The organism is Dinghuibacter silviterrae, from assembly GCF_004366355.1.
In the GTDB taxonomy this organism is placed as follows: domain Bacteria; phylum Bacteroidota; class Bacteroidia; order Chitinophagales; family Chitinophagaceae; genus Dinghuibacter; species Dinghuibacter silviterrae.
Genome location: NZ_SODV01000001.1, coordinates 1,549,894 through 1,607,564, shown reverse-complemented (window position 1 = coordinate 1,607,564; position 57,671 = coordinate 1,549,894). Strand labels below are relative to the sequence as shown.

General features: G+C 55.5%; 45 protein-coding genes, 1 tRNA gene and 1 riboswitch (2 of these 47 only partly in view). Of the genes, 30 read left to right on the top strand and 16 right to left on the bottom strand.

Annotated elements, in window-relative coordinates:
* On the bottom strand, positions 1 to 63 hold the start of the coding sequence (locus EDB95_RS07125) for an ABC transporter ATP-binding protein (protein ID WP_246073554.1). The gene continues 543 nt to the left of window position 1, outside the view; the window shows 63 of its 606 coding nt (coding positions 1-63); it begins with the start codon at positions 61 to 63; its stop codon lies beyond the left edge, outside the window.
* Positions 64 to 270: 207 nt separating this feature from the next.
* Between EDB95_RS07125 and EDB95_RS07120 the strand changes: the two genes are divergently transcribed.
* Positions 271 to 492 carry a DUF2795 domain-containing protein gene (locus EDB95_RS07120; RefSeq protein ID WP_133992056.1) on the top strand — a complete coding sequence of 74 codons (222 nt, stop codon included), beginning with the start codon at positions 271 to 273 and terminating at the stop codon, positions 490 to 492.
* Positions 493 to 562: 70 nt separating this feature from the next.
* On the opposite strand, the gene EDB95_RS07115 is transcribed toward EDB95_RS07120, so the two are convergent.
* The 7 genes from EDB95_RS07115 to EDB95_RS07085 are packed head-to-tail and all read right to left on the bottom strand — an operon-like array spanning position 563 to position 9,677.
* Positions 563 to 1,378, bottom strand: a complete 816-nt coding sequence (locus EDB95_RS07115) for an enoyl-ACP reductase FabI (RefSeq protein ID WP_133992055.1) — start codon at positions 1,376 to 1,378, stop codon at positions 563 to 565.
* A gap of 60 nt (positions 1,379 to 1,438) precedes the next feature.
* Positions 1,439 to 3,091: a DNA repair protein RecN gene (gene recN, locus EDB95_RS07110; protein ID WP_133992052.1), complete on the bottom strand. Its 1,653-nt coding sequence runs from the start codon at positions 3,089 to 3,091 to the stop codon at positions 1,439 to 1,441.
* 34 nt (positions 3,092 to 3,125) lie between these two features.
* A complete protein-coding gene (locus tag EDB95_RS07105; protein ID WP_133992050.1) occupies positions 3,126 to 4,607 on the bottom strand; it encodes a tetratricopeptide repeat protein in 1,482 nt (493 codons plus the stop codon).
* A 38-nt stretch (positions 4,608 to 4,645) separates the two neighbouring features.
* On the bottom strand, positions 4,646 to 5,185 hold the full coding sequence (locus tag EDB95_RS07100; RefSeq protein ID WP_133992047.1) for a hypothetical protein: 540 nt from the start codon (positions 5,183 to 5,185) through the stop codon (positions 4,646 to 4,648).
* 48 nt (positions 5,186 to 5,233) lie between these two features.
* Entirely contained in the window at positions 5,234 to 5,989 is a 756-nt protein-coding gene (locus tag EDB95_RS07095; protein WP_133992045.1) for a zinc ribbon domain-containing protein, read from the bottom strand.
* Positions 5,990 to 6,004: 15 nt separating this feature from the next.
* The gene (locus EDB95_RS07090) at positions 6,005 to 7,102 is read right to left on the bottom strand and encodes a Nif3-like dinuclear metal center hexameric protein (RefSeq protein WP_133992043.1); all 1,098 of its coding nucleotides are present in this window, start codon (positions 7,100 to 7,102) and stop codon (positions 6,005 to 6,007) included.
* A gap of 10 nt (positions 7,103 to 7,112) precedes the next feature.
* Positions 7,113 to 9,677 (bottom strand): hypothetical protein, encoded by a 2,565-nt coding sequence (locus EDB95_RS07085; protein ID WP_133992040.1) that lies wholly within the window; start codon positions 9,675 to 9,677, stop codon positions 7,113 to 7,115.
* A gap of 101 nt (positions 9,678 to 9,778) precedes the next feature.
* Between EDB95_RS07085 and EDB95_RS07080 the strand changes: the two genes are divergently transcribed.
* The 5 genes from EDB95_RS07080 (at position 9,779) to EDB95_RS07060 (ending at position 19,029) form a co-directional block, all read left to right on the top strand.
* Complete coding sequence (locus tag EDB95_RS07080; protein WP_133992037.1) at positions 9,779 to 11,269, top strand: carboxypeptidase M32; 1,491 nt, start codon at positions 9,779 to 9,781, stop codon at positions 11,267 to 11,269.
* A 225-nt stretch (positions 11,270 to 11,494) separates the two neighbouring features.
* The gene (locus EDB95_RS27945; protein ID WP_133992034.1) at positions 11,495 to 16,279 is read left to right on the top strand and encodes a PKD domain-containing protein; all 4,785 of its coding nucleotides are present in this window, start codon (positions 11,495 to 11,497) and stop codon (positions 16,277 to 16,279) included.
* Between the two features lie 10 nt (positions 16,280 to 16,289).
* Complete coding sequence (locus tag EDB95_RS07070) at positions 16,290 to 17,294, top strand: PorP/SprF family type IX secretion system membrane protein (protein ID WP_162852504.1); 1,005 nt, start codon at positions 16,290 to 16,292, stop codon at positions 17,292 to 17,294.
* A 117-nt stretch (positions 17,295 to 17,411) separates the two neighbouring features.
* A complete protein-coding gene (locus tag EDB95_RS07065) occupies positions 17,412 to 17,717 on the top strand; it encodes a T9SS type A sorting domain-containing protein (RefSeq protein ID WP_162852503.1) in 306 nt (101 codons plus the stop codon).
* Positions 17,718 to 17,733: 16 nt separating this feature from the next.
* Entirely contained in the window at positions 17,734 to 19,029 is a 1,296-nt protein-coding gene (locus EDB95_RS07060) for a TraB/GumN family protein (RefSeq protein ID WP_133992026.1), read from the top strand.
* On the opposite strand, the gene EDB95_RS07055 is transcribed toward EDB95_RS07060, so the two are convergent.
* Together EDB95_RS07055 and EDB95_RS07050 are read right to left on the bottom strand one after the other, a co-directional pair.
* Positions 18,971 to 20,143 (bottom strand): class I SAM-dependent rRNA methyltransferase, encoded by a 1,173-nt coding sequence (locus EDB95_RS07055; RefSeq protein WP_133992023.1) that lies wholly within the window; start codon positions 20,141 to 20,143, stop codon positions 18,971 to 18,973. The genes EDB95_RS07060 and EDB95_RS07055 overlap by 59 nt on opposite strands.
* 23 nt (positions 20,144 to 20,166) lie before the next feature.
* Positions 20,167 to 25,560 carry an alpha-2-macroglobulin family protein gene (locus EDB95_RS07050; RefSeq protein WP_133992020.1) on the bottom strand — a complete coding sequence of 1,798 codons (5,394 nt, stop codon included), beginning with the start codon at positions 25,558 to 25,560 and terminating at the stop codon, positions 20,167 to 20,169.
* A 41-nt stretch (positions 25,561 to 25,601) separates the two neighbouring features.
* On the opposite strand from EDB95_RS07050, the gene pbpC reads away from it, so the two are divergent.
* The 9 genes from pbpC (at position 25,602) to EDB95_RS07005 (ending at position 36,208) form a co-directional block, all read left to right on the top strand.
* Positions 25,602 to 27,950 carry a penicillin-binding protein 1C gene (pbpC, locus tag EDB95_RS07045; protein WP_133992017.1) on the top strand — a complete coding sequence of 783 codons (2,349 nt, stop codon included), beginning with the start codon at positions 25,602 to 25,604 and terminating at the stop codon, positions 27,948 to 27,950.
* Between the two features lie 73 nt (positions 27,951 to 28,023).
* Positions 28,024 to 28,584 (top strand): nucleotide exchange factor GrpE, encoded by a 561-nt coding sequence (locus tag EDB95_RS07040; RefSeq protein ID WP_133992014.1) that lies wholly within the window; start codon positions 28,024 to 28,026, stop codon positions 28,582 to 28,584.
* A 12-nt stretch (positions 28,585 to 28,596) separates the two neighbouring features.
* Positions 28,597 to 29,763 (top strand): molecular chaperone DnaJ, encoded by a 1,167-nt coding sequence (gene dnaJ / locus EDB95_RS07035; RefSeq protein ID WP_133992011.1) that lies wholly within the window; start codon positions 28,597 to 28,599, stop codon positions 29,761 to 29,763.
* A gap of 18 nt (positions 29,764 to 29,781) precedes the next feature.
* A complete protein-coding gene (gene aspS, locus EDB95_RS07030) occupies positions 29,782 to 31,614 on the top strand; it encodes an aspartate--tRNA ligase (RefSeq protein WP_133992008.1) in 1,833 nt (610 codons plus the stop codon).
* Entirely contained in the window at positions 31,611 to 32,108 is a 498-nt protein-coding gene (locus tag EDB95_RS07025; RefSeq protein ID WP_133992005.1) for a hypothetical protein, read from the top strand. Before aspS ends, EDB95_RS07025 begins: the two co-directional genes overlap by 4 nt.
* A 4-nt stretch (positions 32,109 to 32,112) precedes the next feature.
* Positions 32,113 to 33,459 (top strand): hypothetical protein, encoded by a 1,347-nt coding sequence (locus EDB95_RS07020; protein ID WP_133992002.1) that lies wholly within the window; start codon positions 32,113 to 32,115, stop codon positions 33,457 to 33,459.
* Entirely contained in the window at positions 33,407 to 34,669 is a 1,263-nt protein-coding gene (locus tag EDB95_RS07015) for a replication-associated recombination protein A (protein WP_133991999.1), read from the top strand. The genes EDB95_RS07020 and EDB95_RS07015 overlap by 53 nt, the downstream gene beginning before the upstream one ends.
* 2 nt (positions 34,670 to 34,671) lie before the next feature.
* A complete protein-coding gene (locus EDB95_RS07010) occupies positions 34,672 to 35,163 on the top strand; it encodes a GNAT family N-acetyltransferase (protein ID WP_133991996.1) in 492 nt (163 codons plus the stop codon).
* Positions 35,164 to 35,233: 70 nt separating this feature from the next.
* Positions 35,234 to 36,208, top strand: a complete 975-nt coding sequence (locus tag EDB95_RS07005) for a hypothetical protein (protein WP_133991993.1) — start codon at positions 35,234 to 35,236, stop codon at positions 36,206 to 36,208.
* 380 nt (positions 36,209 to 36,588) lie between these two features.
* Here EDB95_RS07005 and uvrA read toward each other — a convergent pair whose 3' ends face one another.
* Together uvrA and EDB95_RS06990 are read right to left on the bottom strand one after the other, a co-directional pair.
* Positions 36,589 to 39,621, bottom strand: coding sequence for an excinuclease ABC subunit UvrA (uvrA, locus tag EDB95_RS06995; protein ID WP_170209622.1), 3,033 nt, complete (start codon positions 39,619 to 39,621; stop codon positions 36,589 to 36,591).
* Positions 39,622 to 39,636: 15 nt separating this feature from the next.
* Positions 39,637 to 40,626, bottom strand: a complete 990-nt coding sequence (locus EDB95_RS06990) for a homoserine O-acetyltransferase family protein (RefSeq protein WP_133991990.1) — start codon at positions 40,624 to 40,626, stop codon at positions 39,637 to 39,639.
* A 68-nt stretch (positions 40,627 to 40,694) separates the two neighbouring features.
* On the opposite strand from EDB95_RS06990, the gene EDB95_RS06985 reads away from it, so the two are divergent.
* The 11 genes from EDB95_RS06985 (at position 40,695) to EDB95_RS06940 (ending at position 50,597) form a co-directional block, all read left to right on the top strand.
* Positions 40,695 to 41,120 (top strand): OsmC family protein, encoded by a 426-nt coding sequence (locus EDB95_RS06985; RefSeq protein ID WP_133991987.1) that lies wholly within the window; start codon positions 40,695 to 40,697, stop codon positions 41,118 to 41,120.
* Positions 41,117 to 42,280, top strand: a complete 1,164-nt coding sequence (locus EDB95_RS06980; RefSeq protein ID WP_133991984.1) for a trans-sulfuration enzyme family protein — start codon at positions 41,117 to 41,119, stop codon at positions 42,278 to 42,280. Before EDB95_RS06985 ends, EDB95_RS06980 begins: the two co-directional genes overlap by 4 nt.
* Before the next feature lie 59 nt (positions 42,281 to 42,339).
* Positions 42,340 to 42,461, top strand: a riboswitch (SAM riboswitch).
* Between the two features lie 115 nt (positions 42,462 to 42,576).
* Entirely contained in the window at positions 42,577 to 43,785 is a 1,209-nt protein-coding gene (locus EDB95_RS06975) for a trans-sulfuration enzyme family protein (RefSeq protein ID WP_133991981.1), read from the top strand.
* Positions 43,767 to 45,020 carry a homoserine dehydrogenase gene (locus tag EDB95_RS06970; RefSeq protein WP_133991978.1) on the top strand — a complete coding sequence of 418 codons (1,254 nt, stop codon included), beginning with the start codon at positions 43,767 to 43,769 and terminating at the stop codon, positions 45,018 to 45,020. The genes EDB95_RS06975 and EDB95_RS06970 overlap by 19 nt, the downstream gene beginning before the upstream one ends.
* A 43-nt stretch (positions 45,021 to 45,063) precedes the next feature.
* Positions 45,064 to 45,156, top strand: a tRNA-Ser gene (locus EDB95_RS06965).
* 38 nt (positions 45,157 to 45,194) lie between these two features.
* Entirely contained in the window at positions 45,195 to 45,341 is a 147-nt protein-coding gene (locus EDB95_RS27230) for a hypothetical protein (protein WP_162852502.1), read from the top strand.
* A gap of 228 nt (positions 45,342 to 45,569) precedes the next feature.
* The gene (locus tag EDB95_RS06960) at positions 45,570 to 46,505 is read left to right on the top strand and encodes a hypothetical protein (protein WP_133991975.1); all 936 of its coding nucleotides are present in this window, start codon (positions 45,570 to 45,572) and stop codon (positions 46,503 to 46,505) included.
* 6 nt (positions 46,506 to 46,511) lie between these two features.
* Positions 46,512 to 47,084, top strand: coding sequence for an SdpA family antimicrobial peptide system protein (locus EDB95_RS27985; protein ID WP_133991972.1), 573 nt, complete (start codon positions 46,512 to 46,514; stop codon positions 47,082 to 47,084).
* Positions 47,047 to 47,994 (top strand): sporulation-delaying protein SdpB family protein, encoded by a 948-nt coding sequence (locus tag EDB95_RS06950; protein WP_133991969.1) that lies wholly within the window; start codon positions 47,047 to 47,049, stop codon positions 47,992 to 47,994. The genes EDB95_RS27985 and EDB95_RS06950 overlap by 38 nt, the downstream gene beginning before the upstream one ends.
* Positions 47,957 to 48,466 (top strand): hypothetical protein, encoded by a 510-nt coding sequence (locus tag EDB95_RS06945; RefSeq protein WP_133991966.1) that lies wholly within the window; start codon positions 47,957 to 47,959, stop codon positions 48,464 to 48,466. The genes EDB95_RS06950 and EDB95_RS06945 overlap by 38 nt, the downstream gene beginning before the upstream one ends.
* 409 nt (positions 48,467 to 48,875) lie before the next feature.
* Positions 48,876 to 50,597: a M1 aminopeptidase family protein gene (locus tag EDB95_RS06940; protein ID WP_133991963.1), complete on the top strand. Its 1,722-nt coding sequence runs from the start codon at positions 48,876 to 48,878 to the stop codon at positions 50,595 to 50,597.
* A gap of 20 nt (positions 50,598 to 50,617) precedes the next feature.
* Here the strand turns inward: EDB95_RS06940 and rmuC are convergent, their stop codons facing one another.
* Both rmuC and EDB95_RS06925 read right to left on the bottom strand, forming a co-directional pair.
* A complete protein-coding gene (gene rmuC, locus EDB95_RS06935; RefSeq protein ID WP_133991961.1) occupies positions 50,618 to 52,171 on the bottom strand; it encodes a DNA recombination protein RmuC in 1,554 nt (517 codons plus the stop codon).
* Positions 52,172 to 52,801: 630 nt separating this feature from the next.
* Positions 52,802 to 53,755 carry a hypothetical protein gene (locus tag EDB95_RS06925; protein ID WP_133991956.1) on the bottom strand — a complete coding sequence of 318 codons (954 nt, stop codon included), beginning with the start codon at positions 53,753 to 53,755 and terminating at the stop codon, positions 52,802 to 52,804.
* Between the two features lie 361 nt (positions 53,756 to 54,116).
* On the opposite strand from EDB95_RS06925, the gene EDB95_RS27225 reads away from it, so the two are divergent.
* The 4 genes from EDB95_RS27225 (at position 54,117) to EDB95_RS06910 (ending at position 56,922) form a co-directional block, all read left to right on the top strand.
* Complete coding sequence (locus EDB95_RS27225) at positions 54,117 to 54,266, top strand: hypothetical protein (protein ID WP_162852501.1); 150 nt, start codon at positions 54,117 to 54,119, stop codon at positions 54,264 to 54,266.
* A gap of 83 nt (positions 54,267 to 54,349) precedes the next feature.
* Complete coding sequence (locus EDB95_RS06920; protein WP_211352056.1) at positions 54,350 to 55,999, top strand: tetratricopeptide repeat-containing sensor histidine kinase; 1,650 nt, start codon at positions 54,350 to 54,352, stop codon at positions 55,997 to 55,999.
* Positions 55,996 to 56,661, top strand: coding sequence for a response regulator (locus tag EDB95_RS06915; protein WP_133991953.1), 666 nt, complete (start codon positions 55,996 to 55,998; stop codon positions 56,659 to 56,661). Before EDB95_RS06920 ends, EDB95_RS06915 begins: the two co-directional genes overlap by 4 nt.
* A gap of 54 nt (positions 56,662 to 56,715) precedes the next feature.
* Positions 56,716 to 56,922 carry a hypothetical protein gene (locus EDB95_RS06910; protein ID WP_133991950.1) on the top strand — a complete coding sequence of 69 codons (207 nt, stop codon included), beginning with the start codon at positions 56,716 to 56,718 and terminating at the stop codon, positions 56,920 to 56,922.
* A gap of 173 nt (positions 56,923 to 57,095) precedes the next feature.
* On the opposite strand, the gene EDB95_RS06905 is transcribed toward EDB95_RS06910, so the two are convergent.
* Both EDB95_RS06905 and EDB95_RS06900 read right to left on the bottom strand, forming a co-directional pair.
* A complete protein-coding gene (locus EDB95_RS06905; RefSeq protein WP_133991948.1) occupies positions 57,096 to 57,335 on the bottom strand; it encodes a hypothetical protein in 240 nt (79 codons plus the stop codon).
* 91 nt (positions 57,336 to 57,426) lie between these two features.
* A protein-coding gene (locus EDB95_RS06900; RefSeq protein WP_162852500.1) for a DNA/RNA non-specific endonuclease crosses the window boundary here: on the bottom strand, positions 57,427 to 57,671 show its final stretch. Its footprint extends 1,936 nt past the window's final position; the window shows 245 of its 2,181 coding nt (coding positions 1,937-2,181); its start codon lies beyond the right edge, outside the window; it ends in the stop codon at positions 57,427 to 57,429.

Here is a 57,671-nt window from a genome sequence, read left to right as displayed (position 1 = left end):
CCCGGACGAGCCCACGATACTGACTATCTCTGCCGTTTTTACCTCCAGGTCGACACCCTTCAAGACCGTCAGATTCCCAAAACTCTTTGTGATACTCCGCGCACGTAGCATGAAAAAAGGCAGCTTTTCGGCAAACCTATGCTATAATCTCGACCTAAAGTGGGGATAAATAGTAAAAAAATGTACAATATTTGCTGTCCTTCGGGGGAGGGTGTTGCAAATCTCACTTTAAACTTTACATTTGCGAAAAAATTAAAAAGGCGAAATCCCATGTTCTGGACATTAGAATTAGCATCCTATCTGGAAGACGCACCTTGGCCGGCAACAAAAGACGAGCTGATCGATTACGCCATTCGTAGCGGCGCCCCCATCGAGGTGGTGGAGAACCTGCAGGAATTGGACGATGAAGGGGAGATCTATGAAGGCGTAGAAGATATTTGGCCCGACTATCCCAGCCAGGAGGACTTCTTTTTCAACGAAGACGAGTACTAGGCCCTTTTTGATACGCAGGAAGCCGTCCCGGTGGTGTACCACGCGGGACGGCTTTGTTATTTAGAAAAAACTATTTTTCCATCTGCTCGATCACCTCTGCGCTGACACCGGTAAAGGAGAATCCTCCGTCGTGGAAAAGATTCTGCATGGTGACCATGCGCGTCAGGTCGCTGAACAGAGACACCACGTAGTTCGCACAGTCGTCGGCGGTAGCGTTCCCCAGCGGGCTCATTTTCTCGGCGTAGGTAATAAAGCCGTCAAAACCTTTGACCCCGCTCCCGGCGGTCGTACGCGTGGGCGATTGGGATACGGTATTGATGCGGACCTTGCGTTTTTTGGCGTAGTGGTAGCCAAAGCTCCGGGCGATGCTTTCCAGGAGGGACTTGGCGTCGGCCATCTCGCTGTAGTCGGGGAACACCCGCTGTGCGGCGATATAGGTGAGGGCCACGACGCTGCCCCAGTCGGCGATGGCGTCCATCTTGTAGGCCGTTTGGAGTACCCGGTGCAGGGATAGCGCGGAAATGTCGTACGTCTTTTCCGTAAAGGCGTAGTTGAGATCGGTGTACGGATTCCCTTTGCGCATATTGACGCTCATCCCCACGGAATGGAGGATAAAATCGATAGGACCCCCAAAGTGTTCGAGGCTTTGGGTAAAGAGCTTGTCGATGTCTTCCTGGCTGGTCACGTCCGCACCGATGACGGGGGCATTCCCGCAAGCCTCTGCAAGCTTTTTGATTTCCCCCATGCGCATGGCCACCGGGGCGTTGGTCAGGACGATCTGCGCCCCTTCTTCATAACAACGGAGCGCTGCTTTCCATGCCATCGACTTTTCATCCAGGGCACCGAAGATGATCCCTTTCTTACCCTTTAGTAGATTGTATGCCATAATAGGTTTTATTTGCCGGGCGCCGCTGAGGCGCCGCGGGTCCAAAGATAATCATCCCGTTCAATTCAAGATCATTTCACGGGCGACTTTGAGCGTCCCGTCGCTGAATTGCTCCCCGCTGAGCATCCGGGCGATGGCCTCGACCCGTTCCTTGTCCTTGAGCTGCCGGATCCGTGTGCGGAGCCGCCCGTCCTCTTCGAGCTTATAGACGAAATAGTGTGCGTCGGCCTTGGCGGCGATCTGGGGCTGGTGGGTGATACAGATGACCTGGTGTCCCGTCCCCAGCTCTTTCATGATGATCCCCACCTGGCGGGCGGCTTCCCCGCTGATCCCGGTATCGATCTCGTCGAAAATAAGGGTGGGCATTTGCATGCTCCCGGCCACCTGGGACTTGATGGCCAGCATGAGCCGGCTCAGCTCGCCCCCGCTGGCCACCTTGCGGATGGGCTCGAAGCGGTTGCTTTTGTTGGCGTCAAAAAGAAATTCGATATAGTCCTGCCCTGCCGGTCCGAGGGGGCCTTCTTTGACCTGGGCCTGGAGACGGGCATTGGGCATACCTACCCGTACGAGGATGGCGTTGACATTTTTTTCGAAACCCGGCAGTACCGCCCGCCGCTTTTCCGAAAGCTGCGTCGCCAGGGCCTGCGCCTTTTGCTGGTGCTGCTCCCGGAGCCGCTCCAGACCGGCAATCTGTTCATCGAGGTGGAGGACGTTGTCCAGCTTTGCGGCAATATCCGCCTGGAGTTTTAACAGCGCGCCCGTATCGCGGACCCCGTGTTTTTTCAAGAGCCGGTATCCCATAGATAACCGCTCCTGGAGTGCGGAAGCCCGCTCGGGATCGTAATTGACCTGCTCGTGCAGCCCCTCCAGCTCGCCCGCGATGTCCTGCAATTCGATCTGCACGCTGTTCAGGCGTTCCACGAGGGAGGGCAAACCATGGAGCATCCCCGTATATCCTTGGAGCTGGTGCAACAGGCTTTTGAGCTGCTGGACCATGGGCTGTTCGCCTTCGGAGAGCGCCACGCTGGCATTGGCCAACGCGCCTTTGATGCCTTCCGAATTCTCCAGGACCTTCAGCTCCGCTTCCATGTCTTCTATCTCCTGCTCCCGGAAAGCCGCTTCGGACAATTCGTCGAGCAGGAAACGGTTATAGTCTCCCTCTTTGGCCAGGGATTCGGCCTGCGCCTTGAGGGCCTGCACCTTCTGCGCGGCGGCCTGGGCCTGCCGGTATTCGGTTTGGTATTGTTGAAGCACCGGCCCCGTCTGGGCAAGGGCGTCGATCACTTCCCGCTGGAAGTCCGCCTTGCCCAATTCCAGCGTGTCGAACTGTTGGTGAAGGTCCACCAAAAGACCCGCCAGTTCCTGCAACTGGCCAAGCGTGGCGGGCGTGTCGTTGATAAAGGCCCTGGACTTACCCGCGGCCGTTATTTCGCGGCGGATAAGCAATTGTTCCTGCTGGTCCAGGTCGTTTTCTTCCAGGAATTTCACCACCGCCGGTGTCTTCGTCGCAAACGTGCCCTCAATGACGCACTTTTTATCTTTTTCCACCAACACCGCCGAGTCCGCCCGCCCTCCCAGGATAAGGGCCAGGGCCCCCATGAGGATAGACTTTCCCGCACCGGTTTCACCGGTGATGATGTTGAGGTTTTTTCCAAAGCCGATCTCCAGCTCGTCGATGATCGCGTAATTCTGGATGTGCAGTTGCGCCAGCATAAAAGTAAATGTAGGGAAATTTTCTCGGGGCTCCCTATGAGCCGTTGCAGCGCGCAATCCCCGCTTTCGCGCGTTGATCCATGGAATTCTTGTACTCGTGGTCGGGCATGTCGATACACTTCTGATAAAAAGCAACCGCCATGTTTTTGTTCCCCCGGCGTTCGTAGATATACCCGATCTGCCAGGCGGCCCTGGACGCAAAATATTCCTGCCGGTGCTCCCCGAGCTTTACCGCCACGAGGTATGCTTTTATAGCGTCGTCCTGCCGGCCCAGGTCGTCATAGATGCGTCCGAGCCGGTAAGAAAATTCCAGTTTTTCCACGTCCGTCGGAAAGTCCGACGTGGTCTTCCCCTGCAGCACCTGGAAGGCTTCCTTGTGGTACCCGCCGTCGCTCAGCAGCCGGGCCTCCAGCAGCAGCTTGTTGGGCCAGACACCCAACTGGGCATCCCGGAGCGCGTTTTTATCCGCCTCGGTATGTGCCGAGCCCCGGGTCAGCACTTCCTTCCGGTAGTGGCTGGCCATGGGCATATTCCCTTCGAGGTAGTAATACCAGCTCAGCTTCTGGATGATGTCCTTGACGTAAAACCGCCCCTTGAAGGCCGCCAGGTAACGCTCCAGGTAGACGTTGGCATCCTTTTGCTGGTGACAGAGACGGGCACAGCCCATTTCCATGTCCCAAACCGGCGTAGCCATGTATTCCGGGGACGTGTTCCGCGCACGGAGGATGGCTTCGGTAACGTCCGCGCGCTGGTCGTTGAGCGCCAGGTTGGCGACCATATAGGCAAACAAAAGATTGTTGACCGTATCCAGGTGACAGTCTTCGATAAACCGGAAGACCTCGTCGTGCTGGTTCAGGATATAAAACTTCAGATAGGTATAATAGAAGATGCCCTCGTCCTTAAACAGGTTGGCCCAGGCGTCGTGTTTGGAAATAAAACCGCCCACCATCGCCATCCCGTCCCGGACCGACCCCTTCATCCCCAGCAGGTTGGTGAACCACTTATACCCATCCGGAACCGCGCCCAGCACCGTTTTCATGGCGCCGTAGATCATTTGATTCGGGGAAAAATCAGGAAATTCCTTTTCGTTGTCCTTGATCTGCAGAAAAGACTTACGGCCTGCCCAACCCGCGCTGACGTTCCCCCCGAACTTCATTTCTATCGCCGCCCACTGGAAATTGATGATGGCCCTGGTAAACCCGTAAAAGGGAGAATTCTCAGGGCCTTCGGTCATGAGCGCCAGGCGCTCATCCTTGTGCGGGGCGCGCCGTTCATACTCCGCGGGATCTTCGTTGATAAAAAGCACCAGGAAGTCCACGTAGTTCTCCAGGAAGTACGGGATCAGGTTGTTGGGGTGCGCTTTTTTCTCCGCGTCGATCAGCCGCTGGCCCGCGTCGATCTTCAGGCAAAGGATATCATGATAAGCTTCCTGGCAGGGAGCATTGAAGTCGAAAACCTTCTGCGCATGCAGGGTGAACGAAAGGCCAATCAAAAGGACAGTCAGATATATCCGCATAGGTTGGTGATCCGCTGGCAAATATCCGACAAATCCGGTTAATGAAAACCGTTCTCCCTGATATGGGCGGTATCGAAGGTAAGGCTGCCCCAAAACCGGCGTTCGTCGGCGGGTCTTTCGGCAGGACCGTTGGGCTTACGGGCCTCCATAATAATATAGCACTGGCCGCCGGCGATCGTCATGTATATAAAGCCACTGTCGGCTTTGGCAGACTGGGCAGCGGGCGGTGCCAGCAAGAGAATCTTTCCCCGGGTTCCGGCCAGGCTGGTATCCTTCACCGTGATGGAATGGGATTTCATTTGTGATTCCATGAAGCCATGTACAAATCCCTTCAATTTTTCGTCCATGTCCGCCCGGTCTTTTACCAGCAGATCTCCGTCGGTAAAGCCGATCATGAAAAAGGCGCTGTCGAAGATGGCCTGGGTTACCATCATATGGGCCTGGTCTTTATGAAAACTACTCTTCGGCGCGAATGCAGGCATTTCGACCGTCAGCAAAGGAGATACGACCACCTTATTCCAGGGGGTTTGTGCATAGAAGGGTGCCGCCAGGGCAAACAATAGGAGTACGGATTTCATAAAAAAAGGCCGGCGATTGGCCGGCCTCAGCAAAATAGATAAATATTTTTATTTCACCTCCACGGTCTCTGTCAATTCCTGGTCGACAAGGATGCGGCCGCAGTTTTCGCAGACGATGATTTTCTTGCGCTGTTTAATGTCGCTTTGGCGCTGGGGCGGGATGGCGTTGAAACAACCGCCACAGGCGTCGCGTACGATGGGTACGACGGCCAGGCCGTTGCGGTAGTTCTTGCGGATCCGGTCGAAGCTGGCGAGTAGTCGGGCGTCTACTTTTTCACGGGCTTCGGTATCCAGCTTGCGGTAGTGGTTTTCTTCCTTTTCGGTTTCGGCGATGATCTTTTCAAGTTCGCCCTTTTTACCGTTGAGGACGGACTCCTTATTGGCAATCGCCTTTTTGGCAGACTCCAGGTGACGGGCCTTTTCAGTGATCTCTTCCCCTGCGTCCTTGATGTGCTTTTCCGCCAGTTTGACTTCGAGGGTCTGCATTTCGATTTCCTTGTTCACGGCCTCGAACTCGCGGTTATTCTTGACGTTGGTGCTTTGCTTCTCGTATTTTTTGATGAGGGCTTCGGCTTCCTTGATGAGTTCCTTTTTCGAGTTCACGAAGTCCTGGATCCCGTTGATCTCTTCTTCCACGCGGCGCTTGCGGGCATGCAGGCCCTGGATTTCGTCTTCCAGGTCGCTTACCTCCATGGGCAGCTCGCCCTTCAGCACCTGAATTTCGTCAAGTTTGCTCTCTACCTTCTGAACGGTCAGCAGGGAGGTGAGCTTTTCTTCCACTGAGAAATCTTTAACAGTAGCCATATGATTTTTAAAGCTTTATAAAAAATAGTGGACCGGATTTGTCCGGACCTTCGAGATGAAGATCGCAAAGGTACGGAATTTTTCCCGCAAAATGTCATATAGCAGGCCGGGGGTGTATTGTTCGCTTTCGAAGTGCCCTATGTCCGCCAGGACAATCCTGTCTTCGGCGGCAAAGAACTCGTGGTATTTGAGGTCGGCCGTGACCAGCCAGTCCGCCCCCGCCCCGATGGCTTTCCCGGTCAAAAAGCTCCCGGCGCCCCCGCAAACGGCCACCTTTCGTACCGGTTTGGCCCTCAGGGGAGAATGACGGACCACGGAGAGGTGAAACGCGTCCTTCAGCAGGTGGAGAAAGGCCTCTTCCCCCATAGGCTCCGGCAGGGTCCCGATCCAACCGTTGCCCAACCCCTGGTGGGCATTGTCCAGGGTCACCAGGTCATAGGCCACCTCTTCATAGGGATGGGCTTTGACCATGGCTTCCAGGATACTGCGTTCTGCCGGGGCGGGGAAAATGATCTCTATGCGAATTTCCGGTTCTTTATGGAACTCCCCGATCTGCCCTATAAAGGGCTCGGCGCCTTCTCCCGCCCGGTAGGTCCCTGTCCCTTCCGTGTTGAAGCTACAGGCATCATAGCGGCCGATATGGCCGCCCCCGGCGTCGAAGATGGCCTGGCGGACTTTACCGGCGTGATCTTTTGGAACAAATACATATAGCTTTTTTAGCTGCCCTTTCTTAGGTTCCAGGGGCGCCAGGTCTTGCAATCCCAGGCAGGCCGCGATGCGGCTGTTCATCCCGTCCTTTATATTATCCAGGTTCGTGTGGATGGCGTATATGGAAATATCCCCTTTGATCGCCTTCGTGACGACCCGTTCCACATAGGTCTTGCCGGTAATCCGGCGGAGTCCTTTGAAGAGGATGGGGTGGTAGGCCACCACGAGGTTACATCCGTTTGCAGCGGCTTCTTCTATGACCGCCTCCGTCGCGTCGTGCGTTACCAGGACCCCCGTACACTCCCGGGCGGCGTCCCCGACGAGCAAACCGGCGTTGTCAAAGTCTTCCTGGTAAGCGGGTGGGGCGTAGGCTTCCAGTACGTCAATGAATTCCTGTATCCGCATGGGCTGCAAGCTACTGTTTTTTCCCCACGACCTGCTCCAGGTGCAGCAGCCGCCCCTCCTCGTCCATCCCCTCCGCGATGATCCGGAAACGGGTACAGGCATCGTTGTTGTAAAACCGTACCGGCACTTGCAGGTTTCGGGCGGAGCTAAAGAGGTAAGGCGCCCAGTCCAGGGTCGTCCGGTAATCCGGGAAGGCCCGCGCCGCCGTGTCCGCGGCATCGTAGACGGGCGCATAAAACGTCCGGATCGGCGCGTACCCCGCCAGCGTCAGGCGTTTCAGACCGGGGACGTTGTACGTCTGGTCGCCTCCCCGGCGCGTATAGATGGCGATGGCCCCATAAGGCCCGCCGCCCGTAGCCCCCACAAACGGGGGCTCAAACACCTTTACATAGGCAATGTCCGCCACCGGTATGCTTTCCAGCATGTTTTCGTCCGTATTCATCTCATCCACGAAAAAGGCCGGGGTCCCCCCCCGGTAGTGCGCAGACAGGTTGGGATAGGCCCCGGAAATCTGGAGCCCGGCCACCCGCCCCTGCAAAAACGAAAGGATGTCGAAATAACTTTGGGCCATGTTGTTGTCGTTGACCAGGTCGAAATTGTGCCCTTCGCCCCCGGAAAACAACCCGCTGGCATAGCGCTCGTCCAGTTCTTCCAACGGCGTCTTTTTACGGCCGTGGATGACGATCTCCTGGAGTTCCTTGGCCTTTTGCAGACGCCTCAAACCGGCCACCAGGTCCGCTTCCCGGTTGCCCTGCCCCACAAAAGCCGTGTCCTCCCCGCTTTCCGGGAAAACAATCCCTTTCCGGACGTCAGGGCCAAGCGGGAAAAATGGGTCCGGGCGCAGCCGGAGCTGGACATCTGTCCCCCTCCACCCCTTTTTGTTGACCTGGTAATACGCCTGCGCCGTGTCAAAAAAGACCAGCCCGTCCAGCGTAAACTGACCCGCAGAATCCACGGGCGCCAGCATCAGCCTTTTGGTGGAATCACTCCCCCTCAGAAAAATGGTCAGCAGGGTATTGCTTACCACTTTTCGCCCCGACTCCGTCAGGGCCTGTCCCTGAAAACTAAGGTAGTTCCGGTCCTGGTATTGAATTTGAGGAAAACGACGTGTTTCAAGCGCCCCCCAGTCATACCGCCTCCACCCATGCGTCCGCATGACCAGGTCGAGCATGGCCTGGGTGCTGTCCGCGTCGTCCCGGAAATAAAAGGCGGGCTGATAGATGTTGCCCTTCAGGTCCCCGCTCAGCAGCAGACCCGTCAGGATATTGGGTCCGTTCTCCGCCGGGGTGACGGCGTCGGCATCGGTCACCGACACGCTCAGGTAGCACCGCGCCGTATCGGTAAATTGAAGGGTCCACGCATTATACCCCTTCGGGTCCATGCTAAGGGTGTCCGCATGAAGGGTCGCCTGGATGCGTACGTCGGTAGGCCGGATAAACACCACCCTTTCCGCGAGCGGCTCCCCGTTGTCCGCAAACAAGGTGAGGGTCATGATCCCCGGCACAAACTTGTCCGTAGGGATAAACCCGCTGATTTCCGTATTGCTCGCACTCAGGGTCGTTTTGGCCCTAAAACACAGCTGACCGTACAAACTGGCCACCACTTGCAGGGGACGGTCCAGGTACCGGCTCGCGCTATCGGCCCGGAGCACAAACCCCACGCCCCTGGACGTCGTGCGCGTATTGAGGACCACGCCGTCCGGCCGGGGTTCCGGCAAAGCAATGCGCTTTTCCCCCAAGGGTGTTTGGACGACGGCGGTATAGTGCTTTCCCTTTTCCGGTATCAATTCCAAAATCCCCATCCCGTCGTGCATGGCCGAAAAGATCGCGTAGGTACTGTCTACGTCGTCCACGACCTTCCCGCTGACATCCACCGGCAGGCCGTGCCGGTCGGTCGCCCGGAAGGCAATCGTGTTGAGGACGCCCTGGACTTCGTCGCCGCCCTCGGGGAGGAATTGGATGTCCACCGCGGGAGCGGTGACGCGCTCGTCCTGGGCCGTCGCCGGCTGCCCGGCGCCCGTGCTGGCGGCAACCGCCGCGCCTCCGGCGCCGGCGTTCCGGCCTGGGTCCGCGGCCGCGCGCCCGCCTTGGGGCCTGGCCGTCGCATCTTTGCCCTTGGTGCCCCTTCCCTTGGGCGGGGTCACCGTACTGGCATACACAGGAAACGTATGATGGTAGAAAAAGGCGGGATCGAAATTGCTCATCCAGTCCGAGTACGCGCGAAGTGTGTACAACCCCTGGCCCAGAGTATCGGCAAGCTCCATGTCGCCCAGAGACACTTTTCCGCCCAACACGGGGTAGTATTTGTGCGTGACGCGGACACCGGCCTCGTTGAACAGCTCGACGTGCACGCCCGTGCTGAATCCCCCCGGGAAGCCGCCGGAGGAGAAATAGGCTTTGAACCAGACGGTATCCCCCGTCATATAACGGTCCTTGTCCAGGTGCAGGTACAGTCTTTCGGCAGGAAAACTGTCCGGGAGTATGCGGAACAAGCTATCCACGCTGAGTTGTTGCTGGGCGCTCACTTTAAAGGCGCCGGCGAGGGTTAAAAGAACGAAGAGGTATGCCCTGTTCATAGGCGGGTTAATCTTGAGTGCGCTGAATGTACGAATAAGAATCCGTTTTTATTTCGGGATCGTTGCCGGCCCGGGTGTACATTTAGGGCTCAACCAAACCTATGCCTGACTTGTACGCGCAATACGTCGAAAAACTCCAGCGGGTGGCCGATCTCCGTTACAGCGCCGCCGTTCTCCAATGGGACCAGGAAACCTATATGCCCCCCAAGGGCGAGGGGGCGCGGGCGCGCCAGTTGGCTACGCTGAGCGAGTTGGCGCACGAGCGCTTTACGGGAGAGGAGATGGGGGCGTTGCTGCGCTCGCTCGGCGGGGCGAACGGGCTCAACCCGTGCGAAGCGCGGAACGTCGCGCTGAGTCTTGAAGACTACACGCGCGAACAAAAACTCCCCTCGGACTTCGTCCGCACCCTTTCCGCGGCGACCAGCGCCGCTTTTCAGGCATGGATCGCCTCCAGGGAGGCCAATGACTTTTCGGTTTTTGCACCCCACCTGGACAAGTTGGTGACCCTCAAACGGCAGGAGGCGGACCTCAAAGGATACGAGGGGCATCCGTACAATGCGCTTTTGAACGATTACGAAAAAGGGGCCACGGTGGCCTGGCTGGACGGCCTTTTTGGTGCGCTGACCGCGCCCCTCAAGGCGCTCCTGGACGAGATCGGCCGGGCGCCGCAGGTGGACAGCAGGGCTTTGCACGGACATTTTCCCAAAGCCCAGCAATGGTCCTGGGGGCTGGACCTTTTACACCGCATGGGGCTGGACAAAACCGCCTTCCGGCAGGACCTGTCGGAACACCCTTTTACGACCAACTTCGCCTCGACGGACGTCCGGGTGACGACGCGGATCAGCGAAACCGATTTTACCTCCATGACCTGGAGCTGTATCCACGAGGGTGGGCACGCCTTGTATGAACAGGGACTCCCCGCGGAGGAATACGGGTTGCCGCTGGGCGAACCCTGTTCCTTGTCGATCCACGAGTCCCAAAGCCGGCTTTGGGAAAACAACCTCGGCCGCAGCCTGGCCTTCTGGGAGGGGCTTTGGCCCGTGCTGACGTCGTATTTCCCGGGGACCTTCGGGAGCGCGGAAACCTTTTATAAGGGGATCAACCGGGTGGAGCCTTCCCTGATCCGCACAGAGGCGGACGAGCTCACCTATCATTTTCACATCCTGATCCGGTATGAACTGGAAAAGGCCCTGATCGGGGGGACGCTGTCCGTACGGGATATCCCGGAATACTGGGCGGCATCCTATCACAAATACCTGGGGCTGAAGGTCCCCGACGATCGTCGAGGGTGTCTCCAGGACGTCCATTGGAGCCATGGCAGCTTTGGGTATTTCCCGACCTATACCCTGGGGAGCCTGTATGCGGCCCAGCTTTTCAAGGCCTGCGTACGGGAGACACCGGGGTTGGATGCGGGTATCCGGGCGGGGGATTACAGCCTCTTGCTGAAGTGGCTCCGGGAAAAAATCCACCGGCACGGGCGCTTTTTCCTGAGCAACGACCTTTGCAAGGAGGCGACAGGGGAGGGGCTGGACGCGGAGGTTTTCCTGGCGTATGCCCGGGACAAGTACCGGGATATATACGGCCACGCCTAAGGGCCGGGCGGTGTGCCCGCGGCTGAAAATTGCACGAATTGAACATAATTCGTATATTGGATGACCGAAAACGCTTATCCTTTCCGAGAAACTCTATCCCCGTTTTTCTTCCGTACCTGCTGCTTGTCTCCCACTCCAGTAGGCATTGTGTAGTCCAGGATACATACCGTGTATTCCTGTACTCTTTTTATCACGCGACCCCTGCGACGGGGGTGTTTATCTCTGTTGCTCCTGCAGGCTGTGCTCCAGCCCGCAAAGGGACAGGTGCAGGCCGCCTTCAGCGCGAGCCCGGTTAGCGGTTGTACCCCGCTCTTCGTACAATTTACCGACCAGTCTGCCGGAAACCCGGTTTCCTGGAAGTGGGACCTTGGTAACGGCAACCGGTCGGGCATCCAGAACCCCGCGGCCACTTATTTTTCCCCCGGTACATACACGGTCAAACTTGTCGTCACCGATGCGTCGGGTCATGTGGACTCCGTAACAAAAACTCAATACATTTCGGTCTATCCCATACCCGTTGCCGCTTTTGGCGTCACCGACACGACGGGCTGCCTGCCCCTGGCGACGGCTTTCGCCGACAGTAGTACGACAACGCCGGGCTCCATCGTCCAGTGGAAATGGGACTTCGGGGACGGCACTACGGCGTCCACGGCCGATCCGCAGCATACTTATACGGCGGCCGGCCGTTTTAATGTCAGCCTCCAGGTGACCAGCAACTATGGTTGCGCGGCCACGCTCACCCGGTTGAACCTGGTCGACATACCCGCCCCGGCGCAGGCGGCATTTAGCGCAAACCCTGTTGCGGCCTGTAAAACGCCGGATACGGTCCGGTTTGCCAATACCAGTACCGGTCCCGGCCCCCTGACCTATACCTGGGCCTTTGGCGACCAGGGCGTCTCCACCGTCCCCAATCCCATGCATATTTATACCCAGCCGGGGACCTATACGGTTTCCCTGATCGCCACTTCTCCCATGGGTTGCGCGGATACCCTGACGCAGACGGCCTATATCGCCGTGGGTCAGGGCAACGCCAGCTTTACCACGAGTGTGCCTACGGGCTGCACCAAAAGCCCCGTGACCTTCCGGAACACCACCGGTGTGCATCCGGACAGCGTCCTCTGGCGTTTTGGAGACGGACAGGTATCCCGGTTGCCCGGTCCCGCCCATACCTACACGCTGGCGGGGTCATACGCCGTCACGCTGGTGGTGTATGCAGGGGCCTGTACGGATTCGGTCACACAGACTTTCCCGGTGACCAATCCCCCGAAGGGCAATTTTACGGCGTCCCGGACCACCGGTTGCAGCCTTCCCCTGAGCGTCCAGTTTCAAGCGGACTCGTCCGGCATCCTGACGTATGCCTGGACCTTCGGAGATGGCGGGACGTCCACCCTACAGAACCCCGTGCATACCTACACCAGCTTCGGGTCCTTTACCGTCCGGTTGATCGTGACCGGGCCCGGTGGCTGCCCGGACACCGTACAGGCCAACGCCTATATTAATATCAGTCCGCCCAGCGCCATTTTTAAAGGTCTGCCGGTTTTTGGCTGCGTGCCGTATACGATCACACCCACTGCCCAGATCACCTCTCCGGATCCCGTCGTGCAATACCTCTGGGACTTCGGGGATGGTTCCCAGTCTGCCGTGGCCGCCCCAAGCCATACTTATACCGTCCAGGGAACCTATACGATCTCGCTGACGATGACGACCTCCGGCGGCTGTACGGCCACCCAGCAGGATACCGCCGCGGTGACGGTGGGTACAAAACCGGCCACGGCATTTACCGGGTCCCCTACCAGCGCCTGCGTGGGCCAGGCGATCCTTTTCACTGGGACGACACCGGGCCCGGTGTCCAATTGGAATTGGTATCCCACGGGGTTGGGGGGTGACGTCTATGGGGGGACGCCCAATTACTATTGGGCCTACGGGGACACCGGCACGTATACGGTCGCCCTGGTCAACGTCAACAATGGTTGCCGGGATACGGTGGTCCACCAGTTGTATATCCATATCGCGCCACCCGCCGCGCATTTTACGACGGCCATGAACTGCAGCCAGCGCCTGACCCGGTCTTTTACGGATGTCAGCGTCGATGAGACGGCCCGTCTGTGGAAATTCGGGGACGGTGATACCAGTACCGAACCGAATCCGGTCCATACCTATGCGACGCCCGGTACCTACTGGGTCTCCCTGACCGTCACCAACGGTACCTGTACCGAGACGGGTTCCCAGAAAATACTGGTCATCATGGAGGACCCCACCATCCAGGCGTCCGTTTCGTCCACCTGCAGACGAAGCATGGTCACGTTTACCTGTCCCCACCTGGATACCTCGATGGTATCGGGCATCACCTGGGACTTTGGGGACGGGGTCTTGCAATCCAGCCGGAACAACCCCGCGATCACCCACGTCTATCTGTTGTCGGGTCAATACCACGTCACGGTCCGCGTCACCGACCTCAACCATTGCGACACGACCTATACACTCCCCGTCCCGGTTTCCGTCAACGGGCCCACCGCTGCCTTTACACCGGCCCCCACGGCGGTTTGCGCGGGGGTCCCGGTAACGTTCAACGACCACTCCACAACCGACGGCACCCATCCGCTGGCCGGTTGGACCTGGTCCTTCGGAGACGGGGTCAGGGATTCCCTGCTCACGCCCCCATACCTCCATACCTATACCAAGGGTGGGTCCATGCTGGTCGTGCTGACCGTCAGGGATACGTACGGTTGTACGGACTCCACCGTGGGAAACGTCCTTGTCTCCGCACCCCGGGTGGATTTTTCGGTGTCCGATACGGTGATCTGCGCCGGTAAAACCATTTACTTCGACAACCGGTCCACCGGCGGCATGGCCCCCATCACCTATACCTGGAACTTCGGGGACGGGATCACGGCCAGCGCGTCCAACCCGGGGTTCGCGCCTTCGCACGTATATACCCGGCCTGGCCTGGATACGGTGAGCCTCCGCCTGACGGACGCCCTGGGTTGTTCGGACAGCCTGAGCAAACCCGGCTATGTCCATGTACAGGTGCCGACCGCCGCCTTCACCCTTCCCCAAAAGATCAGCTCCTGTCCTCCGCTCCAGGCGCAGTTTACCAACCAGTCGTCGAGCTTTACCGGGTCCCAATGGGACTTTGGGGACGGGAACACGTCCACCGGCAACAACCCGGTGCACTTTTATTCTTATCCCGGCGTCTATGTCGTCACCCTGACCGTGACCGGGGCCAGCGGATGTACCTCCGTAGCCAACGATACCGTCATCGTGCACGGCCCCACGGGCACTTTTACCTATTCCCCGGTCACCGGTTGCGACAGCGTAAGCGCCCGCTTTGCCGTGGCCTCCGACAGCTCCGTGAATTTTGTGTGGGACTATGGAGACGGGGAGACCCTGTCGGGTCCGCAAAATATGGCCAGCCACGCCTACCTGGATACCGGTACCTATCAGCCCCGGATCATCCTGGTCAATGCGGACCATTGCCAGGTCCCCATTACCGGGGCGCAACTGATCCATGTCTATAAAGCGGTGGCGGGTCTGGGCATGAATGCGACAAAGGCCTGCGGCTCCGCGCTGATCCAGTTTGAGGACTCTTCCCTTTCAAACGACGCCCCCGGAGCGTACTTCTGGGACTTTGGGGACGGATCCACTTCCTCGGCGCAAAACCCCTCCCACGCCTACAACCAGCCGGGCGCCTATAGCGTCACCCACGCCTTTACCACGATCAACGGCTGTACGGACACGCTCCGGCTCCCGGATACCATCCACATCTTCCAACCGCCGGAGGTCCAGGTCCATGGGGATAGTTCCGCTTGCATGCCGGCCACCCTGTCTTTTTATGCCGATGTCCTTGCCGGGGCAAGCCTGTCGTGGCAATGGAACCTGGGGGACGGCCAGACGGCCAAGACCCCACAACCGCCCCCCGCGGCTTATACGCAGGCCGGGAATTATACGGTATCCTTACAGGTAGTCGACAACCACGGCTGCACCGACAGCTCCGGGGTAAACGTCGTCATCCATCCCCTGCCCGCCACCTCAGCGGGGGGAAACTACGTCCTTTGCCAGGGCACTCCCATCGCCCTCCAGGCCAGCGGGGCGGACCGGTATGTCTGGTCACCCCCGGCCGGTCTGAGCTGCACCACCTGTGCGACACCACAAGCCGACCCGCCTTCGGACATAGAATACTACCTGACCGGGTATACGGTGTACGGGTGTACCACCGCCGATAGCGCCCACATCCGCGTGATCCATCCACCCGTCGTCCTCGTGGGCGGAGACACCGCGGTTTGCCTGGGCGGTTACTACCGCCTCCAGGCCAGCGGGGCATACACCTATCGCTGGTCCCCTTCCACCGGGCTGACCAATCCGGACATCGCCGACCCGGTCGCCACGCCGCCCGCCACCACGACCTATACGGTGGCCGGTTCGGACAGCGCCCACTGCTTTACCGAGCTTGGGCACATCACGGTTACCGTCGATCCGCTGCCCACGGTCAGCGTGGGTCCCGATGTGACCGCGGCCGCCGGTACGCCGACGCCCCTGCACACCACCAATTCCCCCGACGTGACCGGATGGGTCTGGGCCCCGCCGGGCGGTCTAAGCTGCGATACTTGTCCGGATCCCTCGGCGAGCCCCACCGGGAACACCTTCTATACCGTCACCGTGCGAAACGCCGCCGGGTGCACGGCCCAGGACACTTTGACCGTTTTTGTCACCTGCGGGGGTGGGAATGTGTTTATCCCGAATACCTTCTCCCCCAACGGGGACGGGATGAACGACGTGTTCTATCCCCGGGGCAAAGGGATCAGCCTCGTGAAGTCCTTCCGGATCTTCAACCGCTGGGGCCAGTTGGTCTTCGAACGCTACAACTTCCTTCCCAACGACGTCAGCGCCGGTTGGGACGGGACCGTCGGGGGAAGAAAAGTCTCCCCGGACGTCTTCGTTTACGAATGCGAAATTATTTGTGAAAACAACCAGGCACTGCTCTTTAAAGGGGATGTGACTTTGTTGCGATAAAACTATGATTATGCGAAAATGCTACGCCCTTATCCTGTTTCTTTTGCCGGCAATCACGCACGGCCAGGACATTCATTTCTCCCAGTTTTACGAGGCACAGCTCTACCAGAACCCTGCCCTGGGCGGTTTGTACAAGGGAGACGTCCACATCCAGGCGATGTTCCGGAGCCAGTGGACAAGCATTTCCAGCCCTTTCCAAACCGGCTACCTCAGCGGGGAATACAAGGTCCCTATAGGGGGACAGAATGACTACCTGACCCTGGGCGCCCAGCTGATGTACGACCAGGCCGGGAGCGCGGGCCTGACCACCACCATCGTGGAGCCTACCATCAACTATCAGAAATCCCTCAACGCGGACAGGGAAATGTACCTCAGCGTCGGCTTTTCGGGAGGGCTTACCCAACGCAGGATAGACCAAAGCAAGATCACCACCGACTACCAGTATACCAACCCTGGCGGGTACAACGGGGAAAGCAACCTCGGGAACAACGTCTCCTACCTGGACGGATCCGCCGGGATCGCCTTTTCCACCTCCCTGGACGAGGACAACCAGGACCACCTGTACCTGGGGGTGTCGTACGATCACTTCAACAAGCCGCGCTCCTCCTTTTACAACGACAATACGGTCGAACTCCAACCGAAGTGGATTGCCTCGGCGGGGATGAAGCTGTATATGTCCGACGAGACCTTTATGGAAATCCACGCCGACCACATGATACAGGGCCCCTATAATGAAACCATGTTCGGGGGTTTGTTTTCCTACAAATTCGGAGATCCCGACGACCCGGACGAGGTTCTTGGGCTCGGGGCCTTTATCCGTTGGCAAAGCGATTTTATTCCCGTGGTGAAATTAAACCTGCGATCTTATATCGTGTCTTTGAGTTATGACGCCAATATCTCTGACCTCAAAACGGCCTCCCAGGGCAGGGGCGGCTTTGAACTGGGACTCTCCTGGCTCGCTTTTACCCGGGCCAGTACGTCCACCCGAAACAGCACCCTCTGTCCTGAGTTTTAGGATTTTAGAAGATTGTGTGGAAAAAATGGGATTAATTTTGTACCTTGTAATAGGAAAGTACCCTAATATCCGTTGAGAAGCATACTCATCATATGGCTGTTCTTAATGGGGGCTGCCATGGCTCCCCACCGTCTCTATGCCCAAACCTCCCCCCTCCCCAACCCGGACGAATCGGAGAAAGTAGTGAAGGTATACCCGGTTCCAGCGGTAACCTTTGTCAATTTTGAGTTTCAGAAAGATTACGACAAATCTAATTCACTGGTTATCTACAACTTCATTGGCAAGAAGGTCTACGAGACCGTGAGCATGCCTGCTAAATTAACGCTCAACGTGAGCGATTATTATAGGGGCCTGTATATTTATCAGGTGCGGAACAAGACCGGGGAGATTATCGACTCGGGTAAGTTCCTGGTAACCAAATAATTCCTTATATTCCTGGATGAAATGGTATAGCCTGCCGGCCCTGGTACTCCTGGGCGCCTGGCCCGCCTTCGTGCGTGCCCAGGTCTTTTTCAACGGATCCTTCGATCGTTATCTTCCTAATTATCTGCCGGTTCAATGGATATTCCCGGGCGGGGATGGTGGTCGCCGTTATGATGGGTGGGTGGATACCGGGGCGCATTTCCAGGGGCATCCGGTCTTCCGGATTCAATGCCGGGACACGGCCTATATGGATGAAAGTTTCGTTGCTTTTCAGTACATCGACATTTCTTCTTTTCCCCATCCCCACCGGTTCAAGGCATCCTGTTATCTCTCTTTTCTCAGAGGCAACGCGTCCGACTTCCGTTTTTTCAACAAAAACCGTCTTTGGGACTACAACCATCTCTGCGATACGGCGTTTCATCCCAAGTTTTCGCGTGTTATTATGGACACCGTGCCCGGTACCACCTGGCTGCACCTCACGATGGAGTGCGACATAGATCCTCTTTGCCCCGAAATGACCATTGGTTTTATCGCCGACTACCAGGTCGATCTCGGTATATCCGACTGGGAAATGACGATCGACGGGATTCCGGTCAAAGACATACCGCCGCCCGCTCCGGTGATCCCCGCGCCCCACACGATACCGGTCGCGGATCGCGGTTTTTTGGCGGATCGCGGTTTTTTATCGGCCTTTCGCCTGGCCGTCGGACAGGCGCAGGTGGTCGCGCTCGGGGATGACGGCTCGGGGACAAACCTCCGCGACAGCCTCATGACCTTTCTCGCCGACTCCTGTGGCTTTACCGCCGTTTCGCTCGAAGCAGAGGAGCCCGCGACCGACATGGCTTATGCCGACCGTATTCCATCGGAAAATGCCGGGGACCGGCGTATGGCGCTTCAGTTATCGGGGCTATTGCAAAACGCGCCGCGTCATAAGATCGTTTTTTGCCTCCCGGATCTGAACATCCGCAAACGGCCGGATACTTTATACGACGACCTGGAACGCCAGTTTGCCGGAAACTGGTTGGCCGATTCACTGGGCGACCGGTACAAAGCCTTTGCATTTGTCAGCGGTAGCCGCACGCCTGCCCCGGACACTTACGAATACCTGCTTTCCCGGTCCGGCCCCTCCACGCTTTTCTGGCCGCTTTCGGCGGGCGCGCCCGCCCCTCCGCGCAGAGGAAAGCCTGTCTTTCCACGCCTGGGTGCCTTCGGCTTCGGCCTGTCCCTTTGGGACAACTATGACGGGCTTTTTCTTATAGCACCTGCACAATCAGGAACTTCAGGTACTCCGTATTCTCCATCCCCCAGATGATCGGGTGATCGGAAGACTGCGCCTGGAAGGTGACCTGGCGTAACTGCCGCCGGGCGTCCTTGGCCGCCAGGGCGATGATCTCCAGGAACAGGTCCGGCGGGACGAGGTTTGTACAGCTGGACGTCACCAGGAAGCCGCCCGGTTTGACCAGCTTGATGCCCCGGAGGTTGATCTCTTTGTAACCGGTAATGGCTTTTTGTATGTTTTCCCGGCTTTTTGTAAAGGCGGGCGGATCGAGCATGACGACGTCGTAGGTCCGGCCTTCTTTGGTCCACGTCTTGAGCGCGTCGAAGGCGTTGACCGCCTCGAAACGGCAACGGTCGGCCAGCCCGTTGAGCTCGGCGTTGCGCCGGGCCTGGGCGACCGCCGTCTCGGAAATGTCCAGCCCCAGGACGCTTTTGGCACCGTAGTGGGCGGCGTGTACGCCAAAGGTCCCGGTGTAACAAAAGGCTTCGAGGACGTCGGCGTCTTTGACGATATGTTGTATATGCCGCCGATTGTCCTGCTGGTCCAGGAAATACCCGGTCTTTTGGCCGTTCTCCAGGTCGACGTGAAACTGTAAACCGTTCTCGCGGATGATGATGTTCGGATCGAAGGCCGGTCCTATAGGCCCTTTTATCTGCGTCAATCCCTCCAGCTCCCGGACGGGGACGTCGTTCCGTTCATAGATGCCCTTGGGCTGGAAAATCTTTTGCAGCGCTTCCACGATGGCCCCCTTCCACTTATCCATCCCCAGCGCCAGGGTCTGGAGTACAAAATAGTCGTTGAACTTGTCGATGATCAAGGCAGGAAGGTAGTCCGCTTCCCCAAAGATCAGGCGGCAGTTCTCGGTATACCCGATGTGCTGGCGGTAGGCCCATGCCCCGGCGATCCGCCGGTGAAAAAAGGCCGCGTCCACGACTTCCTTCGGGTCCCGGGTGAGGATCCGCACGACGATCTGGGACTGGGGGTTGATGTACCCGCTGCCGATGTATTTCCCGTCGTGTGTTTGCACCCGCACGATGTCCCCTGCGCTGACTGCGCCCTCGATCCCTTGTACTTCGTTGGCGAAGACCCAGGGGTGCCCATTGGCGATCCGGGGGGCGATCTTCCGTTTTAGCGTCACCTTTGTCATAAGGGCGCAAAGGTACCAAAACCCTACGGCTTCACCACGATCGTCCCCGCCCCGTTGTAGGAGTGGATGTCCCCATTATACATGGCATCCGCACTGACGGGCCCCATATGGTAAACACCCGGCGACACCGCCCGGACCGCGTAGTAGTAGACCTGGCGCTGCCCCGTGAGGTTGACGAAGAGGTTGATCCGGTCGTCCCGGACGTCCATGGCGGTCGGCTCGGCCGCGTTTTTGATCCAATCCATCCCCGGGATGTCCTTGGTGCGCGGGTTTTCGATTTCAAAACCCGCGGGCAGAAGGTCGGTCAGGACGATGTTGTCGATGTTCCCGGAATAGGCGTTGTCGAGGGTCAGTTGGACGATCACGAGGTCGTTCTGGTGAAACGTATTCCCCGTGAGTTCGTGCCCGAACCGGTCGAAAAACCTGCGCCGGGCGCGGATGTAGTGGTCTTCTTCCTTGTAGGCGCCGGACGCACTGATTCCTTCGGCCTGCCACCAATAGTAGAGGTTGCCGCTGCCCCGGACGTCCAGCGTCACGTTGGTGCTCTTCAGGTCGGCGGCGGACCATTTGACGGGGGCGGCCTCGACGGTGCCAAGCGTCCGGCCACCGGCCCTGACGGTACCCGTAGCGGTGGACTGGGCGGTCGACCGGGCGAGCTTGCCTAAGGCGAGGAATCCAAACGCGCATTCCTGGGTGGAGTACCAGGTGCGGTTGCTTAGTTGGTCGGCGACCTGGCGGGCCATGGGACCGACCTGGGAATTGCCCGGGTCTACGTCAAGAAGGACGTCGAGGGCAACGGCCTCGTCCCGGATGTCGGAGTAAAAAGAACCACCGGTCTCCGCCGCCGATCGCTCCCCGGCCCAAGCCGTGGGCAGGATTTCCCGGAAACCGGCCTTGTCGCCCGCCAGCGCGTAGGCGGAGGCCAGGAGATACCGGCTGTCGAGGGCAAGGGTGGTGGTATTGGCTTTATAATAGTTCATGGCGCTCACATTGGGCCGGCCGGCCAGGGCCAGCACATAAAGGCTGTACGCCACCTCTTTCGGGACGATCTTCTTCTCCTGGTTCCCGTTATAGATATAGCGCACGAGGGTCTTGTTGCGCAGCCGCCCGTTCAGGTAGGCCAGGATGCTTTCGGTCAGGCTTTTGTCGACGTCGTACCCCGCCTTTTGGGCTTCCAGGAGGAAGTGCGCGGCGTACACGGTCGCCCACCAGTTTTCGTCGTCTTCCCCGTCCCACAAGGTGACGCCCCCGTTGTACAACTGGCGCATCTTGATCTTCCGGATGGCTTCCTGGACGTTGTAGGCGGCGTTGGTATAGCGGGCCGCGCCGTGGAGGTGCATCAGCGCCGCCAGGTCGTCATAATAGAGCTGTGGGAAGGCGGTCGACACGGTTTGTTCGGTACACCCGTACGGGTATTCCACGAGGTATTGGAGCTGGCTGCCCAGGCGGATGGCCGGGGAACGGCTCAGGACGAGGTGGTCGTCCCCGCTGCCCGGGATAAAGTCCCCGGTACCGATGGTGATGTCGTGCGTCCCCGGGCCGGCAACCCCGCTCCCGCTCATCTTTTGAAGGGTGGATGCGGGCCGTACGCTGATATCGGTCTCGTCGGTGAATTGTTCACCCAGCCCTTGTACATGTACGGTGACCTTTGCGGGATGGATCGCCTTGGCCGCGGCTAAGGTAAAGACCACCCGGCCTTCGGAACCGGCGGCGACGTCTGCACTTGCACGTGACGACCCCACCACCGTCAGGGGACCGTCGGTTTGTACGCTGGCGCTGATGCTTGCCGTCCTGGCGGTGGTATTGGTCAGGGTCACCGGCATGGTTACGGTATCCCCGGGGCTCAGAAAGCGGGGCAGGGCGCTGGAAAGAACGAGGGGATCGGCCACCTTCATGGCCGCTTCCCCGGAGCCAAAGGCCTGCCCTTTGCAAGACACCGCCATGATCCGGACCTCCCCGCTAAAGGCGGTGGGGATGTCCATCTGGAAGGTGGCGTCCCCGTTCCCGTCGGTCTTTTGCACCCCGCTCCAATAAGAGACCAGCTTAAACCGTTTGGTGGGCATCGGGTTTACCCGTTTGTTCATTTCACCAGCGGCGTCTCCGCCAGTGCTGCTGAGGCGCGCCAATACTTCGGGGAAAAGCAACGGATAAAGATCATATCCCCTTACCTCCAATGCCCGGGGTGCGTAAAACCAGGCGTAAGGATCCGGTGTTTTGAAATCGGTCACCTGGAGGATGCCGTTGTCCACGGCGGCGACCGTAATCATGCTGTTGGGCGCGGCTTTGACATGGATGACCGGGTGTGTATTGGAGCGGACCTTTTGCGGCACGCTGACGACGACCGGTACGCGCCGGTCTCGCTCCTCGACCGTAAGCCCCTTGAAGCCATGGGCGACCGTCAGGGGGATGTCGGATACCCCATGGGGTTTGAACAGCGTGGCCGTGACAAAGACGTTGGGAAGGTGGTCCTTGTTCAGGGGCAGGTCCAGCGAAGCGGTCCGGTCCCTGACGTCGACATATTGATAGGAGACGACCTTGTCCGCGGTTTCCATCGTGACCAGCATCCGGCCGCTAAATGGGGTTTTGAAAAGTACCTTGGCGGTTTCGCCGGTGTAATAGGAAACCTTGTCCGCCTCTATACTGATCTGCCCTTCCTTGTCCACTTCGAAGGAGTTGTCGTCCGCGCCCCAGGAGCCATAGCTGTAAAAGCTTTTGCTGACATAACTGTTGCTACCGGGTACGTATACACGAAGTTCGTATTCCCCCGGCGTCCGGGGCGTAAAGGGGAAGGCCGTCTGTACACCGCTAACGGTCACGGTTTGGGAGGTTTCCACCACATCCTCCTTTTGGGATTCATACCGGAAATAGTCCCCGTTTTTGGAAAGGACCGTCCGGTACTCGTGTTTGATCACCTCCACCTTTGCCGGGGCCGCCGTTACCTGTTCACTGGTATTGAGCGCGATCAGGGGGAACCGGACCGCCTGGCTGAGGGGGTAATAATAATAGCCGTCGTCCTTTACCCCAAAGAAAACGGACTGGGTATAGATGTCCGCCGGGCTGCTCCGGCTGACCGGCCGGCCGGTTTCGTCAAATACGGTGGTGAAAAAGGTGCTCCGCAGCTTGCCTATATTTTTGTACATCTCCGGAACCTCGTAGGTCTCCCTGGCGTGCCCCGCCTCGTCGGTTTTTCCTTCCCGTTCAACCTTGTCGTGAAGGGCGTCCTGCCCAGCCAGCCCGAAATCGTAACGGTCATACGCTTTTGACGTAAAGGCTTCCTGGGTCACCTGTATCTCACATTCGTAGTTGCGGTTGGCCGCGGGAGGGCCAAAAAAGTTTTCTGCCGTGATGTCCAGGTGGGCAGTCTCTCCGGGTTTTAATACGTCTTTGTCCAGTTTACTCGTCACCTTGATGCGGTCCGGGACAAACTCTTCCACCCGGATGGGCCGGCTTCCCAGCAACACGTCGTTCGTCGTATAGACTTCCAGGGTATAGCTACCCGTGACCGCCGCTTCGGGGATGTCCACACTCCCGTCCAGGGCGCCCTGGTCGTCGATGCTTTTGCGGAAGGTTTTCAGCTCCTTGCCGTTGGGCAGCAGGAACTTCATTTTCAACGGCAGCTCCCCGGGCAATTGCCAGCCCGTAGTCCGCAGGACGACGGCAAAGTGCGCCTGTTCGCCGGGCCGGTAAATGTCGCGCTCGGGATATATAAAGGCGTCCAGCCCGCTGGGATTGGAAGACTTGCCCCCCACGTCGAAACGGGAAGTATTCACTTGGGTCGTCGCAAAAGGAAGGTAGTTAAAGTCCCCCGCCGTCCGGGCAATCACCATGGCCGGTGTAAAGCCTGCAAATTCTTTCCGGGTACACGCGATCTCCGCCACCCCCTGGGCATTGGTGGCACCAACCCCCAGGACCTGGTTGTTGAGGCCATAGGCGACGATGTTCACGCCTTCCATGGGGGTGGCGTCCTTGATCGAATTGGCAAAAATGAGGACCTTGTCTTTCCCGGCTTTGGCCATGAGGCCTATGTCGGACAGGGACACGAAACGGCTGTCGCGCACCCAATAGTCGTCCATGGACCGGATACTTATATGATAGATTCCTTTGAATTCGGGCAGTTTATCCTCCAGGTCTACGTGAAGGACACGGCTGTTGCCCGAGCGCGGCAGGGATTTGGTGTCTACCGTCTTCTCGTAGACGATGTCGCCCATTTGAAGCTCTCCCCTCGACTCGGGGCCCTCGTACTCCACGTTGTCCTGCTGGTCATCCACGGGATCATACCCATACCGGCCCGCCGCCAACAGGTTGTTCTCATATATCTTGGAGACGATGATCTTTACTTTTGGCACGTTCACGATGCGCACCGCAATATTCCGTTCTCCCCGGCTGGAGAGGTAAACTTCCTTGCTCCCCGAGAAACTGATGGACGGCGCCATCTTCCCAAAGGTGATGTTGTTCACATAGTCGTCGTGCAGGACGCCCCCGATCGTACCCCTCAGCCCCTTGCCAATGTGGATGGCATAGCTTGTTTCCGCGTCAAAGGCGTCGCTGGTCACCGTAAAACCGTCCTCTGTCGGCGTGGCGGTGAATTTGACCGCCGGGTCCAGCTTTATAAAAGAGGCCAGGTTTTCCGGGGCGACCTGCTGGCTGGTCCGCACCGTGACGGTGCCCGTGGCCCCATCGTGGTCGGTGGTCACGTCATGAATCTCCAGGACAAAGGGGGAGGCCATCCCCGTCGTAAAGTCGAGGGGCTCTTCCGTGCCATTGGTGCCGCCATCGGGAACCAACCCCTTGTCAATAGACAGGGTCACTTTATAGTCCCGGTCCTCCGGCTTGACCTGGGGCAACCTGATGCTGACCCTGTCCGAGACCGAAACCGTCTGCAGGTCGAAGGGCGACGCCTGCCCGTCTACGGTAACGTGTAACCGTTCTTTCAGCGTCGCCGGGGACACCGGGTAGTTGAAAAAAAGATCCAACTGTGGGAGAGCCGTATGCGTCCCCACGTCCTGCGGAACCCACAGCGCACTCACGTCCTGGAGGTGGAGCGGGGCCGTGTGAAAGCTGATCTCGTCTCCTCCCTTCAACCGTCCATACCCCGAGTGGGCCAACACCTCCTCGTTGATCACCGCCCGGTAATTGGTCGCCGGCAACAGCGGTTTGCTCGGGGAAAAGACCAGCACACCCGGGTTTTCCCAACGGAAACGGCCCGGGATCTTTGGCTCGAAGGACACATAGTCCGCCGAGTCCCAGGCGCCGAGCACGGAATCTTTCACCAGGTCCTTATCGAACTGAAAGGTAAGGTTTCCTAATGAAGATACCTCTCCTTTGGCATTGGTATAGGAGAGCGATACGGTTTTGCGGTTACAGGCGCAAAAAGCCAGGGCCAGCAAGGTAAGGCCAGGAAGGGAGTGGATTCGCATATAAAAGGGGAAGGTTAGGCGAGGTTCTTTACATTTGGGTAATGTCACGAAAAGGTACTATAAAGAAAGTAAAAACCTTTGTTAAATGGGGGTTTCTGGGCGGTATTTTTTTATTCCTGCTTTTCCTGCTCCTCAACCGTCTTTGCCCCCTACCCGACAAGATCGAATACTCCACCGTCATCACCGGCCGCAAGGGTGACATCCTCCACGTCTACCTCACCCACGACCAGCAGTGGCGGATGCAAACCCGGCTGTCCGACCTCTCCCCCCTGCTCCGGCGGACCATCATCGAAAAGGAAGATAAATACTTCTACGACCATCCCGGCGTCAACCCCCTGGCGATTGGCCGCGCCCTCCTGAGGAACATCTTCCGGATGCGCCGGACCTCCGGGGCGTCCACCATCACCATGCAGGTCGCGCGGGCCCTCGAACCCCGGAAACGGACCTACCTCGCCAAATGCATCGAAGCCTTCCGCGCCCTCCAGCTCGAATGGAAGTATTCCAAAGACGAAATCCTCCAGCTCTATGTCAACCTCCTCCCCTACGGGGGGAATATCCAAGGGGTCCGAACGGCCGCGCTCCTGTATTTTAATAAGGACCCCGACCACCTCAGCCTGGCCGAAATCACCGCACTCGCGGTCATCCCCAACCGCCCCTCCACCCTGGTCATGGGCCGCGACAACGACAAGATCGTGGCCGAGCGAAACCAATGGCTCCGCCGTTTTGCCAGCGACCATGTGTTCACCCCGAAAGAAATCGAAGACGCCGTCCGGGAACCCCTGACCGCCACGCGGGGCCGGATGCCCACCTACGCCCCCCACCTCTCGCAGCGGCTCCGTTCCCTGCCCCAACCCTATATCCAAACCTCTATCGACCTCAACACCCAACTCACCATCGAACAACTGGCGGCGAACTATGTCCGCCAGCTCCACGCCTCCTCGATCGGCCAGGCCGCCGTCCTCGTCGTCGACAACGCCACGGGGCAGGTCGCGGCGTATGTAGGTTCCGCCGATTTTAAAGACACCACGGACCAGGGACAGGTCGACGGTATCCGCGCCGTCCGCGAACCCGGGAGCACCCTAAAGCCCTTCCTCTACGGGCTTTGTATCGACGCCGGCCTGCTCACCCCCAAGACGGTCATCGAGGACGTCCCCATCGACTACCAAGGGTACGCTCCCGAGAACTTTGACCGCAAGTTCAACGGCTACGTCTCCATGGAATACGCTTTGGAACACTCTTTAAATATCCCCGCCGTCAAAAGCCTCTCGCTCCTCGGCAAAGACCGCCTCGTGTCGACGCTCATGGCCTGCCACTTCCGCCAGATTCAAAAAGACCGCGGGAAACTCGGGTTGTCCATGATCCTCGGGGGGTGCGGGGCGACGCTCGAAGAGCTTACCGGGCTCTACGCGAGTTTGGCGCATGAAGGGGAGTGGCGGGCGCTGACGCTGTACCAGGGGGATACGGCGGCGGCCGCCCCCGGCGCGGCCCGGCCGGCGCCCGCCGTCCGCGTCATGAGCCCCGCCGCCGCCTTCATGATCAACGACATCCTCTCACGGGTAAACCGCCCCGACTTCCCGCTCACCTGGAGCACCACGGCCCACCTCCCCCGGATTGCCTGGAAGACGGGCACGTCCTACGGACGACGGGACGCCTGGAGCATTGGGTACAACCAGCGGTTTACCGTGGGTGTATGGGTAGGGAACTTTTCCGGGAAGGGCGTCCCGTCCCTTAGCGGGGCGACCGTGGCTACGCCGTTACTTTTCCAAATATTTAATACCATCGACTATGACAACGGCCAGGAATGGTTCCACCAACCGCCAGGGGTAGACAGCCGGATCGTGTGCAGCGAAACGGGCCTGCCGCCCTCCCCTCAGTGCACCGACCTGGTCAGCGACTACTTCATCCCCCTGGTATCGCCCACCACAGCCTGCCAGAGCCGCAAGCTGATCGCCATTTCCCCCAACGGCAGGATGTCGTACTGCCCCTATTGCAAACCCGCGACCGGCTATCGCGAGAAATGGTACCGCATCTTTTCCCCCGCCATGCAAGCCTACTATGATGACCACCACATCGCCTATGAAAAGATCCCGCCCCACAATCCTTCGTGCGAAGCCATCTTTGGCGAGGGGGGGCCCATCATCCTTTCTCCTTCCAAGGGCTCCGAGTACTACCTTAGCCGCAAACACCCCGAGCCCCTGCAGCTATCCTGCCGCACCGCGGGCGACGTGGCGCGCGTCTACTGGTATATCAACAACGCCTTTTACAAGTCGGCCGACGCGCACGCTTCCCAGTTCTTTTTGCCCTCCGAGGGGCCGGTGAAGATTTCCTGTACCGACGACAAAGGGAGGAACAAGGATATCTGGATACGGGTGCACTGGGTGGACCTGTAGCCAATGTCAATTTGGCCGCACCCCTCCCTTGGCAGTATCTTTGCGCAATACACCGATTGAAACAGTTTCATATATGACAGAAAAGGAATTCCAAGAGAAAAACGGCGCCTCCAGGCAGGAGGAAGATATAAACGTGGACGAGAACGTGGCCGGGACGGCCCATCTCCAGGAAGCCATGGACGAATCCGAGGTGGAAAAGTTGCAACAAGAGCTTCAGGATCAGAAGGATAAATATCTCAGGCTGTACGCTGAATTTGACAACTTCAAGCGCAGGAGCGCCAAGGAGCGGGTGGAGTTGATCCAGACGGCGGGCAGGGAGGTGATCCAAAGCCTGCTGGACGTTTTGGATGATTGTGACAGGGCGGAGAAACAGCTGGACAATGCGTCAGACATCACCCAGGTGCGCGAAGGCGTGCTGCTGGTTTTCAACAAATTACGCAACGCACTGCAATCCAAGGGATTGAAACCTATGGAAAGTCTGCATACCCCTTTTGACGTGGAAAAGCACGACGCCATCACCGAAATACCCGCCCCCACCCCGGAGCTGGTGGGTAAGGTTCTGGACGAGGTCCAGAAAGGGTATTATTTAGGAGACAAAATCATCCGTCACGCAAAAGTCGTTGTGGGGAAATAAGGGGGTACTATTATGGCGAAAAGAGATTATTACGAGATACTCGGGGTTGCAAAGGGCTGCTCGGCCGATGAGCTGAAAAAAGCCTACCGTAAGGTGGCCATGCAGTTCCATCCGGACCGGAATCCCGGGAACAAGGAAGCGGAGGAAAAGTTTAAGGAAGCCGCGGAGGCTTACGAGATCCTCAGCGACCAGGACCGCCGGGCCCAGTATGACCGTTACGGGCATGCGGGGGTCAGCGGTAACGGCCGTCCCGGCGGGTTCGGCCCGGGCGCGGGGATGAGCATGGATGACATCTTTAGCCAGTTCGGAGATATTTTCGGGGATGATCTTTTCGGCAGCTTTTTTGGCGGCGCCCGCGGTGGGCGCGCGGGCGGACGGGCGCGCGGGGTCCGGGGCAGCAACCTCCGGATCAAAATCAAACTGACGTACGAGGAAATCGCCAGCGGGGTCAACAAGACCATCAAGGTGAAAAAATATGTCCCCTGCCAGACGTGTTCGGGCAGCGGGGCGAAAGACAAAAGCAGCGTCCAGACGTGTCCCACCTGCGGGGGGAACGGCCAGGTCCGCAAGGTAACCAATACGTTCCTTGGGCAGATGCAGACGGTGTCTACCTGTCCCACCTGTAACGGGGAGGGGACGACGATCACCAACAAGTGTACGACCTGTAAGGGTGAAGGCAGGGCCTTTGGCGAAGAAACCGTGTCGATCGATATTCCTGCCGGGGTTCAGGAAGGCATGCAGCTAAGCCTGAGCGGCAAGGGGAACGCGGGAGAACGCGGGGGCGCCCCCGGCGACCTGATCATCCTCGTAGAGGAAGAACCGCATCCGTCCCTGCACCGGGATGGGCTGAACGTGGCGTATGACCTTTACCTCACCTTCCCCGAGGCGGTCTTTGGCACCTCGGTGGAAGTACCTACCATAGACGGAAAGGCAAAGATCAAAATACCCACGGGCACGCAAAGCGGAAAGATCTTCCGTTTGCGCGGCAAGGGGTTCCCGGCGGTCAATTCCTATGAGCGCGGGGATCAACTGGTCCACGTCAATGTGTGGACACCGCAGAACGTAACGAGCGAGGAAAAAGCCATGCTGGAGAAGATGGCAGAATCCTCGAATTTCCAACCCAGACCCGAAAAGTCCGAGAAGTCCTTCTTTGATAAGGTGAGGGAAATGTTCAGCTGACGTATATTTGCTTCCCTTATGCTAAGAACACATACCTGCGGAGAACTGACGATAGGAAACGTACAACAGACGGTGACTTTGTCCGGCTGGGTGCAAACGATCCGGAAATTCGGGGCCATTACTTTCGTGGACCTGAGGGACCGGTACGGCATTACCCAGTTGGTGTTTAACGAATCCCTGAATCCCCAGTTGGATGAACAACCGTTGGGGCGTGAGTATGTGCTCCAGGCGGAAGGGACCGTCCTGGAACGGACGAACAAAAACCCGAATATCCCTACGGGAGACATCGAGATCGCCGTACAGGCGTTTCGCATCCTGAATAAATCCGCGGTGCCTCCCTTTACGATCCAGGACGATACGGACGGGGGGGACGACCTGCGTATGAAATACCGCTACCTGGACCTTCGCCGGCCCCAGGTGCGCCGGAACCTCGAACTGCGCTACCAGGTCAACCGGACCACCCGGAACTTCCTGCACCAGCAAGGGTTTATGGACCTGGAAACGCCTTTCCTGATCAAGTCCACACCGGAAGGTGCGCGCGACTTTGTGGTCCCTTCCCGGATGAACCCGGGTCAGTTTTACGCCCTGCCCCAGTCTCCCCAGACGTTCAAGCAGCTCCTGATGGTGAGCGGTTATGACCGCTACTTTCAGATCGTAAAGTGTTTCCGGGACGAGGACCTGCGGGCGGACCGCCAGCCGGAGTTTACCCAGATCGACTGCGAGATGAGCTTTGTGGAACAGGAGGACATCCTGAACACCTTCGAGGCTTTGACCAAGTACATATTTAAAGAAGTCAAGGGGATCGACATCGACTACACGTTTCCACGGATGACCTTTGACGAGGCGATGTGGAATTATGGAAACGATAAACCGGACATCCGGTTCGGGATGAAACTCACGAACCTGAAGACGCCTTCATCGGTGTACCCATCGCTGCGGGGCGCCATGGCGTTCGAGGCCCCCACGGGGTTCGGTGTTTTCGACGACGCTGAGACGGTGCTCGCCATCGCGGCGCCCGGTCTCTCGGAGTATACCCGCAAACAGCTCGACGAACTCACCGAGTGGGTCAAACGCCCGCAGATCGGCATGAAAGGGCTGGCGTATATCAAGTGCAATTCGGACGGTACTTATAAAAGCTCATTAGATAAATTCTTCGACGAGTCGCGTCTCAAAACCCTGTCGGCCACCGTGGGCGCTGGTTCCGGCGACCTGGTCCTGATCCTTGCCGGCGCGGAAGAGCGCACCCGTAAAGCGATGAGCGAACTCCGCCTGGAAATCGGGAATCGTTTGGGGCTGCGCAAAAAGGATGAATTCCGCCCCCTATGGGTCGTGGACTTCCCGCTGTTCGAATACAGCGAGGAGGACAACCGCTGGGTCGCGCGTCACCATCCGTTCACGGCGCCAAAACCCGACCATATCGCGGTGATGATTGAGAACGATCCGGCCATTACCGATCCGGCGGCCTACCTCGCACATCCGTATGCCTCCGTCAAGGCCAACGCCTACGACCTCGTCCTCAACGGAACCGAGATCGGCGGGGGCTCCATCCGGATCTACCAGCGGGAACTGCAGGAAAAAATGTTTGCCGCCCTGGGCATGAGCCCGGAAGAAGCCCGGCATAAGTTTGGCTTCCTGCTGGGCGCCTTTGAATATGGCGCGCCGCCCCACGGGGGCATTGCCCTTGGTTTCGACCGCCTCTGCGCGCTGCTCGGGGGAAGCGAAAGCATCAGGGACTTTATTGCTTTTCCAAAAAACAACAGCGGGCGTGACGTCATGCTGGACGCGCCCTCTACCATCGACCAGAAACAATTGGACGAATTGCAGATCGATACAAAAGCGACAATCGCATGAAGAAGGGAACCTTTTTCACGTATCGATTCCTGGGGACCTTTGTTTCCCTGATGGCGTATATGGCTTTTTTCGCCTCCGTCATCCGGTTGTTCGGGGTGGAGCTGCATCCGAAACTGATGATCTATCTTTTCGCTTCGGGATGCATGGTCATCTATAGCGTGTTGAGCCGTCTTTTTTCCCAGATCGTCCTCAAGGAAGGAAAACCACTGAGGCGGTCGTTGAAAGAATGGCTTATCGCCAACGCGGCGGTGTTGATCGCGGGCATCCTTTACGGCCTTGCCAGGATGCACTCGGTGTTCCTGTCTCAACCCATGGTCGACAGGTTCAGCAAAACGATCGCCGACGCCCACATGACGAGCCAGTATCCGCCGGCCGTCATCCACACGGAGCTGGAGCTCTCGTTTGTTTTTTTTGCCGTGATTGTTTCGGTTGGTATCGTACACGCTATATGGACCCTTTTCCTGGTGAGGCGATACAAGGACTACTTTCAATAAAGAAATGCGCAGATGGTTATGGGCGATGATGCTGGGGATCCCGTCCCTGGTGACCGGGCAATCGGTGTTCTCCACCTTTGCCACCAAGACGCGCCGTGAAGCCTTTTACCAGAATTTTCTAAAGAACTATGTACAGCGTGACCTGACGCTCCCGCTGGCCGACTCTACGGAGGACGACTGGGCGGATCCTTTTTACGGTTTGGAGCTGCTTCATTATAAAACGCCGTTCGTACAACAACGGATCGCACAGGTCTGGGATCACGTGGACGAACGGTCGGGGGATTTTTTGGAGGCTTATCTGCAATTGTTGTATACGAACTATCCCCATTCGTTCCGTCCGCAGGTCAAGGCCTTGCTCCAGCGCACCCTGGACAACCGCGTCTTTATCCTGTGCGCCGAATACCTGCTCCTGGAGCATGGGGACGCGGAAGCCCGGACGCTGATCCGGCAACGCCTGGCGAAACTGCTGGATTCGAGTGCGGACGTTAGCCTGGAACTCTTCCGGCGGCGGCTGAACCACGAAGGTGTCCCCTCCCTTACTCCACCCCTGGACGACCTGCTGGGGCCTTCGTTTCAACCGGGCAAAACCGTCGTCTACAGCTTCCAGCGAAGCAACCGCGACTACCCGGGTCTGGCGGTCATCCGGGGTGCAGACGGCCTTTTCGTCCGGAACCCGGACAGCACCTACTTTGCGGTCCCACAGCTGGCGCGGTCCATCACCAACCTGCCCTACTACACGCACGACGGCAATACGCCCCAGGGGATATTTCTCATGGACGGCTTTGGTTTTTCCCACAACGAATTCCTGGGCCCCACGCTCAACATCCAGATGCGCATGCCCTACGAGGTCACGCCGGCACACTTTTTCCATGACCCGGGTCTGACTGACACGACCTGGTACCTGGACGCGTACAAGGCGCTCCTTCCGCCGACCTGGCGGGAGGATTTTGCGATGCAGGGCGCCTTTTATGCAGGCCGGATCGGCAGGCGGGCAGTCATTGCGCACGGTACGACGATCGACCCCAATTATTTCAAGGGCAGCGTCTGGTATCCGCAAACCCCTTCCCTGGGCTGTCTTTGCACCCACGAACGCTGGGACGACAACGGACAACGCGTCTTCAGCGATCAGCAAAAACTGGTGAATGCCCTGGACTCTGCCGGCGGGGCTGAAGGCTACCTGGTGGTGGTGGAGCTGGACGACTGGCCCGGCCCGGTCACCCTCGCGGATGTCGGGCATTATCTCGCCGCCGCCGATAAGGCAGCGGCCTTCGGGAAGGCTGCCGTATATTTACACCATCATGGCGCCCACCATTCCACTGGCAGAACGAATGCGGCCCACACGGCTGGATGACCTGATCGGACAAGAACACCTCGCAGGCAAAGGCAGCATCCTGCGCACCGCGATCGAACAGGGCAAGATCCCCTCGCTGATCCTTTGGGGACCGCCGGGGGTCGGCAAAACAACGATCGCAGGGATCATCGCCCACACTTTGAATGTTCCTTTCCATACCCTTAGCGCCATTTCCAGCGGGGTGAAAGAAGTCCGGGCGGTGATCGAAGAAGCCAAAGACCATCCGGGGTCCATTCTTTTTATAGACGAAATACACCGTTTTAACAAGGGCCAGCAAGACGCCCTGCTGGGGGCTGTGGAAAAGGGCATCGTCACGCTGATCGGGGCCACCACCGAAAACCCCAGTTTCGAGGTCAATGGGGCCTTGCTGAGCCGCAGCCAGGTGTATATCCTCAAACCGTTGTCCGATGCGGATCTCGAAAAGCTGCTCCATAAGGCGTTGGAGACCGACCCGGCGATGAAGGCTTCGGGTTTGGCGCTCGCGGAAACGGCCGCCTTGCTACAACTGTCGGGCGGGGATGCGCGCAAGCTGCTCAACTTGCTGGAGCTCGTGGCCCAGGCAAAGCCACCCGGCGGCAAAGTGACCAATGACTTTGTCATGTCCGTGGCCCAGCAAAAGGTGGCCCTCTACGATAAAAGCGGGGACCAACACTACGACATCATCTCTGCATTTATAAAGTCGATGCGCGGGAGCGATCCCAATGCCGCGTTGTACTGGCTGGCACGGATGATCGAGGGCGGCGAAGACGTCACCTTTATCGCCCGCCGGATGGTCATCCTGGCCAGCGAAGACATCGGTAACGCCAACCCTACGGCCCTCGTCATGGCCAACGCCACCTTTGACGCGGTCCATAAGATCGGCTACCCCGAGGCGAACATTATCCTATCGCAGTGCGTCACCTACCTCGCCTGCTCTCCCAAAAGCAACGCAGCCGTGGAAGCGATCGGGGCGGCCATGGCCGCGGTGAAGAAATACGGCGACCAGCCGGTGCCTCTACACATCCGCAACGCACCCACCCGCCTCATGAAAAACCTAGGGTATGGAAAGGACTACCAATATTCCCATGCCTACGACAACCATTTCAGCAACCAGGAATACCTGCCCGAAGCCCTTGCCGGGACGAAGTTCTACGAACCCGGTCACAACGCCCGGGAAGACGAGCTGAGGCGTTACCTCAAACAACTTTGGAAGGACAAATACAATTACTAGCCATGGATCAGTGGATGCTCAAAGCCTTTAACGACCTTACCCCCTCCGAACTCTACGCCCTGCTTCGCCTGCGCAGCGAGGTGTTTGTGGTGGAGCAAAATTGTGTGTTCCTGGACATGGACGGCGCGGACGACGGGTGTTACCACCTCATGGGTTGGACCGGGGGCATGGACGTTCCCGACGGCATCGGAGGCTTTATTCCCGCCGGTCCGGCGATTTTGGGCGCCTACGCCCGGATCGTGCCGCCCGGGCTGAAATTTGCCGAACCGTCCATCGGCCGCGTGGTTACGGCCCCTTCCGTCCGGGGCAAAGGCATGGGCAGGACCCTTATCGATCAATCACTTACGCATCTTTATGCCCTCTATGGTCAGCAGCCTGTCAGGATTGGCGCCCAGCAATACCTCGTCGATTTCTACGGTTCCTTTGGCTTCGTCCAAACGGGCGGCGTGTACATGGAAGACGACATAGCCCATGTAGAGATGGTCAAACGTTAGGTTTTTCGATTATTTATATTTAATATTACACGGTAAATCCAATCGTGTAAAACCTAATATGTCCGTATCTATGAAAAAGAGTACCCCTCTTTTTAGCTGGCGATTCCCCGCGCTTACCCTGCTCCTCATCGGTTTATTGCTATCTTCCGGCACACATGCTCAATTGGCACTCTCCTTCAAGGATATGGAGACAGACCTCGGCTTTGAAATAGGCCCGTCTTTCTTTTTGGGTGAACTGGGGGGTAACCTCGGAGACGGCAAACGCTTTATAAAGGACCTCAACCTGCCGACCACGCGTTACTTCGCGGGTATTTCCGGGGCCATCTATCCCGCTTCCTGGCTGGGTATTCGCGCCAACCTCAACTATGGCCGTCTGTACGGCGCCGACCGCTATACCAATGGTCACGATTTTGATGCCGATTGGCGCCGGACGCGCAACCTGGACTTCCGGACGTCGATTGAAGAGGGAACGATTTGCCTCGAAATATATCCTACCGACTTTTTTACGCTTCCCTTTGACTACCAGCCGCGGATCCGCCCTTACGCCGTTGCGGGTTTCGGCTTTTTCCATTTCAATCCCCAGGGCACCTATAAGGACCCTACTACAGGTCAGACCACCTGGGTCGACCTCCAACCCCTCCACACCGAAGGAGAAGGCTGGGGTCCGGGCTATCCCCCCAACTACAAGCTTTGGTCGACGAACATCCCCCTGGGGATCGGCGCCCGTTTCGACGTGTCGGATAAAGTCGCGGTCAGCGGGGAAGTCCTGGACCGGATCCTTCATACGGACTATATCGATGACGTCAGCACCAACTTCGTCAACCCGGCCTTGTTTTACCAACACATGCCGGCTGCACAGGCGAAAATCGCCGCCGCCATGTCCAACAAAAGCGGTCTTCCGTACACCGATTTTTCCAACCGCGGCGACCCCACCCACGATGACGCCTACTTCAGTTTCGTCGTCCGGCTCATCATCAAGTTCGGGAACGACGACACGTGGTTTGGCCGCGCCAGCAACCAGGTCCGTTGCCCGGTTCGCTGGTAGATGACGGCACGGAATTTGTTAATAATTTGAATCAAATTTGTTTTAGCCATATATCCAAGCATAGCCAAGGGGGGGTGTCTACTCTCCCTTCTTTTTTTGCGTTGCGACAAAGGGGGACCTATGGTCCCCCTTTGTAATCCCCCCCTTTTGGAAGGGCCGCGGGCTCGGATCGTAGACGACCGGCACCGCCGGTCGGCGCCCCGACCTCGTAGGGGATGCCCCCTGTCCTCCTTTTTTCTCGCCTTAAATTCGCGTCAAGCTATGGCTTGCTTTTTCACACCATTGTCAAGCTATAACTTGACGCGAATTTAAGGCGAGAAAAAGGGACACCTGTGTAGGGTCAAACTTCGCCATGGGGGGGCTGAGGCGTCTCGCACCGTTTACTTTTTCTTGCGCGCGGACTTTGCCGCGGGGGGCGTTTTTGCGGCTGTCTTCCGGGGCGCGGCGTCCTGAGCGGCGGCGGCCTTCGCGGCTTTGGCCTCGGCCTTCGCAGCAGCGAGCGCGGCTTCGCGTTCCGCCTTCGTGGGAGGGAGCCCCGTGGGTGCCGCCTTTGAGGGCGGCCGCTTCATGGGCACCACCCCGGCGGGCAGCTCGGCTTTGAGGAAGCGCGCCGTGTGGCTCTCCGTGCAGGAAAGGATTTCCTCGGGGGTGCCGGTGCAGAGGATGCGGCCGCCGCCGACACCGCCCTCGGGGCCGAGGTCGATGATGTGGTCGGCGACCTTGACGACGTCGAGGTTGTGTTCGATGACGAGGATGGTGTTGCCGCGTTCGACGAGTTTGTCGAGGACCTCGATGAGGTGGCGGATGTCTTCAAAGTGAAGACCCGTGGTGGGCTCGTCGAGGATATAGAAAGTCTTTCCGGTGTCGCGTTTGGAGAGCTCGGTGGCGAGCTTGACACGCTGGGCCTCGCCGCCGCTAAGGGTAACGGCGGACTGGCCAAGGGTGATATAGCCGAGGCCGACGTCCTGGAGGACCTTGATTTTCCGGTAGAGATAGGGGACGCTGGCGAAGAACTCGACGGCCTCGTCCACGCTCATGTCGAGGACGTCGCTGATGGACTTCCCCTTGTAACGGATTTCGAGGGTCTCGCGGTTGTAGCGGCGGCCGTTGCATTTTTCGCAAGGGACATAGACGTCGGGGAGGAAGTTCATTTCGATGACGCGCATGCCGCCGCCTTCGCAGACGTCGCAGCGGCCGCCCTTGACGTTGAAGGAGAAACGGCCGGCGTTGTAGCCGCGGATTTTGGCTTCGGGGATGGCGGCAAAAAGCTGCCGTATTTCCGTGAAGAAACCGCAGTAGGTGGCGGGGTTGCTCCGGGGGGTGCGGCCGATGGGGCTTTGGTCGATCTCGATGACCTTGTCGATGTGTTCGAGGCCCTTGACGCTTTTGTATTCGAGCGGTGCGGCCTTGGATCCGTAACAGTACTGACTGAGGATCGGGTAAAGGGTTTCGTTGATCAAGGTACTTTTCCCACTACCACTAACCCCCGTGACACAGATAAACGTACCGAGGGGAAAACGTGCACTGACCTTTTGCAGGTTGTTCCCGGAGGCGCCGATGAGTTCGAGGAACTTGCCCGAACCTTCGCGGCGGGTGGTGGGAACCTCGATCCGGCGGTGCCCGTTGAGGTAGCTGGAGGTGAGGGTGTCGAGCTTCAACAGGTCCTTCGGGTCGCCCTGCGCCACGATCCGGCCGCCGTGAAGACCGGCCTTGGGACCTACGTCCACGAGGTAGTCGGCGGCCATCATGATGTCTTTGTCGTGTTCCACGACGAGGACGCTGTTGCCGATGTCGCGCAGGTTCCGTAGTGCGTCGATGAGCCGGTGGTTGTCCCGTTGGTGGAGACCGATGGAGGGCTCGTCGAGGATATAGGTGATGCCCTGGAGCTGCGACCCGATCTGGGTGGCCAGCCGGATGCGTTGGGACTCACCCCCGCTCAGGGTCCGGGTGGGCCGGTCGAGCGTCAGGTAGGTCAGGCCCACATCCAGGAGGAACTGGAGCCGTTCGCGGATTTCCTTGAGGATGTCTTTGGCGATGGTGTTTTGTTTCGCCGAGAGGTGTTTCTCCACAGTGGAAAACCACGTCCAGAGCGTATCCAGGTTCCACGAGCTCAGCTCTGAAATGTTTTCGTTCGCCACCCGGAACCAAAGGCTTTCTTTTTTCAGACGGGCGCCCTCGCAGGTGTCGCAGGTTTTGAGCTCCATGAATTTCTCGGCCCATTCCCGCACACCCTCGCTCATGGCCCCGGAAAACCAGCGTTTGACCATGTTGACGACGCCTTCATAGGCGTCGGGGTTTTCGGCGGCGGTCTCCTCGTCGAAACCCACTTCCGTCGTGCCTTCCCCGGCTTCGTTGCCGTACAGGATGACGTTGAGTGCCTTAACGGGCACGTCTTTGATCGGGGTTTCGGGCTTTACACGGTATTTGCGCAGGATGCCTTCCACCTGTTTATAGACATAAGACGCGCGCTCCCCGCCGAGGGGCGCGATGCCGCCGTCTTTGATGGAGACTTCCCGGTCGGGTATGATGGCGTCCAGGTCAACCTGGTAGATGGTGCCCAGCCCTTTACACACGGGACACGCACCGTACGGAGAATTGAAGGAAAAAGAATTGGGGGAGGGTTCCTCGTACGAAATACCGGTGTCCTCGCACATCAGTTGTTTGGAGTACTGCAGGGCCTTGCCGCCGTCGCCGACCAGCAGGAACAACAGGTCCTTCCCGGTCTGGAGGGTCTTTTGCACGCTTTGGCTCAAGCGCACCTTCATGTCATCCGTCACCGGGAGCCGGTCGACCACGACCTCGATGTCGTGGATTTTGTACCGGTCCACCTGCATCTTTGGCGCGAGGTCCAGGATGTCCCCGTCGACGCGCACCTTGAGGTAGCCTTTTTTGCGGACGTCCTCGAAAAGCTCGCGGTAGTGGCCCTTACGGCCCCGGACCAGGGGCGCCAGGAGGGTGATTTTTTTGCCTTTGAATTTTTGGTAGATGTTCGCGACGATTTCCTCCTCGCTAAACTTCACCATTTTTTTCCCCGTATTATAGCTGTACGCTTCTCCGATACGGGCGTACAATAACCGCAGGAAGTCGTACACTTCCGTGATTGTGCCCACCGTGGAACGGGGATTTTTGTTGGTCGTTTTCTGCTCGATGGAGATGACGGGGGACAAACCGGTGATCTTGTCCACGTCCGGCCGTTCCATTTCCCCGATGAATTGACGGGCATAAGCGCCAAAGGTCTCCATATACCGGCGCTGCCCCTCGGCATAGATGGTATCAAAGGCCAGGGAAGACTTGCCGCTCCCGCTGATCCCCGTGATGACCACCATTTTATTTTTGGGAATGTGTATGTCTATGTTCCGCAGGTTATGCACCCGGGCTCCAAAAACGTCGATAAATTCCTGGGCGTCTTGCATAGCTTGCAAAGGTACTTAAGACCCCTCAAGCCACTCCCTTAAATATCCACCGATTTTGGCCGATTCTGTCAGAAAACCGTCATGTCCGTAGATCGAGTCGATCCCGATCAGCCGGGCGTGGGGCAGGTGCTGGGCCAGAAATTTTTGTTCCACGAAGGGACAAAGGAGGTCGCTGTCGATCCCGATGACCAGGGTCCGTTGCTTAATCCCTTGGAGCGCAGCCTCTATGCTCATACCCCGCCCTCGGGCGATGTGGTGGCTGTCCATGCTCCGGGTCAGGAGCCAGTAGTTGCGGGCGTCGAACCTCCGGGCCAGCTTTTCGGCCTGGTAACGGATATACGATTCCGCCCGGAAGCCCTGGAGGACCTCCTGCGGACCCGTTTGGGCGGACACAAATTGCTGATAGGTCCGGTAGGTGAGCATGCCGATGCCCCGGGCGGCCATCAGGCCTTTTTCCCCGCCTTCCTTCCAGGTGGGATCCGCCTCGATCGCCAGACGCTGGGCTGAATGGATGGCTATACCCCAGGCACTTTCCGACGCCGCCGTCCCGATCAGGAACAGCTCGCGGACGACATCCGGTTCCTGGATGGCCCATTCCAGGACCTGGTAACCGCCCATGCTGCCCCCCATCAGGAGCCGTATCTGCCCGATCCCGAGGTGTTCCCTCAGGAGACGATGCACGCCCACCATATCCCGGATGGTCACCAGGGTAGGCTCGTCTCCGTCGAACAAGGCAGCCTCGGTTCCATAACAGGACCCCAGGATATTGTCACAGACCACGAAATACTTTTCGGTATCGATCACCTTACCCGGGCCGATCAGACCGGTCCACCATTCTTCGGCATTGCTGTTGGCCGTAAGCGCGTGACAAACCCAGACGACATTGTCCCCGTCCTCATTCAGGCGGCCAAACGTATGGTACGCGATGGTCATTTCGTTCAGGATCATCCCTCCTTCCAGCGCGAACGGGCGTTTGTGACGGTAATATTGTACTAAAGACGGCATGCGGGTCTAAAATAGGTGCAAAGTAAAAACGATTCGCCGTTAACTTTGTAAAAAATATTACCAGAAGTATGCTGATCGAATTGAAACGGATAGACGACAACTTCGGCTTCGAGGCTCAAGACGCGAACGGCAACACCGTCCGTTTGGATGCAGGGACCGCTTCCGGCGGGACCGAGCACGGTGCCCGCCCCATGCAACTCTTGCTGATGGGTCTGGGCGGATGTAGTGGCATTGACATTGTCAGCATCCTGAAAAAACAGCGCCAGCAAATCGACGATTTCACCATACAGATCGATGGTCAACGGGAAGCCGGCAAGGAGCCCTCGCTATGGGAAAACGTGAACATCCGCTTTCACCTCAAGGGCGACATCGAACCCGGAAAGGCCGAAAGGGCGGTCGAATTATCCATGGCCAAATATTGCTCCGTAGCCGAAACCCTGCGCAAATCCGGCACACACCTCACCTGGACCGTTGCCGTAAATCAGACAGTATGAAACCTATCACAAAAGCCATACGCACCCGGATCGCCCAGACCGGGGAGATGGAACATTCATCCCCGTTATTCCTGACCTCCAGCTTTACCTACGACAGCGCGGAGGACATGCGGGCCGCCTTTGCGGACGAGACAGAAGCCAATATCTACAGCCGGTTCAGCAACCCGAACGTACAGGAATTCACCGACCGCGTCTGCGCCCTCGAAGGCGCCGAGGCCGGTTTCGCCACCGCCTCCGGCATGGCCGCCATCTTTGGCACCTTTTTGTCGTTCCTGAAGACCGGGGATCACCTCCTGTCATGCAGTTCCATCTTTGGATCCACCCACTCCCTGATTACAAAATACCTTTCCCGCTGGGGCATCAGCTACACTTACGCGGACGTAAACCAGCCCGATACCTGGGCGTCGCTGATCCAACCCAACACCAAGATGCTCTTTATCGAGACCCCGACCAACCCTGGGCTCGACCTCATCGACCTCGAATGGGTGAGCAACCTGGCCCGCCAGGCAGGTATCCTCCTGGTGGTGGACAACTGTTTTGCCACACCTATCGCCCAAAGACCCATCGACTACGGCGCCGACCTCGTCATCCACTCCGCCACCAAATGGATGGACGGCCAGGGCCGCGTCCTGGGCGGCGTGGTCGTCGGAAAGGAACAGCTCATCCACGACATATACTTGTTTTGCCGGACCACGGGGCCTGCCTTGTCTCCGTTCAACGCCTGGGTCCTCAGCAAAAGCCTGGAAACCCTCCAGGTCCGCATGGACCGGCACGCTTCCAGCGCGCTTACGCTCGCGGGTACCCTCGAAGGGCATCCCCGGCTGTCGTGGATGAAATACCCCTTCCTCCCGTCCCATCCGCAGTACGCCATTGCCACCAAGCAAATGACCAACGGCGGGGGGATCTTCTGCTTCGAGCTCAAAGGCGGGCTCGACAGCGGACGGCGCTTCCTTGATGCGTTGGAGCTCCTGTCCCTCACGGCCAACCTTGGGGATTCCCGGACGATTGCGTCCCATCCGGCGTCTACGACGCACGCGAAGCTCTCCGAAGCGGAGCGGCTGGCGGTGGGGATTACGCCGGGGCTGATCCGCATCTCCGTGGGGTTGGAGGATCCGGCCGATTTGCTGGCGGATATCAGGCAGGCGCTCGACCGGTGTTAAAAAAATTTGGCGGTCTCGCCGGAACGGTTATAACTTTGTACGCAGTTCTTTTAACACATCTCTTATCAAGAAAGGCTGAGGGAAATGGCCCTTTGAAGCCTTGACAACCTGCTACCTGCGCTCCGCGCGGGGAAGTAAGGTGCCAACTCCATCCCGATGGAAAAATCGGGACAGATAAGTCAGTGAAGGCAAAAATAATATCGGTTTACCCCCATATAGTTAAGCTCATCTGACTGGATGAGCTTTTTTTTTGCCCCTAGGGCCGATCTTGACGAGTGGTGTCAAAATTCATTAACATGAAAGCGACGACCAAATTATTACAAAGCATCCCCGTGGACGAACTCACCGGGGCCATCTCGGTACCCATTTACCAGACCTCTACTTTTGTACAGGAAGCGCCGGGTGTCAACAAGGGGTACGACTACTCCCGGACCGGCAACCCCACCCGCCAGGCCCTCGAAAACATTGTGGCCGAACTCGAAGGCGGCAAAGTAGGGCTCGCCTTTTCCAGCGGCCTGGCCGCGATCGACGCCGTCCTCCGGCTGCTCCAAAGCGGGGACGAAGTCATCGCCGTAGACGACATCTACGGCGGCGCCTTCCGCCTGTTCGACAAGGTGTATAAAAAATTCGGCGTCAACGTCACCTTTGTGGACACGACCGACCTCACCCAGGTCTTCAACGCCATCACCCCCCGGACAAAGCTCATCTGGCTCGAAACCCCCACCAACCCCACCCTGAAGATCAGCGACATCGCGGCCATCGCCCGCCTCGCCCAGCAGCTCGGGGTGTGTCTTTGCGTGGATAATACTTTTGCATCACCCGCCGGGCAGCTCCCTCTTTCGCTGGGTGCTGACATCGTCGTCCACAGCGCCACCAAATACATAGGCGGCCACAGCGACGTCATCGCCGGGGTCGTGGTCACCCGGACCCAGGAACTGGGCGACCAGATAAGGTTTTATCAAAATGCCTGCGGGGCGGTGCTTTCGCCCTTCGATAGCTTTTTGCTGATCCGCGGGATTGAGACGCTTCCGCTGCGGGTACAGGCCCAGAGCCGGAGTGCGCAGGCTATTGCGGCATTTTTGCTTCAGCATCCTTTGGTGGCACACGTATACTATCCTGGATTACCCTCCCATCCCGGGCACGCCATCGCCGCCGCCCAGCAGCAAACCTTTGGGGGTGTTGTCTCGTTTGTACTTACGGACGACTCCGTCGAGGCGGCGCACGCCTTCGTCACACGGACGCGCTTTTTCAACCTGGCCGAGAGCCTTGGCGGGGTGAAAAGCCTCATTGCCCATCCGGCCACCATGACCCATGCCTCCATTCCGGCGGAGCGGCGGCGCTTGGCCGGCGTGGCCGACGGTCTCATCCGCCTGTCCGTGGGGCTGGAGGATACAGAAGACCTGATCAACGATTTACAGGACGCGCTTTCCGCGTCCACCTATAAAGGGGCGCCGTTGGCGCCGCAACTCAATAAACAAGACATACAATGGCACAGAAGCAATTGACCATCGGATTATTCGGTTTTGGTGTCGTAGGCGAAGGTCTCTACAGGGTCCTCCAGCAAACACCGTCCCTAAAAGCCACCCTCAAAAAGGTTTGCATAAAGAACCCCGGGAAAAAGCGCAACGCGCCCCTGGAGTTGTTCACCACCGATCGCGACGTGATCCTGAACGATCCCGAGATCAACGTCGTCGTCGAGGTGATCGACGATTCCGAGGCGGCCTTCCAGATCGTCTCCGCCGCCCTGACCAACGGCAAGGCCGTCGTCAGCGCCTCCAAGAAGATGATCGCCGAGCACCTGCCGGAACTCCTGGCCCTCCAGCAACAAACCGGCCATCCCTTCTTGTACGAATCCGCGGCATGCGCATCCATTCCCGTCATCCGCAACCTCGAAGAATACTACGACAACGACCTCCTTCATTCCATAAAGGCGATCGTCAACGGCTCCACTAATTTTATCCTTACCAAGATGTTCGAGGACAAACTCGACTTCAAACAAGCCCTCATCCTCGCCCAACAGCTTGGTTTTGCCGAAAGCAACCCCACCCTCGACGTCGAAGGCTTTGACGCCGTCAATAAATGGTCCTTCCTCCTCACCCACGCCTACGGCTGCATCGTCCACCCCGACGACCTCGTCTTCACCGGTATCCAACACATCCAGGCCGGTGACGCCGTCGTCGCCCGCGAAAAAAACGTCCAGATCAAGCTCGTCGCCCAAGCCAAAAAGCTCCTCTCCGGCAAGGTCGCCGCCTTTGTCCTCCCCCAATTCGTCAAACCCGAAGACCCCTTGTCTTTTGTAAAGAACGAATACAACGGCGTCGTCATCGAAAGCGGCTTCGCCGACAAACAGTTTTTCTATGGAAAAGGCGCCGGCAGCTTCCCCACCGCCTCCGCCGTCCTCAGCGACATTTCCGCCCTCCGCTACGAATACCGCTACGAATACAAGAAATTGTACCACCACCAGCCCCTCGAACTCACCACCGACTTCCACGTCAAAACCTACGTCAGCTTCGACGACTGGAAACACATCCCCAAAGACGACTTCAACTGGATCGAAGAATGGCACGCCGAATCCGAGCGCAAATACCTCGTCGGCGTCCTCCCCTTCCACCTCCTCCGCGCCGGAAACTGGTGGAAAAAGAACAATGTTTCCCTGATTTTGTCCCCCGACCCCATCATCGAGGACGTGGAGGTCAGACAGTTAAAGAAAAAGAGCTTGGAATTGGCAGGAATTGTCTAAAATCCTATTTTTGCAACCCCGCGGCCCCGCCCCGGGGACTTTCGGAGAGATGCCTGAGTGGCCGAAAGGAACGGTTTGCTAAACCGTCGTACGCCTTTAAAGTGTACCGAGGGTTCGAATCCCTCTCTCTCCGCCAACTTTTAGTCGATCCCGCGGCCTTCGGCCGCGGGTTTTTTGTTCGCAGTAGATGGGACGAGCTCGCTCGTCCCGGCTACGGAGGACAAAAAACCGCTGGTGAGCGAAGCGAACCTGCGGATCGACGGTGAGTTGAAGCCCCCCACTTCAGGGATCACCGCAGCCCGCGCCAGCGGGCGGAGGTAATCCCTCTCATCGCCAAAACACTCCAGACGATTCCCGCGGCCAAAGGCTGCGTTTTTTTTGTTCGCTTCGTTCGAGGCAATAATACATTATTTTCTTAACCAGTTCAACGGAGAACGTTTGGGCTAAAAATGAGTTAAAAAGCCTTCCGTACGATTTTTATTGATTTATTTTTTTAATAATAACATTTATTTACCTTTAATCACTTGATAACTTAATCACTACTCAATAATGAAACTGAACTACTGCTTACCTCCTCTGGGCATAATTGTGCTCGCTTTGATCGCGGGATGCTCAAAGTCGAATGATGACAATCTGGCCAAGCTATTATCAAGTAAGTTAAGTCCAACCGTCACCCAGTGCCAAAGTGGTTACCATTGGGATTACACACTGAATAAGTGTGTGCCCAATTGTCCCTCGGGTTACATCAACAATTCCACTACCGGCGCCTGTGTCGATACAAGCTTCTCCTATACGGGCACCCAATTATTCAATGGCATATTCTTCCTGCAGGGTACGGTTGCCCAAAGCCTTCCGTATTATAGTTCGCTGCTTAGTTTCATGTCCGGCTTCTCTTCCGCCCAGAATGATTCGCTCACCAGCTTTATGAACCGCATCACCACGGGTATTAACACGATTAATCCCAATTACTTTAATTACCTCAGGGCAACTATCCAGGGGAACAACGCGGACAGCATTATGGCAGCAATCGACCTCGGTGCCAATCTTGTCCTTGGGGCCGCTGTTTATACGAGCTACATCAAGGACACTGCAAAGGGAGACAGTATATATAACCTTCTGACGATTTCCTCCTACAATTTCAATTCCGCAGGAGGGATAGACACATTTCTAAGAGATTTCGGGAACAAGGCTTATGACTCAAGTAACTATATTATAATTCCAGACAAAGCGTCCGCCATATTCTTCGCAGCTGTCGTCGCGGTAGCCCTCTGGGATGCCGCCGCAGCGGTAAATTACGCTGCTGTAGCTAATGCTCTTGCAGTGATAAACGTCTATGCAGCCGTTTTTACAAAAACCCTGTGGTGGCCCAAAAAACGCCCGTCGGCTGAAATGGATTTCGAAAGAGAGACCTTTGTTTCTCAAATTCAGCAATACATTAGTACTAGTGGAGGAGGTGGGGGCTCTATGTCTATACGAGTCAATTAGCGGCGCATGAAAAAAACAATATTTCTCATTTACCGATATTTTGCATACCTATTCCCACCCGCGTTTCTAATTGTCGTCGTATTTTTTATAGTGGTCTGTTCCATGCCGCCCTCGGCATACCGGCCCGATTTTAGAATTTCCGCAGCTGTTGAAGCGTTTATGCCGGAAGGCTGGTCTTTTTTCACCCGAAGTCCGAGAGAAGAAATGGCCGACCTGTACAGTGTGAAAGGCGACACTGTTTTCAGATATACATCTACTAACGGGGCGCCCGGCAACTTCTTCGGATTATCCAGGAAGAGCAGGAAAGTTGGAATGGATTTATCTTTTCTGGCCGGTTCAATCCCCGATTCTGCATGGGAAAACGTCTCGATGCTTACGGCATCAACGCCCTTCAAGAAAATATTTAAATGCAGACCAGATAAGCGAATTACGTCGATTCCACCTGGACGTTACATAATAGCCGCTTACAAACCCATTCCATGGGCTTGGAGAAATACCTATTCCACCAGCCAACGAAATTATAGGGTAACATTAATAGACTATGAAGGCGATTCCAGCTTATCTTCGATTAATCGATGAAAAACCGGCCCTTGCGCTTTTTAAGTATGTAAATACTATCATGCACAAAGAACGGCCCTCACCGTTTACGCGTGTATATGGTCTTTCCAGAAGCCTGCTGGCGATTGGCACATTGCTCACCTTGCTATTCAATCCTGTCGACTACATATTTGTAACCTCGAAATCTATCCATCCGGCGCAGCTGGATTTCTACAAACATATCAACCTTTTTTATCTCGTTGGTTTTGATCATTTGGTCATTGCCAAAATGATAGCTGTTATCATTTTAATCATCGTGATCTCAGGTTATTATCCAGTTGTCACCGGCATCTTGCATTGGTGGGTTTCTTATTCGCTTTTCAACGCAGCGGTAATTGTGGATGGAGGGGATCAGATCACTCAGATACTTACTTTCCTTTTCATTCCACTAACGATTATGGATCCGCGACCCAATCACTGGACAGAACCGACAAAAAATTATCCCTATGCTAATTATATAGGAGGTCTGATCCTTACTCTGGTCAGAATACAAGTGTCTATTCTTTACTTCAACGCCGGCATATCGAAATTTAGCGTCCCCGAATGGTTGAATGGAACCGCGATGTACTATTGGCTAGGGAATAATACATTTGGTCCTGCGGACTATCTGAGGCCATTTGCTACCTTACTAACATACAATCCTATAGTAGTCCTTTTGCTCACCTGGGGTTCCATCTTGTTCGAGATATTACTTTCAGCATCTATTTTCTTTTCCGAAAAAGGGAAAAAGCGTATGCTGATATTGGGTTTGATGTTTCACCTATTTATTTTTCTTTTTCTTGGGCTCGGAAGTTTTTTCTTCGCTATGGCAGGTTCACTCATTATCTATCTTTATCCGGTAAAAAAACCTGGCAATGAAAATGGACTCCTTATTCGAGCAGCAGCGGTTTAACCAGAAATGGATCCTGCTATTGGAGATCGCGTTAGCAGCGGTGGGAACTGCCATAGCCATTGCTGCCATTGCTTCAAAAGTAACCGGCATCCTTCCGGCCGTGTCCCCATTACTGGCCATCCTGGGAATAATCGCATTGTTCCGGACAATGAAGTTGGAGATCGAGATCCAAAACGACTTTATCCGCTTCAGGTTTTTCCCGCTCAGAATTCGCTGGAAAATTATTCCAAAAGCGGACATCAGGCAAATAGCTGTGGTCAAGTACAATCCAATCAAAGATTATGGCGGGTGGGGCATTCGGATAGGTTCCAAAGGGTGGGCCTATACAGTAAAAGGGAACGACGGCATCTCGATTCTTCTGGCGAGCGGCAAACACATCTTGATTGGAACGGCAAAGCCTAAAGAAGTAAGCGCTTTTCTCGAAAAATGCGGATATAATCGTCTTTCATGTGGCTGCCTGTTGATAAATTAAACCAATTGATCCTTTTCCGTTCTTGCCAAAGCTGGAAGACATCTGTCATACCCTGTCTATACGGTTTGTCTTCATCGTCTTGACTGATAAGGCCAGCCACATGCCATTCACTATTGTATAAGGGACTGAACTCTAATATGCGCAATTTGAATTCGGTGTAATGATAAAGCTCACCGCCATTCCAGACTCCGTTTGGGTTTAAATTCATTTTCAGAGCTATAACTTTTAAATGCTCATTTTTGTTTTCCCCATAACCACAAGTCGTTGTTTTTCAAAACATTATTTATAAATAGGTTCGAAAGTTATCCCTCTCTCTCCGCAGCACGCCAGCCACAACGGTCGAGGTTTCTCGTCCCGGCTTTGGAATAGGACAAACCAAATAAGAAGCAAAATTTTGTAATTTGTCCATATGAATAAACCCCTCATTGCCGCCCTCCTTTCGACGCTTACCTGGATGACCGCCTATTCGCAGGATACTATACCCCACGTACAAGGGGAAGTGACGATTTCCGTTAAAAAAGGCACCATTGAGTGTGACCTTACATTGTCGAATATGCCCCGGCTTAGTAACTACTACCTCCGGCTGAATTCAGGTATGAATATACGGTATATAAAAAATGCGGAGGGAGCGGCTTCGCCTCTGCCGTACGATAGATCGTCCCAGGATACATTGTCTTCCGGCGAATCAACCGCCTATTATATTCCTGCCTATAACAAATCCGGGAAATACCTGCCACATGCCATCCGCTTTAACTATGTGGGAATGTATCCCGTGATAACGGACACCACAAGCGTAGTAGACTGGAGAGGTAACATTGCGTTTAATGGTAAAACCCTGCGTGCCGATGGCATTCAAGGCGCATGGTGCCCAATATTGTACGATGCCACAACGGACACGCGGTACGAAAAAGTTACCTATGACCTGGATGTGACTTGTAATGATTGCCAGGTGATCTATGTGAACGGCAGCCAGCCCGTATCCGGGACACATGCCCATGTAATAAGCACTGCATCCCAGGACCTCACCATGTTTGCAGGTGATTTCCGGTCTGTATCCATTGATGGCAACTATTTTCTCAACCCCGATGCAGATGATCAGAAACTTGCCCAACTGGAAAAGGTCCTCCATTCCTACCAGGATTATTTGGAGAAAAAAATAGGTATCCCCTATAAGGGCAAAGCAGTGTACATTCAAACGACACCGGTATCCAAAAACAACGGTTGGTTGTTTGCATCCTACCCCACCATCGTGAAAGTGGGCTGGGACGAAGGCTTTAAATCGTTTGCAGGCAATAAAGACGGGTCAGGCCTCCTACAATATATGTCACACGAATTGTCGCATTATTATTTTGGCGATGTCCGTGTCTTTAATTCGGATTTGGGTGATATGTTATCCGAAGGTTTCGCTGAATTTCTGAAGCTGAATATTACCCGCACCTTGATCAGTGACAGTATTTACCGCGCGGATTTGCAGTCGAAAGTTCGTGCTATGCGCAATTTCAAGCCGACACCCATTGCAAACATCCACTCGAAGTACGATTATGGGGACCGGGAATTGTATGTATATTACTATGCACCACTCCTATTTTCGGCTCTTGAAAAGGAGATCGAGGAAGATAAGATGTGGGAATGGATAAGAGCGCTGCTTCAATCACCTATGGTATTTACGAATTACACATTTATTGAAGAGACTTTAAGTAAAGTGGTCAACAACGAAACCAGATTCGCGGTATTGCGTGAAAAATACTTTACGTCCGACCACGCTCTTCAGAATGCTATTACAACACTTAATATTCCAACCGACGCATTAACGCCCGCCGAAGCAAAAGACACCGCCACCAAAACTTACTATTATTTTTTCTTTTCGGGACCCATGATAGATGCAGGATCGTCGCAAAACCGTGTGATCAAACACACGGAAATTCAGCAAATAACCTGCACACGGGAAGAATTGTCGAAGATGGCGAGGCCTATTTTCAAAAAGATAGCAGATGAATGTGAAAATGAGGCGGGTTGCAGTAGCGATTTCAACACATACGATTCCATGGAAAAGGCACAGGCGGCCTTGCAGCGGTGGTTGAAACGGCGGAATAAGGATGGGGTGTTGGTTGTGAAGATACTTACTCCCTAAAAGTTTTATACCTTCTACTTTCAAATAGGGTCTTCTTCTGGAAGACCCTCTTCAGAGACATTCTGTGCCTGTGGCAAGGCAACGATCGGTCGAACGGAAGCTTCAATAGGCGCCAATTCAGGAATTTCCTGCTTTTTGATATATGCCTGGCTTAATCCATTGATTCTCCGGGCATGAGGCAGGAAGTTGCCCTCCAAAGAACCAATAGTCCTATTGTAGTGGGTGATCGTGGTTGATAAACTTCGTCCGACATTTCCAATGTGTTCCAACAAAACAACACTTCTGTCGTGCAATTCAACAGCGGCGTTGCGTATTTCATCGATATTCTCCATTGTTTTTAACTGGTTCCAGCTATATCCCACACCCAGTAGAATCGCCAGTAAGATGGTTGGTGTTGCCACGATAATACGATTTTTCATTGCCTCCTCTATCATCTCGGGCCATGCCTGTAACGCCATACCATACGAAGACTCAATATGCATATACATGATCACAAAATCAGGCGCCTCATCAAATTGATTCCAATATGCTTTTTCACTCAGTTTTCTGAAATGTTCTTTAACGGCACTGACATGCTGGCCCAGCAGCATCTTTTGCTGATCGGGATCCTCGGTTTCAAACATTCTCATATAAGCAGCAAGCGGTGTTTTGCTATCGACGACAAAAGTCTTTGAACCTGGCAGCCAAATGACCATGTCGGGCCTCAACCTACCGCCTTCCTCATCCTCAACGGTCACTTGCTCCTCAAAATCACAGTGTTCGACCATTCCGGCGTGCTCAACCAACCGCCGTAAGGCAAGCTCTCCGTATCGCCCCCTGGTGTGACTGGTTTTCAAAGCCCCCACCAGATTCGTTGTCTCCTTCTTTAATCCCTCTGTAGTTCCCTTTACATCGTTTAGAAAATTACCGATATCACTATACGCTTTTATTCGCTTTTCCTCCAATTCCTGAATCTTCGAATCCATTTTTTCCAAAGACTTACCCAACGGATCTACCAACGCGCCTATGGCCTGTTCTTTCTTTTCGAACTCGCTTTTAGCCTCGACAACCTTTTCATCGAGTTTTGCTTTTGCCAATTCGACAAAGGATTCGTTATTGCTTTTTAGCGCGTTGGCGGACAGTGCGCCAAAGGCATCTTTTAAATGATTTTGGGCCTCGGCGACAAATTGCTGTTGTTCCTGCAATCGCAAGTTTGTCGCCTCTTGAGCCGCCCTTAAAGCCGAATTTTCGTTCTCCGATATTGACAGTCTCCTTTGTATTTCAAAAATATCATCATTCAAAACCGCCTCTCGCTTTTGCAATTCTTCGATCATCCTTTGTGCATCTTTTGCCGAGCCCTCAGCGGAGGTTTGTGCCTGAAGCGACTTCATCAAAGCCTTCTCTTGTTCCTGCACTTTCTCTTTTGCTTCGCTTAGCGCAGCATCCAAGAAATCCATTTTTGTTTTAAACTCGGCTCTTTCACGATCACTTTGCGCAATTTTCGACGCTGAACGACTTCCGGCTACGAGCCAGGAAATAATGAAGCCGATCAAAAAGGAAATAATTGCGCAGACAATAACAAATTCCGTACTCATATTAATAGATATTTTTAATTTATCACATTTCCTACCTCTAATTTAAGAAACATCTTTAACAAGGGTCAACGCGCCAATGGCTTGGATTTCTCTTATCCGTCAAATGTCGCACTCTTGCAACATGCACAGGACGAAACCCCCTCGCACAAGCAGTATCTTTTGCTTCCTTTTGAGTAGAAAAGCGGCCGTAATCCTGGCCCTCTACCACCATAACATAATGGGTGATCGGCTCGTGCTCTCTTGAAGCATGCGGCCTGGGTTCAATAAAAGCTGCGGGCATAGTAATTATATTTTAATGTAAACCTATGCCCTATTGCCAATCATTTATTACGGTTTCCCGTAAGTTTCGCCCCCTCGCCTTTTGCATATTTGTGCCATATCAAAAGCCATTTTTTATGAAAATCAAAAATATCAGTGGCACTTCTGAATTGGATTGCGTTTGTGGCAGTTGGTTGAAACACTGGGAAAATTTCAGTGGAAAAACGGCAACCTATTGTGGAGAGCAATACTGCACAGAAACCAAAAACCTGGTAGGGGCCCATGTCCGGCGTGTAGACATAAGTGATTCAAACCGCTATATTCTTCCTCTATGTGCCAAACACAATAAAAGCAAGGAGGAACTAGAGGTATTTAGTAAGTATACGCTTGTGTCGGCAAACACTGGTGAAACATGTGAAAAATAAAAATCGCCATCTCCTGGTGAGGATGAATGTGCTTCCGGATCATATACGCCGTTATCGGCAATAGCCTATATGTTGGATCAGCAGGATAATCCCCTCCGGAAGTAAAATATTCTATATCCGATCCTTTTTTGAAATACCATACCCGCCCGATGGAGGCGTCGGTAATGGTATCCGGCTCGGTGATCTTCCTTAAATCAGCAAATCTCTCCGAGTCCAATGGGATCACCAATGCGTTATTGTCCGGCTTCTCCTTACAAGAGATTTGTTCATAATAATCTCCATTCCAATACATGCATTCCCCGCCGTCTGGAAGCGGCACATGCGGCACTGGTGGCTTTCTACCCTCATATAATATAACTCCAATGACCACAAATATTATCGCCATCGCGCTGGCCAGCCCGACTCTAAATTTGGAAGTCAGCGCGCGATGATTGAACGGTGTTATTTCTATATCCTCCCTCGACTCTCCCTCCTGGACTTCCACCTTTATCTCATCTGGGCCCCGGTCCCCCCCTTGTGGGGCCACCGTTTCAACCCTTAAAAGTTTACTATAATCCCTAAACAGATCAAAAGGCCTATGTTCAAAGTCAATCAACCAGGCCAAAAGCTCAATATTTTTTGTATCTGTTGCGATTCCCCCGTCTTTTTTCAAATAATTCACCAGGGGTCTAAATCTATCAATAGGACATTTCCCTATCGCCTTTAAACACGCCAAACGCTCGTCGCCCTCTCCAAAAAACTCATTAAGCGCCTTTCCATCTTTTCTTGAAAATCTTTTGGTACAAGCCTGGGCACATAACTTTTTTAGTTTAGCTGGGCTAGGCATTGACAGGCCATAGGGAAGCTCGGTTTTCTTCCTTTGGTAATCATCAAAGACCAACTTTTGATAATCCTCGAACATGTCAACAATTATAGCAAAATCCCACCGGAATTTCCGTACGGTTTCCCGTATTCCCGGAATCTCACCGGAATGACCGGAATTACTGGAATCACTTGCTGATCAAGCATTTACCCCACTCTATCTTCGTCTTCGAAATCAGATACCGCCTCCCTAGCTAAGAGGCACCCTGTACAGGATCTATTTCCGTGAGCAGCGAAAGCGGCAGCAGATAACCGGCCTGGGAAGCGATTACCGGCCTCCGCAATCAACGCTCGCACCCCTTCCCAAAAATGTAAGAAGCGCTTCTTACGAGATCCTCATCGCGGCAACAGGACGCCACGCGAACGGCTGCCGCATTTCACAAACCATCAAAATTCCGAAGATGTACGTATTCATTTTAGCCATTTATTGGGCATTGTCATGCCTGAACCATAACCCGCGCCATAATGCGGGCGGACAGATCACCGTTCTGGACGACTCAGGTGGCGGCGGTACCGGCGGGGAAACGGGACATATCCCACCGAATCCCTAATCGACGGACCCGTAAGGCAAGCTCCGGCTTGCCTTACTTTTTGAAATATAATAGATTAACTATCTTTAATAAAACACCGGCGTTTGAAGTCGCGTTACCTCTTTCTGATCATAGGTCTATGCTCCTGTGGGGAAAACCATACGACGGTCCTCACCATTGACACACCCGACTATAAAAGGGGGGAGTCTTTGTTAGACCACCAACCCGATTCCGCCTTTTACTATTTCAATAAAGTCGCTACCGGCTCAAAAGACAGCTTGCTTATTGCCAAGTCTTACAACTATATGGCCGTCATTCAATCTGACGCGGGCGACTACTACGGAGCAGAGGAAAGCCTGCTCACCTCCCTGAAATACCTGGACGAACAAGCCCCAAGCCATCAAAACTGCCTCGTATCAGACTATAACGAGCTGGGAAGAAATAGCGCCGAGCTCTACAACTACGAAGCGTCTATCAATTATTATGACCAGGCCATAAAGCGTACCCGAAATGGCAACTATAAAGCGATCGCATTGAACAACCAGGCGGTCTCCTTTGAAAAAATGGGAAACTATACCCAAGCCATTGCCATCTACCGTTCATTGTTGGAGCATCCTCCTGCGGATAAACTGGAATACGCCAGAATACTATCCAATTTCGCAAAGACGAAGTGGCTACAGGACTCAGGTTATTACGCGGCGCTCGAACTGCTGACAGCGCTGCAAATCCGCAAAGAGGAAAACGACGAGTGGGGGCTAAACGCCAGTTATGCTCATCTATCGGACTATTATACCCGTAAGAAGCCGGACTCCGCTCACTTCTATGCAAACCAAATGTATACCGTAGCCCGGCACCTCAACAGCCCCGACGACCAGTTGCAGGCGTTGCAAAAGCTGATCGAGCTCAGTCCATCCAACGATGTAAAGCAATACTTTCAGCGGTATCAATCCTTAAATGACAGCATTCAAACAACCAGGAATGCGGCCAAAAACCAGTTTGCCCTGATCCGTTATGAAGTACAGAAAAACAAGGCGGACAATCTGAGGCTCCAAAGGGACAACATAAAACAGCGGGTGGTCATATACGGCATCGTCGCTCTTTTTTGTACTGCCGTATGGGTCTTTATACTCTGGTATCGAAAGCGAAAACAGCGGCTGGAATGGGAAACACAAACCGCCATACGAGAACATCAGCTCAAGACTTCTCAAAAGGTACACGACGTAGTGGCAAACGGGCTATATCGGTTGATGATGGGAATAGAACACCAGGAATCCATCGAAAAGGACCGGATATTGGACGTTCTCGACGACCTGTATGAGCAGTCACGGGATATTTCTTACGAGCAGACTAAACATATACCTATTGATTTTCAGGGAGCAATTGCTTCCTTGCTGAAAAATTTCGCCGACGCTTCCACCAAAGTACTGATCGTCGGCAATGATAATAGGCTATGGGCCAGCGTGACGGACAAGGTGAAAAAGGAAATTGAACTAATGTTGCAGGAATTCATGATTAACATGAAAAAGCACAGCTCCGCTCAAAATGTCCTCGTAAAATTCGATCATCAGGAGCGGCTCCTGATCGTCGAATATATGGATGATGGCGTTGGCTTTCCCTCTTCCTTTCGACGCGGGAATGGATTAACCAATACGGGAAACCGGATTAGCGCAATAGGAGGGCAGATTACTTTTGACAACGAACTGCCAAAAGGTTTGAAAATCAAAGTTTCTATTCCAATTGCCCCTAATGCATGATTACAAAAGTACTTATAGCCGAAGATCACGAGAGCGCCAATATTTCCGTGCAGAAAACACTGGAAGAACTGAATATCACTCAAATCGACTATACATATTACTGCGACGACGCCGTTCAGAAAATACAAATTGCCCATCAGAAAAACGAACCGTACGATCTGCTCATTTCCGACCTCTATTTCGAGGAGGATGAAAGGATACAAAGAATATCCGAAGGAACAGACCTTATAGTCGCTGCAAGGCAAGTACAGCCCGATTTGAAAGTCCTGGTTTTCTCTGCGGAAGATAAACCCGCTGTCATCGAATCGCTTTTTAACAACCAGGATATCGACGGCTATGTCCGCAAAGCGCGGAACGATGCCAAGGAGCTCAAAATGGCTATCGAGTTTATCGCCAACAATCAGCGCTACCTTCCGCGGCACCTGGTAAAGCAATTCAAACAAAAGAACACACACGAGTTCACTGAATTCGACATCATCATCATTTCCTTAATGGCCAGGGGAATACGGCAAAAAGATATTCCCGCTCACCTAAAGGAAAAGCAGATCCAGCCATCAGGATTAAGCAGCATCGAAAAACGGCTGAACCGGATCAAAGAAGCTTTGGACTTCTCCAACAACGAGCAACTGGTCGCCTATTGCAAGGATATGGGGATCGTTTGATCCATTACGGTTTCCCGTAAATAATTCCAACCCTTACTTAATAGATTTGATATTATGAAATCACTCCTCTTTGCTTTCCTTCTGCTCTGCAGTATCCACTGCACGACCACCACGGTGTATATCTGCGACAGCCCCAACGCCACCAGATACCACTTCCGGGAAAATTGCCGGGGCCTGAGCAATTGCCACTACCACATCGTTAAAACCACCCTGGAAAAGGCGAAGGCAAAAAACCTTACGCTTTGTAAGTGGGAACAATAGGGGGCTACAGGAGACTCATTATTAATTCGAATAAATCAACGGTCAATTTTCCCCTTGCAATTGCCATATATACTCAATCTTCATCTGCAAACTCTCCATCAACCTATCCGCCAGAAAATCAAGCATCGCCTCCTGATGACGTTCCGATAGCTCAAACCGCCTCAAATATTCATTCATGCCTTGAAGTCAATTTCATAATCAAACCCCTTGTTCTTGATCTTAGCAAGCCATTGTTTATACAAGTTATTGCCAATGACAACTTTTCCATTGCGGGAAGACACTGTTGCGCCTACAATGAAATTCTGCAAATCGCGCCTGAACTCTTCCCTAAGGTCTTCCAAAAACACTTCTCTCTGACCAGCCAATTGGGTTAAGGCGCCGAGTCTTTCCGGTATAATTGCAAGATTCTGCATGTCTACACAAAGATAGTCAATTTATGAGCCAGGACACCCGCTAAAAGTCGCTGATTATCAGCAAAAAGAGAAGGGGTCCATAACATACAGACTATAACTTCTCCTTCTCCTCCCGCACCCTTTTCACAGACGTCCGAGGCGTATATTCATGGCTCGGAATCAACCCTTCCCTAAATCCTTTGCTATAGTATTCCCTATAAGCCTCAATATATGCCTGGGACACCCCTTCGTTGACGTCATCGTAATCACGGCCGTGCTGCGCATCCCATAAGCCCTTCTTGTATCCGTCGCTCCTGCCATTGTCCCGTCTGTGCGCCGTATCGCCCGCGCTGAATC

Excerpts from the sequence above, each read along its gene's own strand:
- EDB95_RS07120 (WP_133992056.1), top strand. The coding sequence starts at position 271 with ATGTTCTGGACATTAGAATTAGCATCCTATCTGGAAGACGCACCTTGG.
- EDB95_RS07115 (WP_133992055.1), bottom strand. The coding sequence starts at position 1,378 with ATGGCATACAATCTACTAAAGGGTAAGAAAGGGATCATCTTCGGTGCC.
- recN (WP_133992052.1), bottom strand. The coding sequence starts at position 3,091 with ATGCTGGCGCAACTGCACATCCAGAATTACGCGATCATCGACGAGCTG.
- EDB95_RS07105 (WP_133992050.1), bottom strand. The coding sequence starts at position 4,607 with ATGCGGATATATCTGACTGTCCTTTTGATTGGCCTTTCGTTCACCCTG.
- EDB95_RS07100 (WP_133992047.1), bottom strand. The coding sequence starts at position 5,185 with ATGAAATCCGTACTCCTATTGTTTGCCCTGGCGGCACCCTTCTATGCA.
- EDB95_RS07095 (WP_133992045.1), bottom strand. The coding sequence starts at position 5,989 with ATGGCTACTGTTAAAGATTTCTCAGTGGAAGAAAAGCTCACCTCCCTG.
- EDB95_RS07090 (WP_133992043.1), bottom strand. The coding sequence starts at position 7,102 with ATGCGGATACAGGAATTCATTGACGTACTGGAAGCCTACGCCCCACCC.
- EDB95_RS07085 (WP_133992040.1), bottom strand. The coding sequence starts at position 9,677 with ATGAACAGGGCATACCTCTTCGTTCTTTTAACCCTCGCCGGCGCCTTT.
- EDB95_RS07080 (WP_133992037.1), top strand. The coding sequence starts at position 9,779 with ATGCCTGACTTGTACGCGCAATACGTCGAAAAACTCCAGCGGGTGGCC.
- EDB95_RS07070 (WP_162852504.1), top strand. The coding sequence starts at position 16,290 with ATGCGAAAATGCTACGCCCTTATCCTGTTTCTTTTGCCGGCAATCACG.
- EDB95_RS07065 (WP_162852503.1), top strand. The coding sequence starts at position 17,412 with ATGGCTCCCCACCGTCTCTATGCCCAAACCTCCCCCCTCCCCAACCCG.
- EDB95_RS07060 (WP_133992026.1), top strand. The coding sequence starts at position 17,734 with ATGAAATGGTATAGCCTGCCGGCCCTGGTACTCCTGGGCGCCTGGCCC.
- EDB95_RS07055 (WP_133992023.1), bottom strand. The coding sequence starts at position 20,143 with ATGACAAAGGTGACGCTAAAACGGAAGATCGCCCCCCGGATCGCCAAT.
- EDB95_RS07050 (WP_133992020.1), bottom strand. The coding sequence starts at position 25,560 with ATGCGAATCCACTCCCTTCCTGGCCTTACCTTGCTGGCCCTGGCTTTT.
- pbpC (WP_133992017.1), top strand. The coding sequence starts at position 25,602 with ATGTCACGAAAAGGTACTATAAAGAAAGTAAAAACCTTTGTTAAATGG.
- EDB95_RS07040 (WP_133992014.1), top strand. The coding sequence starts at position 28,024 with ATGACAGAAAAGGAATTCCAAGAGAAAAACGGCGCCTCCAGGCAGGAG.
- dnaJ (WP_133992011.1), top strand. The coding sequence starts at position 28,597 with ATGGCGAAAAGAGATTATTACGAGATACTCGGGGTTGCAAAGGGCTGC.
- aspS (WP_133992008.1), top strand. The coding sequence starts at position 29,782 with ATGCTAAGAACACATACCTGCGGAGAACTGACGATAGGAAACGTACAA.
- EDB95_RS07025 (WP_133992005.1), top strand. The coding sequence starts at position 31,611 with ATGAAGAAGGGAACCTTTTTCACGTATCGATTCCTGGGGACCTTTGTT.
- EDB95_RS07020 (WP_133992002.1), top strand. The coding sequence starts at position 32,113 with ATGCGCAGATGGTTATGGGCGATGATGCTGGGGATCCCGTCCCTGGTG.
- EDB95_RS07015 (WP_133991999.1), top strand. The coding sequence starts at position 33,407 with ATGGCGCCCACCATTCCACTGGCAGAACGAATGCGGCCCACACGGCTG.
- EDB95_RS07010 (WP_133991996.1), top strand. The coding sequence starts at position 34,672 with ATGGATCAGTGGATGCTCAAAGCCTTTAACGACCTTACCCCCTCCGAA.
- EDB95_RS07005 (WP_133991993.1), top strand. The coding sequence starts at position 35,234 with ATGAAAAAGAGTACCCCTCTTTTTAGCTGGCGATTCCCCGCGCTTACC.
- uvrA (WP_170209622.1), bottom strand. The coding sequence starts at position 39,621 with ATGCAAGACGCCCAGGAATTTATCGACGTTTTTGGAGCCCGGGTGCAT.
- EDB95_RS06990 (WP_133991990.1), bottom strand. The coding sequence starts at position 40,626 with ATGCCGTCTTTAGTACAATATTACCGTCACAAACGCCCGTTCGCGCTG.
- EDB95_RS06985 (WP_133991987.1), top strand. The coding sequence starts at position 40,695 with ATGCTGATCGAATTGAAACGGATAGACGACAACTTCGGCTTCGAGGCT.
- EDB95_RS06980 (WP_133991984.1), top strand. The coding sequence starts at position 41,117 with ATGAAACCTATCACAAAAGCCATACGCACCCGGATCGCCCAGACCGGG.
- EDB95_RS06975 (WP_133991981.1), top strand. The coding sequence starts at position 42,577 with ATGAAAGCGACGACCAAATTATTACAAAGCATCCCCGTGGACGAACTC.
- EDB95_RS06970 (WP_133991978.1), top strand. The coding sequence starts at position 43,767 with ATGGCACAGAAGCAATTGACCATCGGATTATTCGGTTTTGGTGTCGTA.
- EDB95_RS06960 (WP_133991975.1), top strand. The coding sequence starts at position 45,570 with ATGAAACTGAACTACTGCTTACCTCCTCTGGGCATAATTGTGCTCGCT.
- EDB95_RS27985 (WP_133991972.1), top strand. The coding sequence starts at position 46,512 with ATGAAAAAAACAATATTTCTCATTTACCGATATTTTGCATACCTATTC.
- EDB95_RS06950 (WP_133991969.1), top strand. The coding sequence starts at position 47,047 with ATGAAGGCGATTCCAGCTTATCTTCGATTAATCGATGAAAAACCGGCC.
- EDB95_RS06945 (WP_133991966.1), top strand. The coding sequence starts at position 47,957 with ATGAAAATGGACTCCTTATTCGAGCAGCAGCGGTTTAACCAGAAATGG.
- EDB95_RS06940 (WP_133991963.1), top strand. The coding sequence starts at position 48,876 with ATGAATAAACCCCTCATTGCCGCCCTCCTTTCGACGCTTACCTGGATG.
- rmuC (WP_133991961.1), bottom strand. The coding sequence starts at position 52,171 with ATGAGTACGGAATTTGTTATTGTCTGCGCAATTATTTCCTTTTTGATC.
- EDB95_RS06925 (WP_133991956.1), bottom strand. The coding sequence starts at position 53,755 with ATGTTCGAGGATTATCAAAAGTTGGTCTTTGATGATTACCAAAGGAAG.
- EDB95_RS27225 (WP_162852501.1), top strand. The coding sequence starts at position 54,117 with ATGTACGTATTCATTTTAGCCATTTATTGGGCATTGTCATGCCTGAAC.
- EDB95_RS06915 (WP_133991953.1), top strand. The coding sequence starts at position 55,996 with ATGATTACAAAAGTACTTATAGCCGAAGATCACGAGAGCGCCAATATT.
- EDB95_RS06910 (WP_133991950.1), top strand. The coding sequence starts at position 56,716 with ATGAAATCACTCCTCTTTGCTTTCCTTCTGCTCTGCAGTATCCACTGC.
- EDB95_RS06905 (WP_133991948.1), bottom strand. The coding sequence starts at position 57,335 with ATGCAGAATCTTGCAATTATACCGGAAAGACTCGGCGCCTTAACCCAA.